The 56,523-nt window shown below is 73.9% G+C and carries 53 protein-coding genes (1 of these 53 only partly in view); 21 read left to right on the top strand and 32 right to left on the bottom strand.

The annotated features are described in order from the left end of the window. The 3 genes in view from ABT023_RS20085 to ABT023_RS20075 are tightly spaced (each overlapping or abutting the next) and all read right to left on the bottom strand, a layout consistent with a single transcriptional unit that may run on beyond the window. Positions 1-111, bottom strand: the 5' portion of a protein-coding gene (locus ABT023_RS20085) for a response regulator (protein ID WP_350887786.1). It extends 342 nt beyond the left edge of the window; 111 of the gene's 453 nt are visible here — the first part of the coding sequence; the start codon lies at positions 109-111; its stop codon lies off the left edge, out of view. After that, complete coding sequence (locus tag ABT023_RS20080; RefSeq protein WP_350887783.1) at positions 108-1,865, bottom strand: sensor histidine kinase; 1,758 nt, start codon at positions 1,863-1,865, stop codon at positions 108-110. Before ABT023_RS20080 ends, ABT023_RS20085 begins: the two co-directional genes overlap by 4 nt. After that, positions 1,862-3,061 carry a PP2C family protein-serine/threonine phosphatase gene (locus tag ABT023_RS20075; protein ID WP_350887781.1) on the bottom strand — a complete coding sequence of 400 codons (1,200 nt, stop codon included), beginning with the start codon at positions 3,059-3,061 and terminating at the stop codon, positions 1,862-1,864. The genes ABT023_RS20080 and ABT023_RS20075 overlap by 4 nt, the downstream gene beginning before the upstream one ends. Before the next feature lie 273 nt (positions 3,062-3,334). Here ABT023_RS20075 and ABT023_RS20070 point away from each other — a divergent pair, with 273 nt between their 5' ends. Beyond that, positions 3,335-5,731, top strand: a complete 2,397-nt coding sequence (locus tag ABT023_RS20070; protein ID WP_350887779.1) for a M28 family peptidase — start codon at positions 3,335-3,337, stop codon at positions 5,729-5,731. Between the two features lie 100 nt (positions 5,732-5,831). Here ABT023_RS20070 and ABT023_RS20065 read toward each other — a convergent pair whose 3' ends face one another. From ABT023_RS20065 to ABT023_RS20055, 3 genes are all read right to left on the bottom strand, one after another. Continuing rightward, a complete protein-coding gene (locus ABT023_RS20065) occupies positions 5,832-6,086 on the bottom strand; it encodes a Smr/MutS family protein (RefSeq protein ID WP_117664998.1) in 255 nt (84 codons plus the stop codon). Positions 6,087-6,212: 126 nt separating this feature from the next. Continuing rightward, a complete protein-coding gene (locus tag ABT023_RS20060) occupies positions 6,213-6,581 on the bottom strand; it encodes a tetratricopeptide repeat protein (RefSeq protein ID WP_350887776.1) in 369 nt (122 codons plus the stop codon). 110 nt (positions 6,582-6,691) lie between these two features. Continuing rightward, complete coding sequence (locus tag ABT023_RS20055; protein ID WP_161686089.1) at positions 6,692-7,456, bottom strand: ROK family protein; 765 nt, start codon at positions 7,454-7,456, stop codon at positions 6,692-6,694. A gap of 108 nt (positions 7,457-7,564) precedes the next feature. On the opposite strand from ABT023_RS20055, the gene ABT023_RS20050 reads away from it, so the two are divergent. The 3 genes from ABT023_RS20050 to ABT023_RS20040 all read left to right on the top strand — a co-directional run bounded on the left by ABT023_RS20050 (position 7,565) and on the right by ABT023_RS20040 (position 10,387). After that, a complete protein-coding gene (locus tag ABT023_RS20050) occupies positions 7,565-9,202 on the top strand; it encodes an ABC-F family ATP-binding cassette domain-containing protein (RefSeq protein WP_350887774.1) in 1,638 nt (545 codons plus the stop codon). Positions 9,203-9,241: 39 nt separating this feature from the next. Next, the gene (locus ABT023_RS20045; protein WP_350887773.1) at positions 9,242-9,559 is read left to right on the top strand and encodes a hypothetical protein; all 318 of its coding nucleotides are present in this window, start codon (positions 9,242-9,244) and stop codon (positions 9,557-9,559) included. A gap of 102 nt (positions 9,560-9,661) precedes the next feature. Continuing rightward, entirely contained in the window at positions 9,662-10,387 is a 726-nt protein-coding gene (locus ABT023_RS20040; protein WP_350887770.1) for a methyltransferase domain-containing protein, read from the top strand. A gap of 22 nt (positions 10,388-10,409) precedes the next feature. Here ABT023_RS20040 and ABT023_RS20035 read toward each other — a convergent pair whose 3' ends face one another. Beyond that, entirely contained in the window at positions 10,410-11,888 is a 1,479-nt protein-coding gene (locus ABT023_RS20035) for an amino acid permease (protein ID WP_350887768.1), read from the bottom strand. Between the two features lie 340 nt (positions 11,889-12,228). On the opposite strand from ABT023_RS20035, the gene ABT023_RS20030 reads away from it, so the two are divergent. Beyond that, positions 12,229-13,896, top strand: a complete 1,668-nt coding sequence (locus tag ABT023_RS20030; protein WP_350887765.1) for a glycoside hydrolase family 10-like protein — start codon at positions 12,229-12,231, stop codon at positions 13,894-13,896. Positions 13,897-13,950: 54 nt separating this feature from the next. Here ABT023_RS20030 and ABT023_RS29155 read toward each other — a convergent pair whose 3' ends face one another. Then, a complete protein-coding gene (locus ABT023_RS29155) occupies positions 13,951-16,833 on the bottom strand; it encodes an ATP-binding protein (RefSeq protein WP_502890722.1) in 2,883 nt (960 codons plus the stop codon). A gap of 214 nt (positions 16,834-17,047) precedes the next feature. Continuing rightward, complete coding sequence (locus ABT023_RS20015; RefSeq protein WP_350887762.1) at positions 17,048-17,263, bottom strand: FmdB family zinc ribbon protein; 216 nt, start codon at positions 17,261-17,263, stop codon at positions 17,048-17,050. A gap of 38 nt (positions 17,264-17,301) precedes the next feature. Between ABT023_RS20015 and ABT023_RS20010 the strand changes: the two genes are divergently transcribed. The 3 genes from ABT023_RS20010 (at position 17,302) to ABT023_RS20000 (ending at position 23,379) form a co-directional block, all read left to right on the top strand. Beyond that, positions 17,302-18,891: a lytic transglycosylase domain-containing protein gene (locus ABT023_RS20010; RefSeq protein ID WP_350887760.1), complete on the top strand. Its 1,590-nt coding sequence runs from the start codon at positions 17,302-17,304 to the stop codon at positions 18,889-18,891. Positions 18,892-18,963: 72 nt separating this feature from the next. Beyond that, positions 18,964-19,980 carry a GNAT family N-acetyltransferase gene (locus ABT023_RS20005; RefSeq protein ID WP_350887848.1) on the top strand — a complete coding sequence of 339 codons (1,017 nt, stop codon included), beginning with the start codon at positions 18,964-18,966 and terminating at the stop codon, positions 19,978-19,980. Positions 19,981-20,103: 123 nt separating this feature from the next. Next, a complete protein-coding gene (locus ABT023_RS20000) occupies positions 20,104-23,379 on the top strand; it encodes a lamin tail domain-containing protein (RefSeq protein WP_350887757.1) in 3,276 nt (1,091 codons plus the stop codon). A gap of 54 nt (positions 23,380-23,433) precedes the next feature. Here ABT023_RS20000 and ABT023_RS19995 read toward each other — a convergent pair whose 3' ends face one another. From ABT023_RS19995 to ABT023_RS19970, 6 genes are all read right to left on the bottom strand, one after another. After that, complete coding sequence (locus ABT023_RS19995) at positions 23,434-23,934, bottom strand: helix-turn-helix domain-containing protein (protein WP_350887755.1); 501 nt, start codon at positions 23,932-23,934, stop codon at positions 23,434-23,436. Positions 23,935-24,522: 588 nt separating this feature from the next. Beyond that, the gene (gene hemB / locus ABT023_RS19990) at positions 24,523-25,506 is read right to left on the bottom strand and encodes a porphobilinogen synthase (protein WP_350887753.1); all 984 of its coding nucleotides are present in this window, start codon (positions 25,504-25,506) and stop codon (positions 24,523-24,525) included. A gap of 18 nt (positions 25,507-25,524) precedes the next feature. Further along, entirely contained in the window at positions 25,525-27,105 is a 1,581-nt protein-coding gene (locus ABT023_RS19985; RefSeq protein WP_350887751.1) for a bifunctional uroporphyrinogen-III C-methyltransferase/uroporphyrinogen-III synthase, read from the bottom strand. Next, complete coding sequence (gene hemC / locus ABT023_RS19980) at positions 27,102-28,070, bottom strand: hydroxymethylbilane synthase (RefSeq protein WP_350887749.1); 969 nt, start codon at positions 28,068-28,070, stop codon at positions 27,102-27,104. Before hemC ends, ABT023_RS19985 begins: the two co-directional genes overlap by 4 nt. Continuing rightward, positions 28,067-29,410, bottom strand: a complete 1,344-nt coding sequence (locus tag ABT023_RS19975) for a glutamyl-tRNA reductase (protein WP_350887747.1) — start codon at positions 29,408-29,410, stop codon at positions 28,067-28,069. The genes hemC and ABT023_RS19975 overlap by 4 nt, the downstream gene beginning before the upstream one ends. Continuing rightward, positions 29,407-30,180 carry a redox-sensing transcriptional repressor Rex gene (locus tag ABT023_RS19970; RefSeq protein ID WP_350887746.1) on the bottom strand — a complete coding sequence of 258 codons (774 nt, stop codon included), beginning with the start codon at positions 30,178-30,180 and terminating at the stop codon, positions 29,407-29,409. The genes ABT023_RS19975 and ABT023_RS19970 overlap by 4 nt, the downstream gene beginning before the upstream one ends. Before the next feature lie 352 nt (positions 30,181-30,532). Here ABT023_RS19970 and ABT023_RS19965 point away from each other — a divergent pair, with 352 nt between their 5' ends. Both ABT023_RS19965 and ABT023_RS19960 read left to right on the top strand, forming a co-directional pair. Continuing rightward, positions 30,533-31,828, top strand: coding sequence for a sensor histidine kinase (locus tag ABT023_RS19965; protein ID WP_350887743.1), 1,296 nt, complete (start codon positions 30,533-30,535; stop codon positions 31,826-31,828). A 47-nt stretch (positions 31,829-31,875) separates the two neighbouring features. Next, entirely contained in the window at positions 31,876-32,532 is a 657-nt protein-coding gene (locus ABT023_RS19960; RefSeq protein ID WP_350887845.1) for a response regulator, read from the top strand. Positions 32,533-32,542: 10 nt separating this feature from the next. Here ABT023_RS19960 and ABT023_RS19955 read toward each other — a convergent pair whose 3' ends face one another. The 4 genes from ABT023_RS19955 to ABT023_RS19940 form a co-directional block, all read right to left on the bottom strand. After that, complete coding sequence (locus ABT023_RS19955) at positions 32,543-33,193, bottom strand: HAD family hydrolase (RefSeq protein WP_350887741.1); 651 nt, start codon at positions 33,191-33,193, stop codon at positions 32,543-32,545. 71 nt (positions 33,194-33,264) lie between these two features. Beyond that, positions 33,265-33,519 carry a glutaredoxin family protein gene (locus ABT023_RS19950; protein ID WP_350887738.1) on the bottom strand — a complete coding sequence of 85 codons (255 nt, stop codon included), beginning with the start codon at positions 33,517-33,519 and terminating at the stop codon, positions 33,265-33,267. Positions 33,520-33,654: 135 nt separating this feature from the next. Beyond that, positions 33,655-33,756: a hypothetical protein gene (locus ABT023_RS19945; protein WP_350887736.1), complete on the bottom strand. Its 102-nt coding sequence runs from the start codon at positions 33,754-33,756 to the stop codon at positions 33,655-33,657. 200 nt (positions 33,757-33,956) lie between these two features. Next, complete coding sequence (locus tag ABT023_RS19940) at positions 33,957-34,088, bottom strand: hypothetical protein (protein WP_350887733.1); 132 nt, start codon at positions 34,086-34,088, stop codon at positions 33,957-33,959. A 566-nt stretch (positions 34,089-34,654) separates the two neighbouring features. Between ABT023_RS19940 and ABT023_RS19935 the strand changes: the two genes are divergently transcribed. The 3 genes from ABT023_RS19935 (at position 34,655) to ABT023_RS19925 (ending at position 37,853) form a co-directional block, all read left to right on the top strand. Beyond that, positions 34,655-35,518 (top strand): ECF subfamily RNA polymerase sigma factor, BldN family, encoded by an 864-nt coding sequence (locus ABT023_RS19935; protein WP_502890727.1) that lies wholly within the window; start codon positions 34,655-34,657, stop codon positions 35,516-35,518. A gap of 371 nt (positions 35,519-35,889) precedes the next feature. Beyond that, complete coding sequence (locus tag ABT023_RS19930) at positions 35,890-36,783, top strand: DUF5667 domain-containing protein (protein ID WP_350887727.1); 894 nt, start codon at positions 35,890-35,892, stop codon at positions 36,781-36,783. A gap of 95 nt (positions 36,784-36,878) precedes the next feature. Next, the gene (locus ABT023_RS19925) at positions 36,879-37,853 is read left to right on the top strand and encodes an HAD family hydrolase (RefSeq protein WP_502890721.1); all 975 of its coding nucleotides are present in this window, start codon (positions 36,879-36,881) and stop codon (positions 37,851-37,853) included. A 21-nt stretch (positions 37,854-37,874) separates the two neighbouring features. Here the strand turns inward: ABT023_RS19925 and ABT023_RS19920 are convergent, their stop codons facing one another. The 6 genes from ABT023_RS19920 to ABT023_RS19895 all read right to left on the bottom strand — a co-directional run bounded on the left by ABT023_RS19920 (position 37,875) and on the right by ABT023_RS19895 (position 42,260). Beyond that, the gene (locus tag ABT023_RS19920) at positions 37,875-38,759 is read right to left on the bottom strand and encodes a lysophospholipid acyltransferase family protein (protein WP_350887842.1); all 885 of its coding nucleotides are present in this window, start codon (positions 38,757-38,759) and stop codon (positions 37,875-37,877) included. A 212-nt stretch (positions 38,760-38,971) separates the two neighbouring features. Beyond that, the gene (locus ABT023_RS19915) at positions 38,972-40,045 is read right to left on the bottom strand and encodes an NAD-dependent epimerase/dehydratase family protein (RefSeq protein WP_350887721.1); all 1,074 of its coding nucleotides are present in this window, start codon (positions 40,043-40,045) and stop codon (positions 38,972-38,974) included. Between the two features lie 119 nt (positions 40,046-40,164). Beyond that, the gene (locus tag ABT023_RS19910) at positions 40,165-40,266 is read right to left on the bottom strand and encodes a 30S ribosomal protein bS22 (RefSeq protein ID WP_007465623.1); all 102 of its coding nucleotides are present in this window, start codon (positions 40,264-40,266) and stop codon (positions 40,165-40,167) included. A gap of 223 nt (positions 40,267-40,489) precedes the next feature. After that, on the bottom strand, positions 40,490-40,699 hold the full coding sequence (locus ABT023_RS19905) for a helix-turn-helix domain-containing protein (RefSeq protein WP_117664974.1): 210 nt from the start codon (positions 40,697-40,699) through the stop codon (positions 40,490-40,492). A gap of 515 nt (positions 40,700-41,214) precedes the next feature. Further along, a complete protein-coding gene (locus ABT023_RS19900) occupies positions 41,215-41,676 on the bottom strand; it encodes a VOC family protein (RefSeq protein WP_350887718.1) in 462 nt (153 codons plus the stop codon). Next, entirely contained in the window at positions 41,673-42,260 is a 588-nt protein-coding gene (locus tag ABT023_RS19895) for a DinB family protein (protein ID WP_350887715.1), read from the bottom strand. Before ABT023_RS19895 ends, ABT023_RS19900 begins: the two co-directional genes overlap by 4 nt. A 62-nt stretch (positions 42,261-42,322) precedes the next feature. Here ABT023_RS19895 and ABT023_RS19890 point away from each other — a divergent pair, with 62 nt between their 5' ends. Then, positions 42,323-43,324 (top strand): helix-turn-helix transcriptional regulator, encoded by a 1,002-nt coding sequence (locus tag ABT023_RS19890; protein WP_350887712.1) that lies wholly within the window; start codon positions 42,323-42,325, stop codon positions 43,322-43,324. Here ABT023_RS19890 and ABT023_RS19885 read toward each other — a convergent pair. After that, entirely contained in the window at positions 43,300-44,604 is a 1,305-nt protein-coding gene (locus ABT023_RS19885; RefSeq protein WP_350887709.1) for a hypothetical protein, read from the bottom strand. The two genes, ABT023_RS19890 and ABT023_RS19885, sit on opposite strands and share 25 nt — an antisense overlap. Positions 44,605-44,666: 62 nt before the next feature. Further along, positions 44,667-45,587, bottom strand: a complete 921-nt coding sequence (locus ABT023_RS19880; RefSeq protein ID WP_350887707.1) for a proline dehydrogenase family protein — start codon at positions 45,585-45,587, stop codon at positions 44,667-44,669. 109 nt (positions 45,588-45,696) lie between these two features. Here ABT023_RS19880 and ABT023_RS19875 point away from each other — a divergent pair, with 109 nt between their 5' ends. From ABT023_RS19875 to ABT023_RS19865, 3 genes are read left to right on the top strand one after another with little or no spacing between them, the layout of a single operon-like run. Beyond that, a complete protein-coding gene (locus ABT023_RS19875; protein ID WP_350887704.1) occupies positions 45,697-45,960 on the top strand; it encodes a hypothetical protein in 264 nt (87 codons plus the stop codon). A 1-nt stretch (position 45,961) separates the two neighbouring features. Continuing rightward, positions 45,962-47,143, top strand: coding sequence for a glutathionylspermidine synthase family protein (locus tag ABT023_RS19870; RefSeq protein WP_350887702.1), 1,182 nt, complete (start codon positions 45,962-45,964; stop codon positions 47,141-47,143). Between the two features lie 4 nt (positions 47,144-47,147). After that, entirely contained in the window at positions 47,148-47,720 is a 573-nt protein-coding gene (locus tag ABT023_RS19865; protein WP_350887700.1) for a CGNR zinc finger domain-containing protein, read from the top strand. Between the two features lie 49 nt (positions 47,721-47,769). Here ABT023_RS19865 and ABT023_RS19860 read toward each other — a convergent pair whose 3' ends face one another. After that, a complete protein-coding gene (locus ABT023_RS19860) occupies positions 47,770-48,576 on the bottom strand; it encodes a sugar phosphate isomerase/epimerase family protein (protein ID WP_350887697.1) in 807 nt (268 codons plus the stop codon). Positions 48,577-48,651: 75 nt separating this feature from the next. Then, positions 48,652-49,596, bottom strand: a complete 945-nt coding sequence (locus tag ABT023_RS19855) for a Ppx/GppA family phosphatase (RefSeq protein ID WP_350887694.1) — start codon at positions 49,594-49,596, stop codon at positions 48,652-48,654. A 74-nt stretch (positions 49,597-49,670) separates the two neighbouring features. On the opposite strand from ABT023_RS19855, the gene ABT023_RS19850 reads away from it, so the two are divergent. Then, complete coding sequence (locus tag ABT023_RS19850; RefSeq protein WP_350887692.1) at positions 49,671-50,477, top strand: DUF3109 family protein; 807 nt, start codon at positions 49,671-49,673, stop codon at positions 50,475-50,477. Positions 50,478-50,534: 57 nt separating this feature from the next. Here the strand turns inward: ABT023_RS19850 and ABT023_RS19845 are convergent, their stop codons facing one another. Next, positions 50,535-51,218: a response regulator gene (locus tag ABT023_RS19845; protein WP_350887690.1), complete on the bottom strand. Its 684-nt coding sequence runs from the start codon at positions 51,216-51,218 to the stop codon at positions 50,535-50,537. 23 nt (positions 51,219-51,241) lie between these two features. After that, positions 51,242-52,543: a sensor histidine kinase gene (locus tag ABT023_RS19840; protein ID WP_350887688.1), complete on the bottom strand. Its 1,302-nt coding sequence runs from the start codon at positions 52,541-52,543 to the stop codon at positions 51,242-51,244. A gap of 212 nt (positions 52,544-52,755) precedes the next feature. Here ABT023_RS19840 and phoU point away from each other — a divergent pair, with 212 nt between their 5' ends. Beyond that, on the top strand, positions 52,756-53,409 hold the full coding sequence (phoU, locus tag ABT023_RS19835) for a phosphate signaling complex protein PhoU (protein WP_350887686.1): 654 nt from the start codon (positions 52,756-52,758) through the stop codon (positions 53,407-53,409). 106 nt (positions 53,410-53,515) lie between these two features. On the opposite strand, the gene ABT023_RS19830 is transcribed toward phoU, so the two are convergent. After that, positions 53,516-54,283, bottom strand: coding sequence for a phosphoglyceromutase (locus ABT023_RS19830; protein ID WP_350887683.1), 768 nt, complete (start codon positions 54,281-54,283; stop codon positions 53,516-53,518). Between the two features lie 151 nt (positions 54,284-54,434). Between ABT023_RS19830 and ABT023_RS19825 the strand changes: the two genes are divergently transcribed. Further along, on the top strand, positions 54,435-55,805 hold the full coding sequence (locus ABT023_RS19825; protein ID WP_350887680.1) for an MDR family MFS transporter: 1,371 nt from the start codon (positions 54,435-54,437) through the stop codon (positions 55,803-55,805). An 81-nt stretch (positions 55,806-55,886) separates the two neighbouring features. Continuing rightward, positions 55,887-56,523, top strand: a 637-nt coding sequence (locus ABT023_RS19820) for an MFS transporter (RefSeq protein WP_350887677.1), incomplete at its 3' end; no start/stop codon positions are given.

Below are 56,523 nucleotides of genomic sequence, written 5' to 3'. Positions count from 1 at the left end.
GTTGCGCAGCTTGTGCTCCTCGAACGCCTCCTGGGTCATCAACACGTCACCCGGGTCGTCCTCGACCAGCAGGACCTCGATCGGGCTCTTGCCGTCCGCCGGCGCGGTCATGTCACCGTCTCCTTCATGCCACCCGTGCTGTCGGTCTGCGGGGCCTCGTCGGCCCCTTCCGCCCGTGCCCCGCCCTGACGGGGCGGCTCGGCCCCGGCCGCGCCCTCGACCGCCGGGTCCGCGGCGGCGGCCGGCTCCCCGGCGTCCACCGTCTCGCCGACCGGGGCCTCGGCTGCCTGCTGCTCGGCCGCCCGCGCCGCCTCCACGTCCTCGGGCAGGGCCGGCAGGGTGAACCGGATCGCGGTGCCCTCGGCGGTGTCGGTGTCCACCCAGACCCGGCCGCCGTGGTACTCGGCGATCTTCTTGACGATCGCCAGGCCGATGCCGGTGCCCGGGTACGCGTCCTTCGAGTGCAGCCGCTGGAAGATCACGAAGATCTTGTCGGCGAACTCCGGCTCGATCCCGATGCCGTTGTCCTGGCAGCGGATCTCCCACTCGTCGTCGACCAGCCGCGCGGAGACGTGCACCTTCGGCGGCACGTCCGGGCGGCGGAACTTGATCGAGTTGCTGACCAGGTTGGCCAGCAGGTTGGTCAGCAGCGGCTCCTCGCCGCGGATCGTGGGCAGCTCGCCCCAGGTCAGCTCGGCGTCGGCGTACTGCCGGGCGGACTCGGTCTGCGCGGCCACGTCGCCCATCACCTTGTTCAGGTCGACCTCGGTGAAGCCGGTGGTGAGCCGGCCGATCCGGGAGAACGCCAACAGGTCGTTGATCAGGCGCTGCATCCGCTGCGCACCGTCCACGGCGAACGCGATGTACTGGTCGGCCCGCTCGTCGAGCTGCCCCGCGTACCGGCGCTGGAGGAGCTGGCAGAAGCTGGCCACCTTGCGCAGCGGCTCCTGCAGGTCGTGCGACGCGACGTACGCGAACTGCTCCAGGTCCCGGTTGGAGCGGACCAGTTCCTCGGCCTGCTTCTGGAGCTGGCCGTTGACCCACTCGATGCTCGCCCGGGCCTCGCGCACCTCCGCCAGGTCCTTGGCGATCTTCTGACGCATCGCGTCCACGTCGTCGGCGAGCTGCTGGAACTCCGGGGGGCCCGACCCGGCGATGCGGTGCTGGTAGTCGCCCTCGGCCACCTCGCGGACCTGCTCGGCGAGGCTGATCAGCGGCCGGACCACCATCCGGTTCAGCGAGGTCAGCAGCACCGCGCCGGCCACGACCACCACCAGCGCCGCCGCGATCAGCAGCATCACCAGGACCGAGCTGGTGCGGTAGATGTCGGCCGCGCCCTTCTCCCGCTGGTCGAGGATGCCCTGCTGGAGTTGGGCGACCGAGGCGCGGATCTTGTCGAAGCTCTGCCGGGCCTGGTCAGTGATCAACGCCTGCCCGGCCACCGTGCCGGACCGCTCGGTGGTGCTGATCACCGGCTCGGCGACCGTACGGCGCCATTCGGCGGCCTCGACCTTGACCGATGCCAGCTCCCCGGCCAGCCCCGGGTGGACATCGATCAGGGGCTCCATCGACCGGTAGAGCTGCCGCTCCCGCTCGACACCCTGGACGTACGGTTCGAGGTCCTCGCGGTCGCCGGTGACGGAATAGCCGCGCACCGCGGTCTCCTGGTCGACCAGCACGTTCAACAGTTCCTGCGACTGGATGCGCAGCGGGCCGGTGCGGTCCAGCAGCGTGTGGATGTGCGCCCGGTTCTTCGCCGCCACCGCGATCTCGACCGCGACGGATGCACCGAGCAGCACGCCGACCACGGTGAGCAGCACGACGACCCGGCGGCGCAGGGTCCAGCTCGGCTGCCGCGCCGTCACCGGCCACCGCCCCGGGTGAGCAGGAGCATGGCGACGTCGTCGGCGAGCGGCCCCCCGTTGATCTGTTCCGCCCGCCCCACCAGCCAGGCCGGCAGCTCGGCCAGCGGCACGGCCAGATTGTCCGGCTCGCCGAGCAGGGCGGTCAGGCCGGAGACGTCGAGCCGTTCGTCGCCGTCACCCACCCGGCCCTCGATCAGGCCGTCGGTGTACATCAGCAGGGACCAGTCATCGGTGTCGAACTCCAGGTCGAAGGCGATGGGCCGGCGCGGTCGGACCCCGAGCAGCAGGCCGCCCGGCGCCGGCACCGGCGCGACCCTACCCCCGGACAGCAGCAGCGGCGGCGGATGCCCCGCGAGCCGCACCGTGGCGGCGTTGCGGGCCAGGTCGAGCCGGGCGGTGGCCACCGTGGCGAAGATCTCCTGGAGCCGGCGCTCGCTCATCAGCACCTGTTCCAGGGCGGGCAGCACCTCGTCGTCGGGCACCCCGGCCAACACCAGGGCCCGCCAGGCGACCCGGAGCTCCACCCCGAGGGCCGCCTCGTCCACCCCGTGCCCGCAGACGTCGCCGACGATGAAGTCGACCCGGTCCGGCCGGGTCTGCACCACGTCGTAGAAGTCGCCGCCGATCAGCGCCGCGTGCCGGCCGGGGCGGTAGAAGGTGTGCACCGCGACCTGGTCGGTCGACATCAGCGGCTGGGGCAGCAGGCCCCGCTCCAGCCGGGCCGACTCGGCCTGGCGCAGCTCCACCTCGCGCAGCCGCCGGGCGTTCTCGTCGGCCCGTTTGCGTTCCACGGCGTAGCGCAGCGCCCGGGTCAGCAGCACGCCGTCGACCTGGCCCTTGACCAGGTAGTCCTGTGCGCCCTCGGCGACCGCGACGATGCCCAGGTGCTCGTCGGAGCGGCCGGTCAGCACGCACACCGCAGCACCACTGGACATGTCCAGCACCTGGCGCAGCCCGTCCAGCCCCTGGGCGTCGGGCAGGCCGAGGTCGAGCAGGACGCAGTCCACGCCCATCACCCGCTTCCGGGCCTCGCGCAGGCTGCTGGCGACCGACAGCTCGATCATCGAATTGGTCTCGGCGAGCAGCTCACTGACCAGGAAGGCGTCGCCCTCGTCGTCCTCGACCAGCAGCACCCGCAGCCGCTCGCCGGGCGGCAGGTTGGGGTGCCGACCGAGGCCTCCGTGCGGGTACGGCACGACGGAGGGACCGGCATGGCCGGGCCCCCGGTGCGGCCGGGTCACCGCCGCGAGACGCGGAAGATCGCTGGTGATGTCGGGCTCCTTCCGAGTGCCCTGCTGATCCTGTATTAGACAACGGTCGCACACAACACGACGGGCCCGGCACGGGCGGCATGCCATCCGTCACGAACCGGGCGGGCAACGGGAACAAGTGCCCTGCTGGGCATTCCCGCTGCCGGCTCCGGCGGTGCAGGATGGTGCCCACCCTGGCCCCACCCCCGAGGAGACCCCGTGGGCGCACCGCCCCCCACCCGCGCCGCAGAGCGGGCGCTGACCCGGCCCCGCCGTCGGTCGCTCGCCGCCCTGGCCGCGCTCGGCGCCCTGCTCGCGGTCGGCGGCACCGTCGCGTACGACCTGGACACCCCCGACCCGGCCCCGGCCGACGCCCCGGCCGACGCGTTCAGCGCCGGGCGGGCGTACCAGAACGTGCAGGCCGTCGCGGCCCGGCCGCACCCGGCCGGCAGCCCGGCCAACGACCAGGTCCGCGCGCACGTGGAGAGCGTGCTGCGCGGCCTCGGCCTGGAGACCACGGTGCAGGACACCGTCGCCGAGGAGGCCGGCCAGCTCAGCGGGGCCGCCGCCGGGGCGACCCTGGCCCGGGTCCGCAACGTGGTGGCCCGGCTGCCCGGGACCGACCCGACCGGGAAGGTGTTCCTGGTCGCCCACTACGACTCGGTGCAGTCGGGGCCGGGCGGCAACGACGACGCCGCCGGCACCTCGACCATCCTGGAGACGGCCCGGGCGCTGACCGCCGGCCCCCGACCCCGCAACGACATCGTCTTCGTGCTCACCGACGCCGAGGAGGCATGCCTGTGCGGGGCGTCCGCGTTCGCGGCGGACCACCCGCTCGCCGCCGACGGCGGGGTGGTGCTCAACCTGGAGGCGCGCGGCTCCACCGGCCCGGTGATCATGTTCGAGACGTCCCGGGACAACGCGAAGCTGGTGGACGTCTTCGGCCGGGCCGCCCCGCACCCCGTCGGCACCTCGTTCGCGGTGGAGATCTACCGGGCGCTGCCCAACGACACCGACTTCACCGCGTTCCTCGACCGGGCCGGGTTCGTCGGGCTGAACTCGGCGTACATCGACGGCGGGGCGATCTACCACACCCCCCTGGACACCCCGGCCGCGATGGACCGGGCCAGCCTCCAGCAGCATGGTGACAACGCGCTCGGCCTGGCCCGCGAGTTCGGCCGCGCCGACCTGACGGACCTGCGCTCCGGGCACGACGCCACGTACTTCCCCGTCCCCGGCGGCCTGGTCCGCTACCCCGGCTGGCTGGTGCTGCCGTTGGCACTGGCGGCGCTGGTCGCCGTGGCCGCGCTCGGCTGGCTGGCCCGTCGGCGCGGCCGGACCACGTACGGGCGGCTGGCCGCCGGGTTCGGGCTGGCGCTGGTACCGATCGTCGCCGCCCCGCTGGCCGCGCAGTTGCTCTGGGCGGGGATCACCGCCGTTCGGCCCGGCTACGCCGAACTGCTCGACCCGTACCGGCCGACCTGGTACCGGCTCGCGGTGGTGGCGCTCGCCGCCGCGATCCTGGTCGCCTGGTACGCGCTGACCCGCCGTCGGGTCGGCCCGGCCGCCCTGGCGATCGGCGGGCTGGGCTGGCTGGCCGTGCTCGGCGTGGTGCTCGCGCTGCTGGTGCCCGGCGGGGCGTACCTGACGACCCTGCCGGCCCTGGCCGGCGCGGTGGCCGGGCTGGTCGCCCTGGGCACCCGGATCGACGGCCCCTGGCCGGTGGTCGCGGTGACCCTGGCCGGCGCGGTCGCCGTGGTGATCCTGTTGCCGACCGTGGTGCTGCTCTTCCCGGCGCTCGGCATGGCGATGGGCGGCGTCGCGGCCCTGTTCGCGGTGCTGCTCGGGCTCGCCGTGCTGCCGGTGGTGGACCTGCTGCACCCGGAGGCCGGCGGGCAGCGCGGCCTGGTCGCGGCCCGGGCCCGCCGGGCGGGCGCGCTGCCGGCCGTCGCCGCCGGGCTCGCGGCGGCGGTGTTCGCCGGGGTCGGGCTCTCCGTCGACCGGTTCGACGCCGCGCACCCGGTGCCCACCCACCTGATGTACGCCCTGGACGCCGGCACCGGGCAGGCCCGCTGGCTCAGCCGCGAGGCCGACCCCCAGCCCTGGACCGACGGGTACGTCGACGGGGTGGCCGAGGTCGGGGACTTCCCCGGGCTCGGCGCCGCCGAACTGCGGGGCGGTCCGGCCCAGGCGGCGAACGTGCCCGCGCCGAAGCTGGAGGTTCTCGCCGACACCCGCTCGGGCTCCGGCTCGGCCGAGCGGCGCACCCTGCGGGTGCGGCTCACCCCGCAGCGGCCGGTCCGGCTCGCCACCCTGCACGTCGACGGCGCGACCGTGGTGGAGTCCGCGACCGTGAACAGGCGGCGGGTGGACGGCGATCGGCCCGCCGACGACTCGGCCTGGGGCTTCGGGGTGGTCTTCCACGCCCCGCCGCCGGAGGGCATCGAGATCACCCTGGTACTCGCGCCGGGCTCCCGGCCGACGACGCTGCGGGCCATGGACGCCAGCGACGGCCTGGACGCCGTCCCCGGCTTCCGCCCCCGCCCGCCGGGCGTCGGCGTGGTCGGCTCGCACAGCTCGGAGATGCTCGCGGTGGCCCGCACCTACCCCCTCTAGGACCGGGCAGTCCCGCAAATTCACGGAAAGAGTGGCCATTCGGGGCGGAATGGCCACTCTTTCCGTGAATTTGGCGTGGGGGTGGGTGGGGTGGGGTGGGTTACTTCCAGCGGAAGTGGATGAAGAGGCGGCCGAAGTTCTTCGAGTCCTTCTCCACCCGGTGGTAGAGCTGCTTGACGTCCTTCTGGTCGAGGAAGCGCAGCACCCGCTTCTTGAGCTGTCCGGAGCCCTTGCCGGGGATGATCTCGACGAGGGTGGCCTTCTTCGCCACCGCCTCGTCCATGATCCCGCGCAGCGCGCGGTCGATGTCCTGGCCCTTGTTGAAGATGTCGTGCAGGTCCAGCTTGAGCTTCATGCCGCCTCCACCACCTGTGCACGTCCCATGGCAGCCCATGGTAGGCCCGCAGTCGCCGGGAGGGGCCTCGGGCTTCGGGCCCGGGCAGGGAAGGGGTTGAGTTCCCCCTCCCCCTGCCCGGCGCGGTCAGTGACCGCCGCTGACCCGGTTCTCCACCCGGCGCAGCGCGGTCGTGTAGTCGGCGTTCGTCGCGTGCATCGCGGCGGCGATGCGCAGGTGCCGCAGCGCGTCCGTCGGGCGGTTCATCCGCTCCAGCGTCCGGCCGAGCACGTGATGCGCGTAGTGGTCGCTGGGGTCCCGGTCGACCAGCTCGCGCAGCTGTTCCTCGGCGCGGTGGAGCTGGGCGGTCTGGAAGTACGCCCGGGCCAGCAGCTGCCGTACCGAGGAGTTACCGGGCTCGGCCTCGACGATCGGCTCCAGCAGCCGAACCGCTCCGGACGCGTCACCCATCTCGAAGAACATGGTCGCCCGCCGGTACTCCGCCAGAAGATCCATGACCCACCTCCTCGTCTCGCGCCGTCACTGATCCGACGCTGGCACAACACCGCGCGGAACGCGAGTGTTCCTGCGGCGAAACCCGCCGGACCGGGCCGACGACGGCACGGTCAGGCCGGCGTCCTTCCCCTGTGCAGGTCCCAGGCGCGGACGCCGCCGACGATCCCGGCGGTGTTCGGCACCACCACCACGTCGTCGCCCATCCGGGCGAGCTGCTCGGGCCGGATCAGCCGGGAGTTGCCCCCACCCAGGTAGAGCCGGTCCCAGTGGAACACCGGGCGCAGCCCGTCCACCACCTGCCGGATCCGGCGGGACCAGAACGCGTCGCCGAGGCGGCGGCGCTCCGGCTCCCCCACGTACGTGTCGTAGGTGGTGCCCCAGCGCACCGGGGCGTGGGACAGCTCCAGGTGCGGGGCGAGCACGCCGCCGTCGAAGACGGCGCTGCCCAGCCCGGTGCCGAGGGTCAGCACCAGCTCCAGGCCGGTGCCGGCCACCACCCCGGCGCCGTGCACCTCGGCGTCGTTGAGCACCAGGGCGGGCACCCCGAAGGCGTCGGCGACCGCCGTGCGCGCGTCGAAGCCGGACCACTCGGCCAACAGGTCGGGGTCGACCCGGCTGCGGGGGCCGGCCCGGGTCACGTAGTGCGGGGTGGCCACCACCACGCCGTGCCGGAGCATGCCGGGCATCCCGACGGTCACCCGATCCGCCGTGGGCAGCCGGCCGCCGAGGTCCAGCAGGGTCTTCACGAACAGCGCGGGCGGCAGGGGGTACGGAGTGGGCTCCCGCAGCGGCCGGGCCCGCATCGTCCCCGCCCCGTCCAGCACCGATGCCTTGATCCCGCCGCCGCCGCAGTCGATCGCCAGAGTCGTCGCCACGTCGGTGAGTCTGCCCCGCGCGAGGCGGGCGCGGGTGCCGGGTGCGGGAACCGACCGACGGACCGGCCACCGAACGCCGATGGGCGCGCCCGATAGGCTCGCCTTCTCATGAGCGCGACGATGGTGGTCAAGGATCTCGCGGCCGGGCACGGGGAGCGGCTGCTCTTCGCCGGGCTGGACCTGGTGGTCGCCCCGGGCGACGTGGTCGGCCTGGTGGGGGTGAACGGGGCGGGCAAGTCGACGCTGCTACGTACCCTTGCCGGGCTCCTGCCGGTCGAGGCCGGCAACGTCACCCTCAGCCCGCCCACCGCGGCGGTCGGGCACCTGCCGCAGGAGCCGGAGCGCCGGCCGGGCGAGACGTTACGGGACTTCCTGGCCCGACGGACCGGGGTGACCGCCGCCCAGGCCGCGCTGGACGCGGCCACCGAGGCGCTGACCGCCGGGTCGGCGGGGGCCGACGACGCGTACGCCGACGCGCTGGAGCGCTGGCTGGGTCTCGGCGGGGCGGACCTGGAGGAGCGGGCCGAACAGGTGGCCGCCGAGCTGGGCCTCGCCGTCGACCTGGACCACCCGATGACCGGCCTCTCCGGCGGGCAGGCGGCCCGCGCGGGGCTGGCCTCGCTGCTGCTCAGCCGGTACGACATCTTCCTGCTCGACGAGCCCACCAACGACCTCGACCTGGCCGGGCTGGACCGGCTGGAGCAGTTCGTCACCGGGCTCCGCGCCGGCACGGTGCTGGTCAGCCACGACCGGGAGTTCCTCACCCGCACGGTGACCCGGGTGCTGGAGCTGGATCTGCACCAGCAGCAGGTCCGGCACTACGGCGGCGGCTACGCGGCGTACCTGGAGGAGCGGGAGGTGGCCCGCCGGCACGCCCGCGACGAGTACGACGAGTACGCCGACACCCGGGCCGGGCTGGAGGCCCGCGCCCGCACCCAGCGGTCCTGGATGGAGAAGGGCGTGAAGAACGCCCGGCGCAAGGCCACCGACAACGACAAGATCGGCCGCAAGTTCCGCTCCGAGGCGAGCGAGAAGCAGGCGGCGAAGGCCAAGCAGACCGCGCGGCTGATCGAGCGGCTGGACGTGGTCGAGGAGCCGCGCAAGGAGTGGGAGCTGCGGATGGAGATCGCCGCCGCGCCCCGCGCCGGCGCCGTCGTGGCCTCGCTCCGCGACGCCGTGGTACGCCGGGGGGACTTCACCCTCGGCCCGGTGACCCTCCAGGTCGACTGGGCCGACCGGATGGCGATCACCGGGGCGAACGGGTCCGGCAAGACCACCCTGCTCGGGGCGTTGCTGGGCCGGCTGCCGCTGGACGCCGGGCACGCCGCGCTGGGCCCCGGCGTGGTGGTCGGCGAGGTCGACCAGGCCCGGGGGCTGTTCCTCGGCGGCCAGCCCCTGCTGGACGCGTTCCAGCTGGCCGTACCGGAGCTGGCGCCGGCCGACGCGCGGACGCTGCTGGCCAAGTTCGGCCTGCGGGCCGACCACGTGCTGCGGCCGGCGGCGTCGCTGTCGCCCGGCGAGCGGACCCGGGCGGCGCTGGCGCTGCTCCAGGGGCGCGGGGTGAACCTGCTGGTGCTCGACGAGCCGACCAACCACCTCGACCTGGCGGCCATCGAGCAGTTGGAGGCGGCGCTGGCCGAGTACCCGGGGACGCTGCTGCTGGTCACCCACGACCGGCGGATGCTCGAAGCGGTGGCCGTCAACCGCCGGGTGCGGGTGGACGCGGGACGGATCACCGAGGACTGACGGCGTGCCGACCGGCGGTCCCGGGGTGACAATGACCCCATGCTCAAGTGGGAGTACGCGCTGTTGGTCCGCCGTCGCCAGGCGGCCAGCACCGACACCGGCTGGGAGATCGTCTTCGTCTGGTACGGCCCGGACGGCTCGATGGTCGACGTCACGCCGTACGGCGACACGTCGCTGGCCCATCTGAACCGGGCCGGCGACCAGGGCTGGGAGCTGGTGTCGATGAGCGAGGACCCGTCCATGCCGGGCAGCAGCGAGCTGCACCGGTACCACCTCAAGCGGCCCAAGGCGGCCACCCCGTCGCCCCGGCAGCGGATCCGGGGCCCCGGCCGCCCGGCCCGCCGCCTCCCCGGCTGACCCGCCGTTTTCCGGCCGACCGCCGCCGGCCCGCCCGGAACGGTGCGCCCCGGCGGGCATAGCCCCGGCGGATCCGGGTAACGCGGCCGGCGGAGGTGGCCCATGGTCGCGATGGCCCTGACCCCGCCCTCGGCCGAACGGCTGCGGGCGGTCGACGACTTTCTCGCCGAGGCGTGGGCGGATCAGGCGTCCCACGACGACCGGCTGCGCGACCTCGCGGTGCGGGTGCGCTTCGACCAGGGGGTGGCCCACCTGACCGGCGAGGTCGACGACGCGGCGCAGCTCCGGCTGGTCCGGGACCTGGTCGGCCGGCTCGCCGGCGTGTTCGGGGTCTGGGGCCGGGTCCGGATGGCCGGCCGGGACCCGGTCGTGGTCGACCTGGGCTGCGGCGGCACCAAACAGTACCCGGGAAACCTGGGGCTGGACCTCTTCCCCGCCCCCGGGGTGGACGCGGTGGCCGACCTGTCCGGCTCGCTGCCGCTGGCCGACGACTCGGTGGACGTGCTCTTCGCGGTGCACATCCTGGAGCACCTGATCGACTTCCTGCCCCTGGTGGACGAGTGTCACCGGGTGCTCCGGCCGGGCGGCGTGCTGCACGTGATGAGCCCCTGGTGGGGACACGTGAACGCGGTGGCCGACCCGACCCATGTCCGGCTGCTCGACGTGCAGACGTTCAAGGGAATCTGCCTGCAGCGCCCGCCGGGCGCCCCGCGCTGGTACCCCCTGCACGTGGGCTGCGACGGGGCCAGCATCTTCGCCGACCTCACCCCCCTTCCCCCGAACGCCACCCCACCACCCACCCGCCACCTCGCCCGCTTCTTCAGCTGACCCATCCGGGGTGGGGGGGTGGTCAGGGGTTGGGGTGGGAGGGGTTCTGGGTGGCGAGGCGGTTGCGGCGGTAGCCGTAGCCGAAGTAGATGAGCGTTCCGAGCAGCATCCAGATCAGGAACCGGAGCCAGGTTTCCACCGACAGGTTGAGCATCAGGTAGAAGCAGGCCAGCGCGGAGACGATCGGCAGCACCGGGGAGAACGGGACCCGGAAGGGCCGTTCCAGGTCGGGGCGCTTACGGCGCAGGATCGGCACCGCGACCGACACGAGCACGAACGCGCAGAGCGCGCCGATGCTGACCAGGTCGGCCAGCGCGGACAGCGGCAGGAAGCCGGCGAGCAGCGCCACGGCCACGGTCATCACGGCCGAGATCCGGTACGGGGTGCCCCAGCGCGGGTGGATCTTGGCGATCGACGGCGGGATCAGCCCGTCCCGGCTGATCGCGAAGCCGATCCGGCCCATGGCCACCAGTTGCACCAGGACCACGCTGGTCAGGCCGGCGACGGCGGCGATGGAGACGAGGACACCGGCCCAGCCGGCGCCGACCGCGTTGAAGGCGGAGGCGATCGGGGCGCCCCGGTCGATCTCGGTGTACGGGACCATGCCGACCACCACGAGCGAGACGCCGATGTACAGCACGGTGGAGATCAGCAGGGTGCCGAGCAGGCCCAGGGGAAGATCGCGCTTGGGCCGCCTGGTCTCCTCGCCGAGGTTGGCGACCGCCTCGAAGCCGGTGTACGCGAAGAAGACCACCGCGGCGGCGCTGAGCACCCCGACGAACCCGAAGACGGACGGCTCCAGCCCGAACAACGCCTGGGTGACGGGCTGCTTGATGCCGTCGTCGCCGGCCCCGGCGGGCTCGGCCGGCGGGATGAACGGGGTGAGGTTCGCGGCCTTCACGAAGAACAGGCCGGCGACCACGACGAACACGCAGACGGCCACCTTGACCAGCACGAGCAGGTTGGTCACCCGGGCGGACTCGCGGATGCCGATGATCGCCACGACGCCGAGCAGCAGGACGATGCCGATCGCTCCGAGGTTGACCACGCTGCCCTCCTCGCCGAACCAGGCGGTGGGCAGGCCGAACAGCTCGGCGAGGTAGCCGGACCAGCCCCGGGCCACCACCGCCGAGCCGAGGGCGAACTCCAGCAGCAGGTCCCAGCCGATGATCCAGGCGACGATCTCGCCCATGGTCGCGTACGCGTAGGTGTAGGCGCTGCCGGCGGTCGGGACGCTGGACGCCAGCTCGGCGTAGCAGAGGGCGGCGAGCAGGGCGACCACCCCGGCGATGGCGAACGAGATCACCACGCCCGGACCGGCGCTGTCCCGGGCCTCGATGCCGGTGAGCGTGAAGATGCCGGTGCCGATCACGATGCCGATGCCGAAGCCGGTCAGGTCGACGGCGCCGAGCCGGCGCTTCAAGCCGGGCCCGCCGTCGCTGCCGTCCGCCTCGCCCTGGGCCATCACGTCCCTGATCGGTTTGGTACGCAGCACGGACACCGCGCTCACCCCTCCCGCCGTGCGACCACCACCGCGGCGGCCGGTGACCGGCCAAGCTACCCAGCCGGCCGAGCCGCGAATCCCGACCGTCGGTATCGGTGAGGTCACGGTCCGGCGGATGGGTGGGTCACGCCCGGGGCGATCGTGCGGCCGGTCGGCGCGGATCTGGCCGGAGGGCTTGCGCCACCCCTGCCCGGTGTGAAAATTTCCTACCAGCGACAGATTCCCATCGGCGAATGTTGCCGATGGTGTGTGCCACGCGCAACGGCCGGGGTCGGCCGCGCGGGGTCCGTCGCCACCCGACCCCGTCACGCCGAGCCCCAACGAAGGGACGCACCGGATGAAGGCAACTCGGCTCAGAGCCGCCGGGCTGGCCGTAGCTCTGCTCGGGGCGCTCGTCGCCGTCTCCCCCACGGCCGCCAGCGCGGCGGGGACCGACGCGAACGACGCCGCCACCACCACCTCCTGCACCACCGACCCGGCCACCCCGAAGCGACAGTTCCGGGCCATGTGGATCTCGTCGGTGGTCAACATCGACTGGCCGAGCAAGGCGTCCCAGACCGCCCCCGACCGGATCGCCGCTCAGCAGGCGGAGTACCTGGGCCTGCTCGACCTGGCGAAGAAGCTGAACCACAACGCGGTGGTGGTGCAGGTCCGGCCCACCGCCGACGCGCTCTGGCCCTCGCCGCACGAGCCGTGGTCGGAGTACCTGACCGGGGTGCGCGGGCAGGACCCGGGCTGGGATCCGCTGGCCTTCCTCGTCGCCGAGTCGCACAAGCGCAACCTGGAGTTCCACGCCTGGTTCAACCCGTACCGGGTCTCCATGCCGGCTCCCGGCGGCGCGGGCGCGGACCTGGCCAAGCTCGCCCCGAACCACCCGGCCCGGCAGCACCCGGAGTGGACCTTCGCGTACCCGCCGGCCGGGGTCGCCGGCAGCCGGCTCTACTACAACCCCGGCATTCCTGAGGTCCGCGAGTTCGTCCAGACCGCGATGATGGACGCCGTCACGCGGTACGACGTCGACGGCGTGCACTTCGACGACTACTTCTACCCGTACCCGAGCGGCACCCACCAGGTGCCGGACGACGCGACGTTCGCCGAGTTCAACCGGGGCTTCACCGACCGGGCCGATTGGCGGCGCGACAACATCAACCTGCTGATGCAGGAGATGAGCGCCAAGATCAAGGCGGCGAAGTCGTGGGTGAAGTTCGGGGCCAGCCCGTTCGGCATCTGGCGGAACAAGTCGGCGGACCCGCTCGGCTCGGACACCACCGGCAGCCAGTCGTACGACATCATCTCCGCCGACACCCGCAAGTGGGTGAAGGAGGAGTGGATCGACTACATCGTGCCGCAGCTCTACTGGTACATCGGCCAGTACCCGGCCGCCGACTACGCCCGGCTGGTGCCGTGGTGGGCCGAGACGGTGCGCGGCACCCGCGTGCAGCTCTACATCGGGCAGGCCGACTACAAGAGCGGCGACCCGGCGTACGGGGCGTTCTGGCAGAACCCGCGCGAACTGTCGGACCACCTGACGCTCAACCGGTCGTACCCGGAGGTGCTCGGCAACTCGCACTTCTCCGCCGTGCAGGTGCGGGCGAACCGGCTCGGCGCGACCGACATCTACGCCGCCGAGCACTACTCCCGCCCGGCCCTGGTGCCGGCGATGCCGCACCTGTCGGCCAAGCCGCTGCTGCCCCCGCTGGTGACCGGCGCGCAACGGCAGGACGACGGCGTGCGGCTGAGCTGGCGGCAGTTGGCCGACGGCGTGGGCCCGCTCGGTAAGGCGGCCTCGTACGCGATCTACCGGTTCGACGGGAACGGCCTGGTCGGGAAGTGCGGCTTCGCCGACGCGTCCCACCTGGTCGGCACGGTCCGGGCCACCCCCGGCGCGGTGCAGTCCTGGGTGGACACCACCGCCGAGGCCGGCCAGCGGTACACGTACCACGTGACCACGCTGGACCGGCTGTACAACGAGAGTTTCGTCAGCCTGCCGCGCTTCGTGCGCTGACAGCAGGAGCGAATGCCCCGGGCCGCCTCCAGCGGCCCGGGGCATTCACCCGTCTCAACTGATGTCACCGGCCGCCGGCGGGTGGGCGGCTCGGGTCAGGCGCGTTCCGGGCGGCCCGCCGGGCGGCGGTCCGGTCCGGGCGCCGAGCTGGCGCGGGACGGCCGGGTTGGCGCTCTGGAACCGGGTCGAGTCCGCGCCCAGGTCGGGGTGTTCCACCGCCAGCGCCAGCGCCGCCGCCTCCTCCAGCCGCAGCTCCCCGCCCTCGCCGTACGCGTCGTCGAAGGCCGCGTCGCCCAGCGCCCGGCGCAGCCCCGCCTGCTGCTCCAGCCAGTACGGGCCGCAGAGGCCGGGCGTCGACCGCATGCTCGCCCGGATCGCCTGGGCCGCACCGAAGAGCCGGGCGGCGGTCAGCGGGTCGCCACCGGCGGCACACCGCACCGCGATCGCGTTGAGGGTGTCGCAGGCCCGGCGGTGGAACCCGTGGGTCATCCGGGACCGCAGCGCGACCAGCAGGTGCTCGTGCGCCGCGACCAGGTCACACCGGGCCAGCGCCACCATGCCGAGCAGCATGTCGACCGACCGGCGCCCCCGGTCGGCCGGGCGGGCCGCCTCGACCGGACGGGCCGCGCCGAGCAGTTCCGCCGCCTCCGCCAGGGCGCCGCGCCGCCAGAGCAGCTCGGCGAGGCTGAACACGGCGAGCAGCGCGTCGGGGACGACGTCCCGCTCGTGCGCCCAGTCGATGACCTCCCGGCAGACCCGCTCGGCCTCGGCGAACTGTCCCATGTCGATCAGCGGCCCCGCCCGCCCGGCCAGCACCCGGGCCAGCAGGCCGGTGTCGCCGGCCTGCCGGGCCACTGCCTCGGCCCGCTGGGAGTAGCGCAGCTCCTCGGTGAACTCGCCGTCCGCGCCGGCGTGCAGCGAGTGCATGTGGTACGCCGCCGCCAGCTCGTCCTCCGGGACGACCTCGCCGGTCTCGGCCAACCGGCCGTACAGCCGGAACAGCCAGAGCCGCCCCTCCCGGGCCAGCCCACGTTCCCGCCACCACTGGTCCAGTCCACCGGCCAGGCGCAGCCCCGCACGGGCGCTGCCGCCGGTGGCACACCAGCGCAGGGCGGCCCGCAGCTCGCCGGCGAGCGGGTCCAGGGCGTACAGGGAGAGGGTGACCCGCCGGCCGTCCGGGCCGAGGTGCGCCCGCCGCAGCGCGTGCGCCGACCACGCCAGGTGCCGGTCCCGGGCGGCCCGCTCCTCCCCTGCCTGCACCAGTCGGCGCGCCGCGTACGCCCGGATCGGGTCGAGCATCCGGTAGGTGCCCCCCGCGGTGTGCGGCTCGGCCTGGATCATCGACTTGTCGACCAGCACCGACAGCGGGTCGAGCGGATCGTCGTCGAGCAGCCACTCCACCGTCGGCAGGTCCACCGGCCCGGCGAAGACCGCGAGCCAGCGCAGCAGCCGGGCCGCCCTGGGCCCGAGCGTCCGGTACGACCAGGTGACGGTGGCCTGCATGGTGAGGTGCCGCTCCCGGGCCGAGCGCCGCATCGCCCGGACGGCCGGGGTGGGCGGCGCATTGCCCCGGGACGCCGCCACCAGGTCGACGGTGTCCTGCTGGTTGCCCGTCCAGCCGGGCTCGGGCCGGGGCGGGCCGAGGTCGTCCCGGCCGGCGTCCAGGGTGCCCAGCACGTCGTCCAGGCGCTCGGCGAGCTGCCCCACGGAGAGCACCCGCAGCCGGGCGGCGGCCAGCTCGATGGCGAGCGGGAGACCGTCCAGCCGCTGCACCACCCGCCGCAGGTCCGCCGCCTCGGCCGGAGCCGGCTGCCGCCCGCCCCGCGCCGCCACCGTACGGTCCAGCAGCAGCGCCACCGCATCGCTCTCCGCGCCGTCGGGCCGGGGCTCCACGGACAGCGGCGGAATCCGCCACACCACCTCGCCGGGCAGGCCGAACGACTCGCGACTGGTGGCGAGCACCCGGGTCCCGCCCCCGCCGGTGAGCAGCCGGGAGATCAACTCGGCCGAGGCGGACGGCTGGGCGTCGCAGGTGTCGAGCAGGACCAGCATCCGGCGGGCGGCGGCGTACTCGACGAGGGTGTCCACCATCGGGCGGCCGGGCTCCGGACGCAGCCCGAGCACGGCGGCGACCGCGAACGCCACCAGCCCGGGGTCGGTCACCGCGGCGATGTCGACGAACCAGACCCCGTCCGGGTGGTCCTCCACCATCCCGGTGACCAGCTCGACGGCGAGCCGGGTCTTGCCCGCCCCGCCCGCGCCGAGCACCGTCACCAGCCGGTGCCGCTCGACCAGGCGGCGCAGGTCGGCCCGTTCGGGCTCCCGGCCGACGAACGAGGTGACCTGGGTCGGCAGGTTGTGCGCCACCGCGTCGGCGGTGCGCGGCCGGGGGAACTGCCGCTCCAGGCCGGGCGCGACGAGTTGGAACAGTCGTTCCCTGTCGTCGAAGCCGCGCAGCCGGTACAGCCCGAGGTCGATGAGGGACGCGCCCGCCGGCAGTGGGTCGGCGTACCGGGCGGTGGAACCCGAGCAGAGCACCTGCCCGCCGTGCGCGGCGGCGGCGACCCGGGCGGCCCGATGCACCTCGGCGCTGGCGTACTCGCCGTCGCGCGGCTCGGCCCAGCCCGTGTGCAGGCCCATCCGGACCCGGGGCGCGGCCTCGGGCGCCGGCCAGTCGTGGGTGGACAGCGCGCGCTGTGCGGTGAGGCAGGCGGTGAGCGCCGCGCCGGCGTCGGGGAACGCGATGAAGAACGAGTCGCCCTCGGTCAGCAGCTCCGCGCCGTCGGTGCCGGCCAGGGTGTGGCGCAGCAGGCGGCGGTGTTCCCGCAGCACCGGGCGGTACTCCGGGCCGAGCAGCTGGGCCAGTCGTGTCGAACCCTCGATGTCGGTGAACACGAAGGTCACCCAACCGCTCGGGAGGTGGTTCCCTGGCGACATAAGTCGAACCTCCGCCCCCGTTACGACGGGTTCATGCTGCCCCATGTCCGCGCCGTCACGCATCGTGAGAACGGCCGGGCGGAATCAGCCCCAAGGTTCCATCCAGGGCCGTAACCGGCAGGTCGGGCGGTACGCCCCGCGCGAAGAGCACGACGAGCGTCGGCCCTGCTCCGACGGTGCCGCCGGGCGGAACCGGCGGCCGGAGCGGACGGGATCAGCAGCCGCAGCCCCCGCCGCAGCAGCCCCCGCCGGAGGGGGCCGGCGCGGACGTGCCGGCGCCGCCCCGACCGGTCACCGCCACCGCGGAGAGCAGCTTGACCGTGTCGTCGTGCCCCTGCGGGCAGGGCGCCGGCTCACCGGCCAGCGCCATCGGACGGTTGATCTCGAACGTGTCGCCGCAAGCGCGACAGCGGAACTCGTACCGGGGCATGGCACAAGAGTACGACCGGTCCTGACGGGACGCGGGACATGGGTGATACTCGACGGGTGGTGGACGGCGAGGACAAGTCGACGGTTCGACCCCTGCGGCCGGCCGCGCCGCCCGAGGACCCGGGCGGGCGCCCGGCGGGCGGCTGGCTGCCGCGCCCCCGCCGGCCCTGGCTGCGGTCGACGGAACCCACCGATGCCGCACCCCAACCCGCCGCTCTTCGGCCCGCCGACGTCTCGGGACCGGCGGTCGCCGGCCAGACCGACGCCGGCCAGACCGACGCCGCAGCGGTGACCGGGCCGACCGACGCCGCAGCGGCGACCGGGCCGAAGGCCGGCGCGACGGCAACGGCCGCGAGCACGGCTGGACAGAGCGACCCCACCCACCCGGCGGAGAAGCCGGAGCCCGGCCCATCGGCGACGGTCGCCACCACGGCAGCAACGGCCGACGCCGCCGACCCGACGGGGAGAACGGCCGGCGCCGCAGTGGAGACCGACGGCCCCTCGAAGGTCGACGCCGCAGGGAAGGCCGACGCCGACGGGAAAGCCGCCGGGACCGACAAGGCCGACGCGGACCAGAAGGACGCCGGGACCGACAAGGCCGGTGGAAGCGAGAAAGCCGGCAAAGGCGAGAAGGCCGAGAAGGCCGACGCGACGGTCGTGGCCGGAGACGGGCCGGCGCGGAGGTCCCGGCGTCGGGTGCCGTTCGCCCACGCCGTACGCATGCCGCCGCCCCGGCAGGTGGCCCTCGCCGCCGCCCGGACCACCCGGGCCTGGTCCCGGCGCCCGAGCGGCCGGCTCACCCTGCCCGGGCTGTTCCTGCTCGCCCTGGTCGGGGCGACCGCCGCGGCCGGCGCGCTGCTGGTGCCGGCGACCGCGCCGGAGTCCCGTCCGGTCGCGGTCGACGCGACCGCCACCAATCTGGGGGGCGGCACGGCGGCGCCACCGGGCGGGGTGGTGCCCGGCGTCACCGGCACCGAGCTGCCGCCCGGCGCGACGGCGCTGCCCGGCGCGACCCCGGGCCTGGGTGGCCTGCCGGGCGGACCGGTGATGACCGGCCGGCCCGCCGACGCGCTCGCCGGGTGGGCGCAACAGACCGGGGCGAAGGCCGGCATCTCGCCGGTGGCCGTGCAGGCGTACGGCTACGCCGAGCTGGTCCTCGCGCAGAGCAACCCCGGCTGCCGGCTGAGCTGGACCACGCTCGCCGCGATCGGGTACGTCGAGTCGCGGCACGGCCAGGCCAACGGCGCCAGCCTCGGCACGGACGGGCGGGCGCTCCCGGAGATCATCGGCGATCCGCTCGACGGCAACGGCGGCCGGTCGAAGATCCTGGACACCGACCGGGGGCTCTACGACCGGGACACCGTCTACGACCGGGCGATCGGGCCGATGCAGTTCATCCCGACCACCTGGCAGGAGATCGGCGCGGACGCGGACAACGACGGCCGCAAGGACCCGCACGACCTCGACGACGCCGCCCTGGCCGCCGGCAACTACCTGTGCAAGGGCGGCCGGAATCTGACCGTCCCGGGCGACTGGTGGGGGTCCATCCTGTCGTACAACGACGTACGCCGGTACGCCCAGGACGTCTTCGACAAGGCCAACGAGTACGGGTTGGCCAGTCGCACATGACGTGATCATCCGCATACATTGGCGAACTGGACACTTCCGTCACGCTGCCGTTAGCGGCAAGCTAGACGGGTGATGGTGCGCGAGTGGGATCCCCGGACCGCGTCGTCCGCCGAGATCGCGTCGCTGCTGGACACGCTGAACGCGGTGCTGGCGGCCGACCTCCCGCAGGATCCGCCGTGGCAGGAGAGCTCCCTGCGGGAGTACCTCTCCGAGGTGATGCCCGGCGAGCGGCGGATCTCCTGGGTGGTCCAGGCCGAACCGACCGCCGGGGGCGGGCCCGGCGCGATGCTCGGCCACGTCCACGTGTTGCTGCTCGGCGACATCGGCGTGCTGGAGGTGCTGGTACACCCGACGGCGCGCCGCACCGGCCTGGGCCGGGACCTGGTCCGGCTGGCCGCCCGCCGGGTCTACCAGGAGGGGTTCCGGTCGATCGGGGTCGAGGTGGTCGGCGAGACCCCGGCGGTGGCGTTCTACGAGGCGCTCGGTTTCTCCCGGGAGTACGTCGAGAACCGCAGTGTGCTGGACCTGTCCGCGGTGGACTGGACGGCGCTGGCCGAGATGGCCACCGCCGTCGGCGCGGGGTACCGGCTGGAGTTCTGCCCCGGCGGCCCGCCCGACGACCTGATCGACGCGTACGCGCGGGCCAAGGCCGAGGTGCGCGACGTGGACGACGGCGAGCTTCGCCCCAGCTCGTACGACCCGCAGCGGCTGCGGGACAGCCTGGACACGCTGCACCGGCGAGGGATGAAGCCGTACATCGTGCTCGCCATCCACGAGCGCACCGGCGAGGTGGCCGGGCTGACCGAGGTGGTGGTGCCGGCGCAGCACCCGACCCGCGCCGACCAGTACGACACGATCGTGGCGCAGGACCACCGGGGGTACGGCATCGACCGGGCGATCAAGGCGCGGATGCTGCTGGAGCTGCGCTCGGCCGAGCCGGAGCTGACCGAGGTGCAGACCTGGAACGCGCAGGCCAACGAGGCGATGCTCAAGGTCAACGCCGAGCTGGGGTACCGGTCCGACCGGGAGTGGTGCGAGTACAGCGTGGACGTGGCCGAACTGGTCCACCACCTCGACCCGGCCCGCTGACCCGACGACCCGGCGCGGTAGGGCGTGGGTCGGGTATTCACCAATGCGCCCTCGGGGGATGGACGGCGGACAGCGCCGCGCCTTAACGTGCGTTGATTCCCGTCCACCCATCGTGGAGGCCCCATGCGCACGCGCCGCAGATACGCCGCGCTAGCGACCGCCGCTGCCGTCACCATCCCGGTCATCGGCATCGCACCCCCCGCGGCCAGCGCCGCGCCCACCGACCTGTTCATCTCCGAGTACGTCGAAGGCTCGTCGAACAACAAGGCGATCGAGCTGTACAACGGGACCGGTGCCCCTGTCGACCTCGCCGCCGGTGGCTACCAGCTCCAGCTCCACTTCAACGGCAGCACCACGGCGACCACCCTGGCGCTGACCGGCACCGTGGCCCCGGCCGACACGTTCGTGTTCGCCGCGGCCTCCGCCGCCCCGGCGATCCTCGCCCAGGCCGACCAGACCACCACCGCGAGCCTGTTCAACGGCGACGACGCGATCGTGCTGCGCAGGGGCGACGCCGTGGTCGACTCGATCGGCCAGGTCGGCGTCGATCCGGGCACCGAGTGGGGCAGCGGCCTCACCAGCACCGCCGACAACACGCTGCGCCGGCTGCCCACGGTGACCTCCGGCGACACCGACCCGTCGGACGCGTTCGCCCCGGCCGCCCAGTGGGCCGGCTTCGCCACCGACACCTTCGACGGGCTCGGTTCCCACACCGTCGACGGTGGCGGGCCGGTCGACCAGCCCGCCACCGTCACCTGCGGCGGCGCGCTGACCACGGCGGCCGGCACCGCCGCCAGTCGCGAGGTCACCGCCACCGACCCCGACGACACGATCGTCGGCCTGGCGGTCACCTCGGTCAGCCCGGCCCCGGCCACCGGCTCGATCACCCGGACCGGTTTCACCCCGGCCGACGGCGTCGGCGGCACCGCCCGCGCCACCGTCGCCACCAGCGCGGACCTGGCCGCCGGGGCGTACACGGTGACCCTGACCGCCACCGACGCCGACGGCGGCACCGCCACCTGCGCGCTGGCCGTGACCGTGACCCGGGAGCTGACTGTCGGCGAGGTGCAGGGCCCGACCACCGACGCCGAGGCCGGCCCGGCCGACCGGTCGCCGCTCGCGCCGGCCTCCGGCAACGGCACCAGCAGCAGCCTGTACGACGTCCAGGGCGTGATCACCCAGCTCACCCTGGCCCGCACCTCGGCCGGGGCGGAGCAGCGCGGCTTCTTCCTGCAGAGCCGTGCCGACGCCACCGACGCCGACCCGACGTCCTCGGACGGCATCTTCGTCTTCGTGGGCTCGTTCACCTCGCTGCCCGGCGGCTACGTGCCGACCGTCGGCGACGAGGTGGTGCTCCGGGCCCGGGTGTCGGAGTACTTCAACTCCACCCAGCTCTCCGGCGCCTCCCTGGTCCGCAGGGTCGCCTCGGGGCTGGACGTCAACGCCGTCGTGGCGGTCGACGACGCGGTGCCCCCGGCCGACATGGCCGCCGCGCAGCGGTTCTGGGAGCGGCACGAGGGTGCCCGGCTGCGGGTCCGCGCCGGCAGCGGCGCGGTGAGCGGGCGGGGCGTCTTCCCGTCCACGGCCGACGCCGAGACCTGGGTGGTCGACCGGGACGACCCGCTGCTGGACCGCGCCGACCAGTACGCCCGCCGGGTGTTCCGGGACGCGCACCCGCTGGACAACGACCCGACCCGGCGCTTCGACGACGGCAACGGCCAGCGGATCATGCTGGGCAGCATGGGCGTCAAGGGCGCGGCCGGGGACAGCACCGCGATCCTGCCGCCGTCGAGGACCTTCGACACCCTCGGTGAGGACGCGTACGGCGCGATCTACTACTCGTTCGAGAAGTACGGCGTCCAGGTCGAGAAGGCCGTCTTCGCCGCCGGGGCCGACCCGTCGCGGAACAACCCGCCGAAGCCGGCCGACCGGTCGCAGGAGATCGCGATCGCGACGTACAACGTGGAGAACCTGTACGACCACCGGGACGACCCGTTCGACGGCTGCGACTTCACCGGGAACCCCGGCTGCACCGGGGTCCGCCCGCCGTTCGACTACGTGCCGGCCAGCGAGGCCGACTACCGGGAGCACCTGGCCTCGCTCGCCGACCAGATCCGCACCGACCTGCACGCGCCGGACCTGATCCTGGTGCAGGAGGCCGAGGACCAGGACATCTGTTCCGTCTCCGGCACGGAGCTGGTCTGCGGGGACACCGACAACGCCGACGGCGCCCCGGACACCCTCCAGGACCTGGCGCTGACCATCGCCGCCGCCGGCGGCCCGGCGTACGCCGCCGCGTACGACCGGACCGGCGCGGACGCCCGGGGCATCACCGCCGGGTTCCTGTACCGCACCGACCGGCTGTCGCTGGCGGCGGCGACCGCCGCGGACCCGCTGCTCGGCTCCGCGCCGGTGGTGCCGTACCGGTCGGCGGGTCTGCCGTCCAACGCGGACGTGCAGAACCCGAAGGCGCTCAACGCGGTGCTGCCGGCCGACACCGACACCTCGACCGGCAAGGACGGAAACAACGTCTACACCCGGGCCCCGCAGCTCGGCAAGTTCCTGGTCCGGGCAACCCCCGGCGGCGCCGAGGGGTACCACCTGTGGGCGCTGAGCAACCACTTCTCGTCCGGGCCGGACAGCCGGGTCGGGCAGCGCGCCGAGCAGGCCGCGTACGGTGCCGCGCTCGTCACCGCGATCCACAACTCGGACCGGAACTCCCGGGTGGTCTACGGCGGCGACCTGAACGTCTTCCCCCGCCCGGACGACCCGATCGCCACCGGGGCGGACCCGACCCCGTCGGACCAGCTCGCCTCGCTGTACGACGCGGGCCTGCACAGCCTCTGGGACGATCTGGTCGCCGACGTGCCGTCGTCCGCGTACTCGTACAGCTTCGAGGGGCAGGCACAGACGCTGGACCACCTGTTCGTCAACGACGCGCTGCGCGACGACCTGGTCCAGGTGCGGGCGGCGCACATCAACGCCGACTGGCCGGCGGAGTTCACCGGGGACGGGTCCCGCGGCTCCAGCGACCACGACCCGCAGGTGGCCCGGTTCCGGTCCCGGGCGTCGCTGAGCGTCGGCGACGCGACGGTGGTCGAGGGCGACAAGGGCACCCGCCCGCTGACGTTCACCGTCACCGTGTCCCGGCCGCTGTCCCAGCCCGTGCTGCTCTGCGCCGCCACGTTCGGCACCACGGCGCAGGCGGGGTCCGACTACGACCCGTACGTCGGCTGCAAGACGCTCGCGGCGGGGCAGACCTCGCTGACCTTCGCGGTGACCGTGCGCGGTGACCGGAAGCGGGAGGCCGACGAGAAGGTGAACCTCCTGGTGGCCGGCGTTCCGGGCCTGCGCCTGGCCGACCCGCTCGCCGTGGGCACCATCGCCAACGACGACTGACCCTGCTCCGGCCGACGACGGCCCCCGCCCGGGTACCCCCGGGCGGGGGCCGTCTCAGTACCGCTCCCGCACGTCCTTCGGCGGTGGCACGTTGCGGTACTGCGCCACCCTCACCTCCCACTGGCTACGCCGCCGACGCGCCTCGCGGTCCACCGGACAGCGGTGGAACGTCTCTGGTGGCCGGGCCAGGCCGTAGATGTCGGCCCACCAGTCGCCCGGCTCGGGGTCGAGAATTGTGTCCAGGTGGGACGGGTAGCGTCGCCCCGCACCGTCGCGGGTGTCGTCCCAGTCCGCCATCGGCTGGATCACCCGGCCGTCCTGGTCGACGACGGCGAGGTAAAGGCCGGCCGCGCCGAAGAGTCGTTCCAGCACCGCGAGGCTGGGCGTCATGGCACCGGTCTCCACCCGGCCCACGGTCGACGGCGCCACCTTCGCGAAGCGCGCCATCTGGCGCTGCCCCAGGCCGGCGATGCGCCGAGCCTTGCGCACCAGCCCGGCGATGGGGAACGGCCCGACCGTCGGACCGGTCGGTGGTGGATCAAGTGCGGAAGCCATACCGAAAGCCTGCCGACCCCGGCAGGCGGTCGACAATCCCTGTGGACAAACCTGTGGACAACTTGCCATCGTCCACGCGTCGCATCCTATTGCGGGGCATCTCTCGACACGCTGGGTAATGAAAGCAAGCCGAGCCGGAAAACCACTCTGCGTTACGCCAACCCGACCCTCCAACACCCCCCGCTCGCACTTTGCTCTGCCGCCATCCAGGCAACACCAGCTGCGAGTAGGATCGATGCCCAATCGGCCACGTGGGCCCCTGTGCGCGAGCGTGGACACTGAGTAACTGTTGCCTCCGCTACAGCAGAGCAAAGGGGACCAAGGAGGGGTGGGCGGAGATTAGTCAAGGTAACGCCGAGTGGCGGATTGGGGAACTGAAGGGCCCGCTCTCGTACCTGCGACGATCAGGCGAGGGCGGTGCAACCGCGCGCCACCGGCACCGCCACCGCCACCGGCTCCGGCATCGGCGACACGCCGCGCTCATCGTGTTCCAGCACCCGCCGGTCGGGGTGCGTCATCCACCCCCTGCCCGGCTCCAGCACGCGCACAATGCCGCCGCATCGTCCTCGCCGGCCGGCGCGGAGCGGGTCAGTAACGCCGGTCGAGCAGGGTGGCGGCCTCGACCGCCCAGTAGGTGAGGATGATCTGGGCGCCGGCCCGGCGGATCGAGGTGAGCGTCTCCAGCATCACCCGCTCCCGGTCGATCCACCCCTTCGCGGCGGCGGCCTCGACCATCGCGTACTCGCCGGAGACCTGGTAGGCGGCGACCGGGACGTCCACGGCGGCCCGGACCGCCGCCACCACGTCGAGGTAGGGCAGGGCCGGCTTGACCATCACCAGGTCGGCGCCCTCGGCGACGTCCAGCGCGACCTCACGCAGGGACTCCCGCAGGTTCGCCGGGTCCTGCTGGTAGGTGCGGCGGTCGCCGTCGAGGGCCGACTCCACCGCGTCGCGGAACGGGCCGTAGAAGGCGGAGGCGTACTTCGCCGCGTACGCGAGCACGGCGACGTCGGTGTGCCCGGCGGTGTCCAGGGCCCGACGCACCACGCCGACCTGGCCATCCATCATCCCGGACGGCCCGACCATGCCGACCCCGGCGTCGGCCTGGGCCACCGCCATCTCCGCGTACGCGGCGAGGGTGGCGTCGTTGTCCACCGCGCCTTCTCCGGTGAGCAGCCCGCAGTGCCCGTGCGAGGTGAACTCGTCCAGGCACAGGTCGCTCATCACCACGGTCGCGTCGCCCACCTCGGCGACCACGTCCCGGATGGCGACGTTGAGGATGCCCGCCGGGTCGACGCCGCCCGAGCCGCGCTCGTCACGCGACGCGGGCACGCCGAACAGCATGATCCCGCCCACGCCGGCCTGGACCGCCTCGGCCGCCGCCTTGCGTAGCGAGTCCCGGGAGTGCTGGAGCACCCCCGGCAGCGAAGCGATCTGCCGCGGCTCGGTCAGCCCCTCCTTGACGAACATCGGCACGACCAGCTCGGCCGGGTCGACGCGGGTCTCGGAGACCAGCCGCCGCACGGCTGCGGTGCGGCGCAGCCGGCGGGGCCGGATCTCGGGGTACGACATGGGGGGCCTCCCTGGCGACTAGCGGAACCTCAGGGCGGTCGGCCCCTGCACCTTCGAGCCGCGGCGCTGCTTGGCCGGCATGGCGGCAAGCTTCTCGCGCAGCTCGACGGCGTAGGCGGCGAGCGCCTCGACCAGGTCCGGCACCGAGGCGTGCTGCGGCTGCACGTCGACCCGCAGGCCGAACTCCGTCGCGGTCTCCGCCGTCTTGGGCCCGATGACGGCAACAACCGTACGCGCGTGCGGCTTCCCGGCGATGCCGACCAGGTTCCGGACGGTGGAGGACGAGGTGAACAGCACCGCGTCGAATCCGCCCGACTTGATCGCGTCCCGGATCTCGGCGGGCGGCGGGGCGGCCCGCACCGTCCGGTACGCGGTCACGTCGTCGACCTCCCAGCCGCGCTCGGTGAGCCCGGCGGCGAGCGTCTCGGTGGCGATGTCGGCGCGCGGCAGCAGCACCCGGCCCACCGGGTCGAGGATCTCGTCGTGCGGCGAGAACTCGGCCAGCAGCCCGTCGGAGGACTGCTCCCCGGCGGGGACCAGCTCCGGCTGGATGCCGAACGCGCGGACCGCGTCGGCGGTGGCCTCCCCGATGCAGGCGATCTTGACCCCGCCGAAGTGCCGGGCGTCCAGCCCGTGCTCCGCGAACTTCTCCCAGACCGCCCGGACGGCGTTCACCGAGGTGAAGATCACCCAGGCGTACCGGCCGTCGACCAGGCCCTTGACCGCCCGCTCCATCTGGGCGGGGGTGCGCGGCGGCTCGACCGCGATCGTCGGCACCTCGCACGGGATCGCCCCGTACGCGCGCAGCCGGGCACTCATCGCACCGGCCTGCTCCTTGGTCCGGGGGACGAGCACCTTCCAGCCGTACAGCGGCCGGTTCTCCCACCAGCTCAACTTGTCCCGCTGGCCGACGCCCTCTCCGACGGTCAGCACCACCCGGCCGGTGAAGCCGAGCGCCGCCGCGACGAACGAGTCGACGGTCGACGTGGTCGTGTACTGGGTGTCCCCGGTCCCGTCGCCGGTCACCCCGACGCCGGTGGTGCCGTCGATCCCGGCGGCGAGCAGGCCGTCACGGACCGCGGCCAGGTCGCCGGCGTCCACGGCGAGCGCGAGCGAGCCCCGGCCCACGGCCGCGGCCAGCGCGTCGAAGTCCAGCGTGGTGACGTCCTCGACGTCGGCGGCGGTGCGGACGCCCGGCAACGGCACGCCCGCGTACGTGGCGACGCCCTCGGCCTGGCCGACGCCCGGGACCACCTCGAAGTGCGCGGCGGTACGCGCGACCGCCTGCACCTCCTTGACCACCGAGTCGTGGCCGAACGGGTCACCGGCGACCAGGTGCACCGCGTTCTGGCCGGAGCGAGCGGCCGAGATCAGCACCTTCGCCACGTCTCCCGGCACGCCCTCCGCCGGGGTGAACTGGGCGTCGGACCGGGCCTGGGCGCGGACGGCGTCGAGCAACGACTCGGGGACTCCCCGGTCGTACACCACCTGGTCGGCGTCCACCAGGGCGTCGTGCGCCCGGCGGGTCAGCAGGCCCGGGTCGCCGGGACCGGCCCCGACGAACGCGATGCGACCGACGGGCTTACGGGTGCGGGTCATTCTGTGCTCCCAAATTGCTGGGTCCCCGGGCCGGCGTGTCCGTCTAGGCCGAGGATCGAGTCGGCGCCGAGGTCGAGGAGTTCAGCGGCGAGTGCCTTGCCGATCTCCGCCGCGTCGGCGGGCGTTCCGGTGCGGGACAGCCGAAGGTCTCTGGAACCGTCCGGGCTGATCACCGCCCCGCGCAGGTATATCTCCTCGCCGACGTCACCTTCGGCGAGTTCCGCATAGGCGGCCACGGGTGCGCTGCACCCGGCCTCCAGGGTGGCCAGCAACGCCCGTTCCGCGGTGACCGCGGCCCGGGACGGTGCGTGGTCGAGCACAGCGAGCAGCTCGACCAGGTCCGGGTCGTCGACCCGGCACTCCACGGCCAGCGCGCCCTGGGCGGGCGCGGGCAGCATGAGCATCGGGTCGAGCGTCTCGGTGATCACGCCGGCCCGGTCGAGCCGGGCCAGCCCCGCCCGGGCGAGGACGACCGCGTCGAGGTCGGCCTCCGGGCCGAGGACCCGCGCGAGGCGGCTGTCCACGTTGCCACGGATCGGGGTGACCTCGAGCTGGAGCCCGAGCGCGTGCAACTGGGCGATGCGGCGCAGCGCGCCGGTGCCGATCACCGCGCGGGGCGGCAGCTCGGCGAGGGTGCGCCCGCCTGTGGCGACCAGCGCGTCGCGCGGGTCCTGCCGGGCCGGCACCGCCGCGATGTGCAGCCCGGGGGCCGCCGCGGTGGGCAGGTCCTTGTAGGAGTGCACCGCGAAGTCGATGGTCCGGGCGGCCAGGGCGTCGCGTAGCGCGGAGACGAACACGCCGACGCCGAGCCGGTGCACGGGGGCGGCCGAGCGGTCACCGGCGGTGACCACCTCGACCAGCTCCACCTTCCGGCCGGTCGCTTCGGTGAGCGCGGCCGCGACGTGGCCGGACTGGGCCATCGCCAGCGCGCTGCCCCGGGTGCCGAGGCGCAGGGGGGCGGTCATCTCTCGCCTCCGGGATACGGGGTGGGGTCGGTGTCGACCACGTCGGGGACGGTGTCGACCGGGGAGGTCTGCGGGACCTGGAGGTCGAACAGCTCGCGCAGCAGCGCGGCGTACTGGTCGCCGCCGGGCTCGGCGGCGAGCTGACGGACCTTCACCGTGGGCTGGTGCAGCAGCCGCTGCACCACCCGGTGCACCGTCCGGGCCACCTCGGCGCGCTGGTCGGCGCTGAGGTCGGGGCGGCGCTGGGCCAGCCGGCGCAGCTCGACGGTCACCACGTCCTCGGCCCGGCTGCGCAGCGCGGCCACGGTCGGGGCGACGTCGGCGCCGCGCAGCCAGGTGAGGAAGGACTCGACCTCGCCCGCCACGATCCGCTCGACGGCCGCGGCGTCGGCGACAGCCGGCCCGTCGGCCAGGATCGCCGCCATCCGGTCGATGTCGATCACCTCGACGCCGGGCAGGGCGGCCACGCCGGCCTCCACGTCGCGCGGGACGGCGAGGTCAAGCAGCACGAGTGCCCCCCGGTCGGGGTCGCGGTCGGCGAGCGCCCGGCTGACCACGTCGCGGGTGAGGACCGGTTCGGTCGCCGCTGTAGCGGCCACTACGATGTCCACTGTGGAAAGCACGTCGGTCAGCTCGGCCATGGGCACCGCGCCGGCCCCGTACGACTCGGCCAGCCGCACGGCCCGGTCGGCCCCCCTGTTGGTCACGGTGAGCGGGCCCGCGCCGAGCCGGGACAGGCTCGCAACGCCCAGCGCGCCCATCGCACCGGCCCCGACCACCAGGGCCGGGCGCCCGGCCAGTTCGCCGTCGAGGTGCGTGGCGGCCAGGCCGAGCGCGGCGCTCACCACGCTCTGGCCGGCCCGGTCGATCCCGGTCTCGGCGTGTGCCCGCTTACCCACCCGCAGTGCCTGCTGCATCAGCTCGTGCAGCAGGCGGCCGGCCGAGTCCGCGCCGGTCGCCCAGTGGTACGCGTCACGGAGCTGGCCGAGGATCTGCGCCTCGCCGACGACCATCGAGTCCAGCCCGGCGGCGACCCGGAAGACGTGGTCCACGGCGACGGCGTCGTAGTGGACGTAGAGGTGAGTGGCCAGGCTGCTGGCCGGTGCGCCGGCATGCTCGGCGAGAACGGCGCAGATGTCGCCGAGCCCGCCGTGGAAGCCGGACACGGCGGCGTAGACCTCCACCCGGTTGCAGGTGGAGACCAGCACCGCCTCGCTCACGTACGGCTGGGCGAGCAGGCGGTCCAGGGTGCGGGTGAGGTCGGCGGGGGCGACAGCCAGCTGTTCGAGGGTGGCGACGGGAGCGGTGCGGTAGGACGCGCCGACGACGAGCAGTTTCACGTGCCGATCGCCTCCTGGGGATCGGTGGCCGCGAGCCCGCCGGGCAGGGCGGTGAGGGCGGAGCCGCCGGTGGCGGGCAGCGCGGTCAGAGACGCCTTGCGATGCTCGTGGAAGGACAGGATCTGGAGCTCGATGGCGAGGTCGACCTTGCGCACGTCGACTCCCTCCGGCACCGAGAGTACGCACGGCGCGAAGTTGAGGATGCTCGTCACGCCGACGGCCACGAGTTGGTCGGCGACCGCCTGGGCGGCGGGCACCGGGGTGGCGATCACGCCGATCGCGATGGACTCCTCGGCGACGACGGCGGGCAGCTCGTCGACGTGCCGCACGACCATCCCGTTGATCTCCTCGCCGACCCGGGACGCGTCCGCGTCGAGCAGCGCGGCGATCCGGAAACCGCGGCTGGCGAAGCCGGCGTAGCCGGCCAGGGCGTGACCGAGATTACCCACCCCGACCAGGGCGACGGCCCGCCGCTGGGTGAGCCCGAGCACGAACTCGATCTGGTCGACCAGCAGGGCGACGTCGTAGCCGACCCCCCGGGTGCCGTACGAGCCGAGGTGGGACAGGTCCTTGCGGAGCTTGGCGGAGTTGACCCCGACCGCGGCGGCCAGGCCCTCGCTGGAGACGGTCTCGTGGCCGGACTCGGCGAGGTTGTGCAGGGCGCGAAGGTACTCGGGAAGCCGCGCGACGGTCGCCTCGGGCAGGTCCGGAAGCGCCGGTACGGCACCGGCGCGGCCGGGCGCGCCAGGGTGACGGTGCTGCTGACTCATGAGACTCCGTGCGGTGCGATCCTCGGCCAGCTCAAGAGGCCGGCCGTATCGGGACTCCCGCTGACGACCGAGATTGCCGGCTGTGCTAGCAGGACGCGTCGGAACTACAGAGTAGGCGCTTGTGAAGACACGCACAAATCGCGATCTTGAAGACACGCAACCCGCCGCCACCTGCCCCTCCGTTCCACAAGATCGATCCGGCGGCCCCGCACCGCCCCGCCGATTATTGCTCAATCCCGACTTCCCTCACCAATCGCGCGCCGGCCGGGCGACGCCTGGTAGGGCTGGCCATACGGCGAAAAGGCCGGGCGACGGGATGGGGCCGGCCGGGCCGGCTGCCTAGCCTCGAACCATGACCGCCGCTACCGTCACCGACCCGCCCGCCATCTCGCCCAGCGTCCCCCGCCAGCTCATGCACGATTCCAACTACGTGCTGCTCGGCCTGCCCCTGGCGCTGGCCAGCTTCGTGGTGTTGCTGGTGGGTCTGGCGCTCGGCCTGGGGCTGGTGGTGACCGTGATCGGCCTGCCGGTCCTCGCCGGCACCCTGTACGCCGCCCGCGGGCTGGCCGACATCGAACGGCTGCGGCTGACCGCCGTGCTCGGTCAGGCCCGGATCCGGCCGGACTACCGGCAGCCCGAACCCGGGGCGGGCGCCTGGCGGCGGATCTTCATGCCGATCCGGGACGCCCAGTCCTGGCTCGACCTGGCCCACGGCATCCTCAAGCTGATCGTGTCCCTCCTCACCTTCGTGGTGACCGTCACCTGGTGGGCCGGCACCCTGCTCGGCTGCCTCTACTGGGCGTACGACTGGGCGCTGCCGCAGAGCCCCGACAACCAGGGCCTCAACGAGCTCCTCGGCCTGGGCGACTCCCCCGCCGCCCGGATCGGGCTGAACACCGCGATCGGGGTGTTCTTCCTGATCACCCTGCCGATGGTGGTCCGGGGGTGCGCGCGGCTCCAGGCCGGCTTCGCCCGCGCCCTGCTCACCGGGGTGGCCGAGATGCGCAACCGGATCACCGTGCTGGAGGAGCAGAAGCGGGCCGCCGTCTCCGCCGAGGCCGCCGCGCTGCGCCGGCTGGAGCGGGACATCCACGACGGCCCGCAGCAGCGCCTCGTCCGGCTGGCGATGGACCTGAGCCGGGCCCGCCAGCAGCTCGCCACCGACCCGGAGGCGGCCGGCCGGACCCTGGACGAGGCGGTCACCCAGACCCGCGACACCCTCGCCGAACTGCGCGCCCTGTCCCGGGGCATCGCACCGCCGATCCTGGTAGACCGCGGGCTGCCCAGCGCCCTGGCGGCCCTGGCCGGCCGCGGGCTGGTCCCGGTCGAGCTGCGGATCGACCCTGCGCTGGAGGTCCCCGGCGGACGGCTCGACCCGGCCGTGGAGAGCACCGCCTACTTCGTGGTCGCCGAGGCGCTCACCAACGTCGCCAAGCACAGCGGGGCGACGGAGTGCGCGGTCGCGGTGACCCGGCACGAGCGCCGGCTGGCCGTCGGCGTGACCGACGACGGCCACGGCGGGGCGCACCTGGCCAAGGGGCACGGATTGGCCGGGATCGCCGACCGGGTGCGGGCGGCCGGTGGCCGGCTGGACGTGGTCAGCCCGGCCGGCGGCCCGACGGAGGTCCGCGCGGAACTGCCGCTGTGAGCGTCGACGGCCCGGCTCCCTGCCCGGACGTGGTAGACATCAGCATCATGCGGGTGGTCATCGCGGACGACGCCGTGCTGCTCCGGGAGGGGCTGGTGCGGCTGCTCACCGAACAGGGGCACGAGGTGGTGGCCGCCGTCGGCGACGGCGACGCGCTGGTCGAGGCGGTGGTGACCCACCGTCCGGACGTGTCGATCGTCGACGTGCGGATGCCGCCGTCGCACACCGACGAGGGGCTGCGCGCCGCCGTGGAGGCCCGCCGGCTGGTCCCGCGTACGCCGGTCCTGGTGCTCTCCCAGTACGTCGAGGTGTCGTACGCCGACGACCTGCTCGCCACCACCGGCGGGGCCGGCGGCGGCGGGGTGGGTTACCTGCTCAAGGACCGGGTGGCCGACATCGACGAGTTCATGGACGCGCTGGCCCGGGTGGCCGCGGGAGGCACCGTGCTCGACCCGGAGGTGGTGGGCCAGCTGCTGGTCCGCCGTCGGCGCGACGACCCGCTGCGCGAACTGACCCCCCGCGAGCGCGAGGTGCTGTCCCTGATGGCCGAGGGGCACTCCAACACGGCCATCGCCCGCGCCCTGGTGGTCACCGACGGGGCGGTGGAGAAGCACGTCCGCAACATCTTCACCAAGCTGGACCTGCCCCCGGACACCACCCAGCACCGCCGCGTCCTGGCCGTGCTGACCTACCTGCGCACCTGACGGCCCCCGGTCATCGGAGGGTGGCGGCGAGGGTGACCGCCTCGGTGAGGGTGTCGGCCACCGGGTGCCCGGACGCGCGCAGCCGGGCCTGGTCGGTGAACCCACCCGTGTAGAGCACGGCCCGGCCGCCGACCGATTCGGCGGCGTCGGCGTCGTCGATCGAGTCCCCGATCAGCACCACGTCGCGGCCGTTCACCCCCAGCTCGGTCAGGTGCCGCTCCAGCGACTCGGCCTTGCGGTCCCCGCCGACCGTCGCGCGCAGCCCGTCCACCCGGGCGAACCGGTCGGTCAGCCCGTGGGTGTGCACCGCGGGCACCAGCTCGTCGTGGAACCACATCGACAGCAGCGACTGGCCGCCCGGCCAGGCCGCCATCGCCACCGCCGCGTCGTCGGCGAGCACGCAGGTGGTCAGCCCGCTGCGGTACGCGTCGTGGAAAATCCGGTCCAGCTCGCCGAACGCCGCGTCGTCGACGGCCCGGCCGAGCACCTCGGCATAGTAGTCGGCGATCGGGCGGCGGAACCGCACCCGGTGCTCGTCCGCGCTGACCGTCGGGCCGCCCACGCTGGCGAAGACGGCGTTGGTGGCCGCCACCACCAGGTCGAGGTCGTTGAGCAGGGTGCCGTTCCAGTCCCACACGAGATGGGGGCGCGCAGGGGTCATCCCAGCACGATAGGACCCGCCCCGACGCGCGGGGAAGGGCGGGGAAGGGCTGGGACCGGCGGCGCGGGGCCTCAGAGCTGCGGGGTGGTCAGGTCCCGCAGCAGCCGCTCCTCCTCCACCCGCCAGTAGCCGTGCTCCTTGCCGTCGAGCAGCACCACCGGCAGCCGGTCGCCGTACTCGCGCTCCAGCTCCACGTCGCCGGTCACGTCCCGCTCGATCCACCGGTCCCCGGTGACCGCCACCACCCGGTCGAGCGCCACCTTGGCGTCCTCGCAGAGGTGGCAGCCAGGGCGGGTGATCAGGGCGAGTCGGGCGTCACTGGACATCGGTAACCTCCGTGCGGATGTCGGCCGGCGCCGCCGGGTGCCGGCCTGAGCTGGGTCTTGCGCACCTTGCCGATCGCCGAGTACGGCAGCGCGTCGACGGACTCGACGGCGGTCGGGCACCTGAACCGGGCCAGGTTACGGGCGCAGTGTGCGAGCAGTTCCTCCCCGGTCACCGGGGCGCCCCGGCGCCGGCGCCACGTACGCCCGGACAGTCTCCCCGGTCCGCGGGTGCGGCACACCCGGTACCGCCGACTCCGCCACCCCCGGATGCGGGCGGGCACCGCCTCCACCACGTGCGGGTGGACGTTGAGGCCCGCCAGCCGCCGGCGGGCGGTGGCCGTCGGTCGGCACGGAGGGTGAGCGGGGTGCCGGGACGGCCGGCGGCCGGGTGCGGCCAGGGCGTGCGCGGCCGCGGTCACCGAGGCGTCCGATTGTGATCAGGTCAGGGTGGTGTCCCGCCGACGCAACGCGGCCGGCCGCCGTGGTCGACCGCCGCCCCGGCGGAGCCGGTCGACGAGGTTCGGCGCGGAGTCGTCGGCCACGTCCGGCGCGGTGGCAGAGTCTGGCACAGCCTCCGCTCACCGGCCATGCCCGACGCCGCGTCCGGGCCCACGCCGGCACCGTCCCGCCGGCCCGGTCGCACGCCGTCCGGCCGCCCGCCGGAGGGGCCGGCATCAGCCCGGTGAGCTGGGGTTCCATTGCGGACCAGCTCCCCGGGCGAAAGTCAACCACACGCGACGGACAACCGGTCCGCCATCGGCGCGACGGGCCGGGAAATACTTCCGCTCTGTGTAACGGACTTGCCACGCGCGGGTGACGTTGGCCCTATCATCACTCGGGTCGGCTCACCCCATTTGCCGTGAGTCGACACCCCTCAGCCCGAGGAGGCCCCCGTGCCTGTGAGCGCATTGGACCAGCACCTCAATGGGATCTGCCGCCCGTCGGCATGTCCCGGAAGGACCCTGCCCGGCCACCATGGACCCGCCCGCGCGGCGGCGGGCCGGCGGCCGGAGTGGGACCGGACCGGGGAGGCACGGTGACCAGTTTCGGCTACGCAGAGCGACCGGGCGGGCTGGCCGGGGCGGCCCGCGCCGCCCTCAACGAACGGCTGGGCGCGTCGCGCGGCTCGGACGACATGTGGAGCAGACCCGTGCGCGGCGACGGAGCGTCCAGACGCCCGCCCAGCGGCTCGCACCACAACGAGGCCCCACCTCGCCCGGCCGCGCCCGGAGGCAACGGCGGCCGGGTCGCATCGCCGGCCAGGCCGGTGATGCCGGCCCAGGGCCGGCGCACCGGCGACACGCCACCGGCGACCGACCCGGCGGCGACCGAGACCGCGGTGCTGCCGGCGGTGCCCGCCGGGCCACCCGCCGGCCCGCCGGCCGGGCCTGGCGGCACGTCGACCGGCTACCCGAGCCGGCCCGACCCGTCCGACCCGGCCACGGAGGTCTGGGCGCTGATCGAGCGCGCCCAGGCCGGCGAGTCCGAGGCCTTCGGGCTGATCTACGACCGGTACGTGGACACGGTCTTCCGCTTCGTCTACTTCCGGGTGGGCAACCGACAGCTCGCCGAGGATCTCACCTCCGACACGTTCCTGCGCGCCCTCAAGCGGATCGGCAGCTTCACCTGGCAGGGCCGGGACCTCGGCGCGTGGCTGGTCACCATCGCCCGGAACCTGGTCGCCGACCACTTCAAGTCCGGGCGGTACCGGCTGGAGGTCACCACCGGCGACGTGCTGGACGCCGACCGGGAGGACCGCGGGCCGGAGGGCAGCCCGGAGGCTGCCGTCGTCGAGCACATCACCAACGTCGCGCTGCTCACCGCCGTGAAGCAGCTCAACCCGGAGCAGCAGGAGTGCATCGTGCTGCGGTTCCTCCAGGGATTCTCGGTCGCGGAGACCGCCCGGGCGATGGGCAAGAACGAGGGCGCGATCAAGGCGTTGCAGTATCGGGCGGTCCGGGCCCTGGCCCGGCTCCTGCCGGACGGCTTCCAGCCCTGATCCGACCGCCGCAGCGAGCCCGACCCCGTTTCCCGGTCGGCCCCGACCCGGCCGCCGCGCCACGCGGGGCCTCCGGTCGACGTCCCAGCCAGCGAAGGCTGCCCTGCTCACCCGCCCCCGGCCGTTGGATCGACGCTCACCACAGCGTGACGCCCATCACTCTTCGTGGTTTCGCTCCCGCCAGCCCCGTAACCCGTGCCCGGCGCGGAGCGTTTCTCCGGGTGCGACCGGTGGTTGCCCCGGCATCCCCGGGCCCCACGGTCCGGACAGCGCGGCCGGCCACGGCCTTTCGTTCGTCGGCGCGCGCTGCCGCCGGTCGCTGGTGAGGACAGCGGCCGACCGGCCGTGACCAGCGAGAGGAGGTGCCTGCGGTGGACAGTGACCTCTTCTCCCGCCGGCGCGCCGAGCGCTTCGCGCAGCTTCTCGACGAAGCCAACGGCGGCCGACGTCACCACGTCAGGTCCCGGGCCGACGACCAGCTCGCCGCGCTCGTCGCGGTCAGCCGACAGTTCAGCGCCGATCCCCCGACCGTCGAGATAGACACCGGCTTCCGCACCGGGCTGCGGGCGATGCTCGTCGCCACGGCCGAGCGGGAGGGTGTCGGCGCCACGGCGACCGGGGCGACCGAGGCGGGGCCGGCCGGCCACCGGGGCGCGGTCGGCGCCGGGCAGCGCGGCTCGTTCCTGCCCGCCGTGACCGCCCGCCGGGCCCGCGCCCGGGGCGCCATCCTGGTCGGGGTGGCCGCCGGCGCCATCGCCGTCTCCGGCATCTCCGCCGCCAGCGAGAACGCGGTGCCCGGCGACGCCCTGTACGGCATGAAGCGCTCCACGGAACGGGCCCAGCTCGCGCTGGCCAGCTCGGACCTCAGCCGGGGGCAGCTCTTCCTCGACTTCGCCCGCACCCGACTCGACGAGGCCGCCGCGCTGCGCGGGGACCGGCTCGGGTTCGAGGCCGTCCTCGACGACATGGACTCGGACAGCCGCCAGGGCGTACGGCTGCTCACCAGCGCCGCCGCGCAGCGCACCGACCCGTCCGGCCTGGACGCGGTGAACACCTTCGTCGCCGGGCAGCGCCGGACGGTCGGCGACCTGCTCGACGGGGCCAGTCGGGCGGAGCGGGACCGGGTCCGCCGGTCGCTCGCCCTGCTCGACGCGATCCGGAAGCGCTCCGACGCCCTGCGCGCGGCCATCGACTGCGGGCTGCCCGCCCCCGCCGGCAGCGACGCGCTCGGCCCGACCCCCGCGGCCTGTCCCGGCGACCGCTGAGCCACCCACCGGCCAATCCGCCGCCGCGCCGCGCGACGGCCTCGGCCCAGTCCGTCACGGGGTGCCGACAAGGGCCTCTCACCAGCGGATGGGCATTGTGCGCCACAGTTCCCGCTCGACCGGCCGGGAGGGGCACCCGGCCCGGTTACCCTCGCGGAAGGCACTGGTCGTGGTCGTCGAGCGAGGGAGGTCACGTGGCCCGTACCCGCAAGGTGACGGTCAGCACCGACCGCCACGGTCACACGGCCGGCTGGGCGGAGACCGAGGCCGCGCCGGCCACCCCGATCGCCCCCGACCCGGGCGCCGCCGCGTTCTTCGACGTGGACAACACGATGATGCAGGGCGCGTCGATCTACTGGTTCGCCCGCGGGCTCGCCGCCCGGAAGTACTTCACCACCGGCGACCTGGCCCGGTTCGCCTGGCAGCAGCTGCGGTTCCGGGTGCTCGCCACCGAGCATGCCGGGGACATGTCGCAGGCCAAGGAGGCCGCGCTGGCCTTCGTCGAGGGCTGGCGGGTGGACGACGTGGAACGGCTCGCCGAGGAGATCTTCGACGAGCTGATGGCCCCCCGGATCTGGGCCGGCAACCGCCGCCTCGCGCAGCGGCACCTCGACTCCGGTGAGCGGGTCTGGCTGGTCAGCGCCGCGCCCGTCGAGATCGGCCGGGTGATCGCGGCCCGGCTGGGCCTGACGGGGGCGATCGGCACGGTTGCGGAGGTGGTCGACGGCGCGTACACCGGCCGGCTGGTCGGCGACCTGATGCACGGCCCGGCCAAGGCCGAGGCGGTGGCCCAGCTCGCCGAGGTCGAAGGGTTGGAGCTGTCCCGCTGCTCCGCCTACAGCGACTCCGCCAACGACCTGCCCATGCTCTCCACGGTCGGCCGGGCGGTGGCGATCAACCCGGACGGCGCCCTGCTGCGGCAGGCCCGGCAGCAGGGCTGGGAGGTACGGGACTTCCGCACCGGTCGGCGGGCGGTCAGGATCGCCCTGCCGTCGACGGCAGCGGCCGGGGTGCTGGCCGGCGCGGTTAGCGCCGGTCTGGCCCTGCACCGCCGCCGCAACCCCCACTGACCCACCCCCACCCCAAGGGCGTCAGGGGCCGAAGGGGTCGGGGCGGCGTTCCAGCAGGCTGTGCAGGGTCTGCTGGATGGTCTCCCGCACCTGGTCGGCGAGGTTGAACACGACCAGCGGGTCGTCGGCGGAGTCGGTGAGGTGGGCGGTCGGGATCGGGGGGCAGAACTCGATCAGCCACTTGCTCGGCAGCGGCACCATCCCCAGCGGGCCGAGCCACGGGAACGTCGGCGTGACCGGGAAGTACGGCAGCTTGAGCAGTCGCGCGAGGGGCTTGATGTCGGCGAGCATCGGGTAGATCTCCTCGCCGCCCACGATGGCCACCGGCACGATCGGGGTGCCGGTACGCAGCGCCGCCGAGACGAACCCGCCCCGGCCGAAGCGTTGCAGCTTGTACCGGTCGGAGTAGAGCTTGCCGACGCCCTTGAACCCCTCGGGGAAGACGCCCACCAGTTCGCCGGAGCCGAGCAGCCGCTCGGCGTCCGGGTTGCAGGCGACCGTCCCGCCGGTCTTGCGGGCGACCGCGGAGAGCACCGGCATCCGGAAGACCAGGTCGGCGCCGAGCAGCCGCAGGTAGCGGTGGGCCGGGTGCTGGTCGTGCAGGGCTGCCGAGAGAATCAGCGCGTCCAGCGCCACCGTGCCGGAGTGGTTGCCGACCACCAGGCCGGCCCCGTCCGCCGGGATGTGCTCCAGGCCGGTGACCTCGGTGCGGAACCAGTCCCGGTAGAGCATCCGCAGCACCGGGTGGAAGACCGACTCGGTCAGGTCCGGGTCGAAGCCGAATTCGTCCACGGGGTAGTCGCCGGAGAACCGGCGTCGCAGGAACGCCAGTCCGGAGGCGACCCGCCGGTCCCACACGTCGCCGGGCCCGTCCGGGACCGCCGGCTCCCGCGACCCGGAATCCACCGGCTCACCCGTCGGGGCGGCGTCCGAGGCCGGGGCGGCGTCCGGGATCAACGCGGCGTCCGAGGCCGGGGCGGCGTCCGAGGTCGGGGCGGCGTCCGAGGCCGGGTGACGGCCGTTGCGCCGCGCCGGCTCCCCGTCCTGGCCTGCCACGACCAGCGGTACGTCGTACCGGCCGTTGGCCCCGGCACTCCCGCCCTGCTCGTCCGGCCGGCTCACGGCTGCTCCCGTACGGCCGCGCGCACCTGGCGGATGCCGTCGAGGACGGCCCGTTCGGCGGCGGCGAGGTACTCCCGGGTGACCACCACCCCGCCCTGGTGGGCGCGGATGAAGTCGTCGAACGCGGCGACGGTCGACCGGGGCGTGAAGCCGTACTCGCGCTCCAGCGCGGAGGTGTCGACCACCCGGCCGTGCACGAAGAGGTCGACCTGGTCCAGGCCGTACCGGCCGAAGCCGAGGTTGCGGGCCATCGCGGCGGCCCCGGACAGGCCCGGTTCGAGCACCGGGACGCCCACCCGGCCGGCCCGCCGGATCGCCTGGGACAGGGCGAGCACGCCCGGCCCTGCCACGTTGTACGTCCCCGGGTGGTCCTCGGCCACCGACCGGTGCAGCACCTCCAGCGCGTCGTCGAAGTGCACGAACTGCAGCCGGGGGTCCCGCCCGAACACCGTGGGCACGAACGGCTGGGAGAAGTACCGGGTCAGCGTGGTGTCGGCGGTGGAGCCGATGAACGGCGCGAACCGCAGCACGGTGGCCGTGACGTCGGGACGGCGGCGGCGGAAGCCGCGGACGTACCCCTCGATGTCGAGGATGTCGCGGCCGAAGCCGCCGCGCGGCACCTCGCGCGGCTCGGTCTCCTCGGTGAAGACCGCCGGGTCGCGGAACGATGCCCCATACGCGGCGGTCGACGAGCGGACCACGAGCTTGCGTAGCCGGGGCGCCCGCTGGCAGGCGGCGAGGAGCTGCATGGTGCCGATGACGTTCTGCTCCTTCATCGCCGATCGCCCGCCCTGCTGCTGGTCGGGGGCCGTGGCGAGGGCGAGGTGCACGACGGCGTCGACGTCGAGGTCGGCGAGGAGGCCGCCGAGGGAGTCGAGGTCGATCCGGATCAGCTCGACGCCGCCGAGGAGGCCGGCGAGCTCCGGGTTCGGGTCGGCCGGGTCGACGCCGATCACCCGCTCGATCCGCGGGTCGGCGGCGAGCCGGGCCGCGACGTGGGCGCCGAGGTAGCGGCCGGTCCCGGTGACGACAACCACCCCCGGGGCACCTGAGGTGCCACCGGGGGTCATGTCGTGCACCTACCTCGGCAGGGGAGATCGAGCCGGGGCAACCGCGGCCTGATCAACTGAGCCTCCGAGGGTCGACAGTTGGCGAGCGACGTCGATGCCGGGCCAGGGCCCGGCCCGGGTCACTTGCCGAGACGGCGACGCTGGACGCGGGTCTTGCGCAGCAGCTTGCGGTGCTTCTTCTTAGCCATGCGCTTGCGGCGCTTCTTGACCACCGAGCCCATACGACGACAGCCTTTCGATTGCAACGTGCGGGGCGGACCGGATGACACCACGCAGTGGCGCCGACGACCGCTTGCGGACAACGGACCGGACCGACTGGCGGGCGGTGGGGCGCACCGGTGTCAGGTCACGGTCCGGTCCAGGGTAGCCGGAGAGCGTCAGCAGGACCAACGCGCCCCCGTCGATGCCCGTTACGTCGCATCCGACCGGGTGGCCGGGGACGGGTCAGGCGGTTTCCTGGAAGGCGCCCCGCAGGTACTCGTGCACCGCGTGCTCGGGCACCCGGAACGACCGGCCGACCCGCACGGCGGTCAATTCACCGCTGTGCACGAGACGGTAGACCGTCATCTTGGACACCCGCATCACCGACGCCACCTCGGCGACGGTGAGGAACTTGACCTCCGACAGCCGCCCGTCGGACTGTGACCCGGCCATGGCTCACCGACCCATCCCATGCCCGGCGCGTGCCGCCGGACGGGATGCTCCCGCCAGGACGGGCTACGCGCGTGTTACCAGTACGGTAGCGGGACGGCTGTGACCGGCGCGATCCCTTCCCACAACTGATCATGCCGGATGGCCGTTTCCCGGCCGGCCACCTGGCGTTTTCCGCCCGGACGACCCCGCCGTCCCGTCCCGCCCGTGATCGACCCGATGTCAGCGGCATGGGGAAATCCCGCCCGGGGGACCGCGACGTCACGCCCGGGACACGGTGCTGCGGCCACCTGCGAGCGCGGAAGGCGTCCGGTGGCTCCGGCGGCGCCACCGGAGCCACCGGACGGGTGCCCTGGCTCGCTTCCGGACGCGAACCAGGGCTCCGCGCTGGGAGCGCGCCTAGTGTCTCAGGCCCACCCGGCAGCCCCGACAGCGGTCGATCATGAGGGCTGGAGCACCGCGCCACCGCCGGCCACACCCCGGCCGCAGTCCCCGCGACCACGGCTGAGCCGCGACAGTCAGTCCAGGCAGAACTCGTTGCCCTCGGGATCGGTCATCACGATGAAGCCGGCGCCCATCGGGGGGTCGGGCTCGTAGCGACGTACCCGCGTCGCTCCCAGCGCGGCGAGCCGGTCGCACTCGGCCTCCAGCGCCGCCATCCGCTCCTCTCCCCGCAGGTCGGGCGCCACCCGGACGTCGAGGTGGACGCGGTTCTTGGCGACCTTGTCCTCCGGCACCCGCTGGAAGAAGAGCCGTGGACCGTGCCCCTCCGGATCCTCGACCGCCGAACTCGTGTTGCGCTGTTCCTCCGGCACGCCGATCCGCGCGAGGAAGTCGTCCCACGCGGCCAGCGGGTCGGCGTCCTCCGGCAGGTCGACCCCGGGCGGGCCGGGATGGACGTAGCCCAGTACGTCGCGCCAGAAGAACGACAGCGCCCGCGGGTCATGGGCGTCGAAGGTGACCTGGATGTGGCGGCTCATCGGATTGCTCCGTTCGTAGCGGGTTCCGAATGCGGGTAGAGGTCGCGCAGCAGGCAGACCTCGGACAGGTGGTGGATCAGCTCGCGATGGATGTGCAGCACCAGATCGGCCATGAGCAACTCGGGGTAGGGCTCCTTCGCGCCGACCGGCACCCGGAGCCCGGCCTCGCCGAGGTCGCGCACCCCGGCCAGCCACACGTCGAGCTGGGCCTCTAGCTGGTCGAGCGCGGTGGCCGCGCTGCCGGCATACTCCCAGGTCTCGTACGACGCCGCCGGCGCGCCGAAGTGCGCGGCGTTGCGCGTGGCGAGCACGCCGACGATGACGTGGCCGAGCCGCCAGGCGATCGTGGTGACTGCCGCGGGGACCGGCGCGGGAAAGGCGTAGTCGATCGTGAAGTCCCCGGCACCGCCCTGCACGGGCGCGGTCGAGCTGCCGCGCGGGCGCACGCTCCAGGCGTCCGGCACCGGCGACCAGAAGTACTCGTCGTCGGTGAGGCCGGCGAGCCGGGCTCGGAGCTGATGGTTCCAGTGGAACTCGAACTGCTCGCGCAGCGTCCGGTTCCAGTCGAGTGCGTCTGCGTCCATGAAGCCACCCTGGCACCCCTGGCGGACAGATTCGGTCCGCTATCCCTGGCAGGGTGGGCGACATGGGCGTGGCGCGCGGTGACGAGCGGGGTACGACGGAGCGGGTGCTGACCCTGCTCGGGCTGTTGCAGCAGCGCCAGGTCTGGACCGGCCCCGAGCTCGCCGACCGGCTCGGGGTCACGCCGCGCACGGTACGGCGTGATGTCGAGCGGCTGCGCAAGCTCGGCTATCCGGTGCATGCCAGCCAGGGTGTCGGCGGCGGCTACCAGCTCGGACCGGGACAGAACCTGCCGCCGCTGCTGCTCGACGACGAGGAGGCGATCGCCACCGCGGTCTCGCTGCTCGCCGGCGCGGGTGGCGGGGTCGCCGGAGCCGGCGACGCCGCGCTCCGGGCGCTGGCCAAGCTCGACCGGGTGCTGCCCAGCCGGCTGCGGCACGAGGTGCGCGCGCTCTCCGGCTCGGTGGAGTCCTTCGGCGGCGGCCACCCGCCGATCGACCCCGAGGTGCTCATGACGTTGGCCAGAGCCTGCCGCGACGGGGTCGAGGCCGGCTTCGGCTACCCGTCCGGGAGCGAGGCGCGGCGGCGGGTCGAGCCCTACCGCCTGGTCGCCTCCGACCGGCGCTGGTACCTCCTCGCCTACGACCTCGACCGCGACGACTGGCGCAGCTTCCGCGTCGACCGGATGACCGAGGTGGCGGCACGGACCTGGCGCTTCCGCCCGCGCGCGGCGCCCGACGCGGCGACGTACGTGCAGGAGGGTGTGGCGAGCCGGGTCTACCCGCACCGGGCGCGCTTCCTCGTGCACGCGTCGGCCGACACGGTGCGCGCGCAGATCCCGGCGTCGGCGGCCGTCGTACGACGGCGCGGAACCGAGCTCTGCGAGGTGCTCAGCGGCGCCGGCAGCCTCGACTTCGTGCTCATGCACATGGTCCTGCTGGGGCACGACTTCACGGTGCTCGATCCCCCGGAGCTCGGGAGCCGCTGTCGCGCGCTGGCGGAGAGACTGCTGTCGGCCGGTGGCCTGCCCGGTGGGCACGGTCAGCCGGCCGCCGAACGGGCGTAGCCGACGCACTCGTCGTGCAGCCCTGTCCAGAACTCGCCGAACGCCTGCACCGACGCCTTCTCCGGCGTCCGCCGGTCGTGCACCACCGCCCTGAAGAACGCCAGGACCCGCTGCTCGCCGAACCGGTCGACGAGGTGCCGCACGGCCAGGTAGCTGACGCCGTAGCTGCCGCCGACCCGCTGGGCGGGGGCGTCGTCGGCCGGGGCCAGGTCGTCCAGCCGGCCGTTCCAGCCGCCGCCCGGGGCGAGCATCTTGCGCACCTCGGCAAGCCCCTCGTACCGGCCGACCGGCGTTGCCCCGGTGCCCGCGTACTCGGCGATCCCCTCCACCAGCCACCAGGTGGACGTCCCCGGGTAGCCGCGCTCGGGCAGGGACGCGGCGTGGGTCAACTCGTGCCGGAGCAGGTCGTCAGCGCCGGTGGCGGAGAGTCCGTCGGCGTTGAGCACCACCTCGTAGTGGCCGCCGCCGACGGTGACCGCGTACCCGCCGGTCCACGTCGGCCGGCCGCCGCCGTACCAGCTCAGCCACTCGGCGCGGCCGGCGTAGAAGACCCGGTACCGGTCGGGCGGCGCGCCCCCGACCGCGTACCCGTCGGCGGCCCGGGCCGCCGCCTCGGCCTGGCGGAGCAGGCCGGGCAGCTTCCCGCGCAGCGCCGGGGTGGTGGCCACGACGGTACGCGGACCGACCGCGACCACCAGCTCGCTGACCTCCCACGGCCGGGTGCCGGTCTCGACGGACCGGGACTCCTCCATGGCGACCAGCAGGGGCGCCCCGGCGGCGTCGCGCCACCGGGTGTTGATCAGCACGGGGCTCGGCCGGCAGCCGGGCACCACGAGGCAGTACTGGAAGCGGACCATGATCCGCCACTCGTCGGGCCGGCCGGGGACCAGGGTCGGCAGGCCGGTCTGCTCGGGCCGCCAGACGGTGACCCGCAGCGCCCGCAGGGCGTCGTACCGGCGGGTGAGGGCGGGGCGGGCGGCCGGCTCGGCGACGGCGAGGAACCCGGCCCGGTCACCGCCGAGCAGGGCGGTGGCCTGGCGGTCGAGCTGGACGGCGATCCGCTCGCCGAGCTGACCGGCCGCCAGGGTGGCGGGGTCGGCCGCGGCGGCGGGCCCGAGCCTGCCGACCACGGACCGGCCGGCTGCCTCGTGCAGGACGCCGACCAGCAGCACGGCGGGGAGGCCGCAGGTGAGCAGCAGGAGGACCACACCGAGGGCGACCAGGAGCGGCCACGGCTTGCGTCGCCGCGGTTCGTCCCACCTGTCCAGCCCATCGGTCACCCGGCGAAGGTTACGACCTCCGGGCCGTTCGGGCGAGCGCCGCCACGGCCGTCCGGGGCCGCCTACTTCTTCGAGACGAGGGCCCGGCCGAAGAAGGCCAGGTTGGCGGGGCGCTCGGCGAGCCGGCGCATCAGGTAGCCGTACCAGTCGGTGCCGTACGGCAGGTAGGTGCGGACCCGGTAACCCTCGCCGACCAGCCGGGCCTGCTCCTCCGGCCGGATGCCGTAGAGCATCTGGAACTCGAAGCGGTCGGACCCCCGGTCGAACCAGCGGGCCCGGTCCTCGCCGATGGCGATCAGGCGCGGGTCGTGGGTGGCCAGCATCGGGTACCCGTCGCCGGACATCAGGATGTTCATGCACCGCACGTACGACTTGTCCACCTCGCGGGCGGACTGGTACGCCACCGACTCCGGCTCCTTGTACGCCCCCTTGCACAGCCGCACCCGGGACCCGACCGACGCCAGCTCCCGGCAGTCCGACTCGGTCCGCCGCAGGTACGCCTGGAGCACCGCGCCGGTCGACGGGAAGCTCTTGCGCAGCCTGGCCAGCACGTCCAGTGTCGAGTCGGTGGTGGTGTGGTCCTCCATGTCCAGGGTGACCGTGGTGCCCGCCTCGTCCGCCGCCGCGCAGATCGCCCGCGCGTTGTCGTACGCGAGCTGCTCGTCGAACATCTGGCCGAGCGCCGAGAGCTTCACGCTGACCTCGGCGGCGGGGGTGAGCCCGGCGCCGGAGAGCAGCCTCAGCAGCCTCAGGTACTCGTCCCGGGTGGCGGTGGCCTGCTCGGGGGTGACGGTGTCCTCGCCGAGGTTGTCGATGGTGACCGCGAGGCCGTCCGCGACGAGTTCGCGGGTCGCGCGTAACGCGTCGTCGGTGCCGGAGCCGGCGACGAAACGGCGGACGACGTCCCGGGTGAACGGGGCCGTCGCGACGAGCCGCTCGACCTGGGTTGACCGGGAGGCGGCAAGGATGACGGAACGGAGCATGAGCCGAGGGTAACGCCCGGGCGTGTCCCCGCGTCGGGAGGCGGGCACCGTACGTCGACCCCGGGCCCCGGGGCTGCCGAGGTGGCGCGGATCGACTACAACGATCCACGTGGAAGAACGTCCTCGACGCCGACTCCGGTCGGCCACCGTGCAGCTCGGCGCGCTGACCGCCCTCGCGCTCACCCTCTCCGGCTGCAACATGTCCTCCGACGACGATGACGACTGCGCGCTCGGGCCGGTCGGTGGCGGGACGACCGTGGCGCTGGCGATGAACGTGCCCGCCGCCGCCACCCGCACCGAGCCGGGGCCGGTCACGGCGGCCGTGCCGGAGCGCGGCGGGTTCGGCACCCACCTCGCCTCCTGCGGGGGCTGACGTGCGGCGCGAGGCGGTCACCCCCCGCCCGGACTGGGACGCCACCGTCCGCTCGCAGGGCCTGGTCTACATCGACACCGAACTGCCCGACGGCGGGATCATGTCGTACTGGGACGAGACCGCGGCGTACGTCTTCGGCCTGGAGGAGGTGCTCCGGCTGGAGGAGGCGACCGCGGAGCTGCACCGGATGTCCGTCGCCGCCGCCGAGCACATCGTGGCCCGCAACCGGTACGCCGAGCTGGGCATCCCGGCCTGGGCGGCCGGGGCGGTGGCCCGGTCGCTGCGCGAGGCGCCGCCGAGCCTCTACGGCCGCTTCGACCTCTGCTACGACGGCACCTGGCCGCCGAAGCTCCTGGAGTACAACGCCGACACCCCGACGTCGCTGGTCGAGGCGAGCATCGTCCAGTGGTACTGGCTGGAGCAGACCCGCCCCGAGGCGGACCAGTGGAACAGCCTGCACGAGCGGCTCGTCGCCGCCTGGGCGAGGTTCGGCGCCGACCTGCACGACAAGCAGGTGCACGTGGCCTGGTCGAACGAGGAGGAGTCCGGCGAGGACCAGATCACCGCCGGGTACCTGGCCGAGACGGCCCGGCAGGCCGGGCTCGCGGCGGAGCTGCTGCCGATCCAGGACGTCGGCTGGGACGGCCGGCGCTTCGTCGACGCCGCCGACCGGCCGGTCACCACCTGCTTCAAGCTCTACCCCTGGGAGTGGATGCTCGCCGAGCCGTACGGCCGGCTGGCGCTGGACCCGGGCACCCCGACCACCTGGATCGAGCCGGCGTGGAAGCTGCTGCTGTCCAACAAGGCGCTGCTCGCCGTGCTGTGGGAGCTGTACCCCGGCCACGAGTACCTGCTGCCGGCATACCTGGACTCGCCGCGCGGCATGACCGAGTACGTGGCCAAGCCGCTGCTCGGCCGGGAGGGCGGCTCGGTGCGGATCGTCACCGGCGGCAAGGAGATCACCAATCCGGGCAGTTACGGCGACGAGGGCTTCTGCTACCAGGAGTTCCGGGCCCTGCCGGAGTTCGCCGGCAACCACGTGGTGCTGGGCAGCTGGATCGTCGACGGGCAGCCGGCCGGCGCGGGGGTCCGGGAGAGCCGGAGTCTGATCACCGACGGCTACGCCCGGTTCCTGCCGCACTACATCGACACACCGCGACTCCCCGGAGTCGTCTACGGTTGAAGGCGTGAACTTCGACGCGTACGCCCGGACCGGGGTTGACCTCGTCAACGCCCGCCTGGACGACCTCGACGACCTGCGGGCCATCTTCCCTGACGAGAACGCGTGGATGCGCGACGAGGTCGCGGAGCGGGACCTCGCGATCTTCCGGCGGGCACAGAAGCGCCTGCGCGACATCTTCGACTACGGCACCTCCGGGCGGGACCCCCAGGCGGTGGCCGAGCTGAACACGCTGCTGGAGGCGTACCCGGTTCAGCCGCGCATCTCCGGCCACGACTCCAGCGACTGGCACATGCATGTGACCAGCCGGGGTGCGTCGGTGAGCGCGGAGTACCTGGCCGGCGCCGTGTGGGGGCTGTCGGTCTGGCTCTGCGAGTACGGCAGCGCCCGGTTCGGGGTCTGTGCCGACGAGCGCTGCGGCAACGTCTACCTGGACACCTCGTCGAACTGTTGCCGGCGGTTCTGCTCGGAGCGCTGCGCGACCCGCTCGCACGTGGCCGCGCACCGGGCCCGCAAGCGCGCGGCGATCGGCGAGCAGGTTGCCGCGCCGGCCGACGAGTCCCTCAGCCCGGTGAGCTGACCCGACCCGCCGACGGCTCGGGGCCGGGTGCCGGGCCGCGCCGGGGCGGTCAGGCGTCGATCGGGGACGGGGCGGTGAGGTGGGCGCGGGCGAACTCCAGGGCCTCGCGCAGGTCGGCCTCGCGGACCGCGCGGCTCTTCGCGCCCCGGGTGGTGACCTCCACGGCGACCGAGCCGGTGAAGCCGCGCCCGGCGAGCGACCGGAGCAGCTCGGCGCAGGGCTGCGTGCCTCGCCCCGGTACCAGGTGCTCGTCGCGCCCCTCGCCGGTGCCGTCGCCGAGGTGCACGTGGGCCAGGGCACCGCCCATCCGGTCGGCCAGCTCCAGCGCGTCGGTGTGCGACGCGGCGCAGTGCGACAGGTCGAGCGTGTACGACGGGTAGCCGGTCTCGGTCGGGTCCCAGCCCGGCACGTACGGGACGAACTGCCGGCCGGCCATCCGCACCGGGTACATGTTCTCCACCCCGAAGCGCAGGCCGTCGAACCGGTCGGCGATCGTCGCCAGCCCCTCGGCGAAGTTGCGGGCGTAGTCCCGCTGCCAGGTGAAGGGCGGGTGCACCACGACGGTCGGCGCGCCCAGCGTCTCGGCCAGCTCACCGGCCCGACGCAGCCGCTCCCACGGGTCGGGGCTCCACACCCGCTGGGTGACCAGCAGGCAGGGCGCGTGGACGGAGAGCACCGGCACCCCGTAGTGCTCGGCCAGGCCGCGCAGCGCGCCGGCGTCCTGGCTCACGGCGTCGGTCCAGACCATCACCTCGACGCCGTCGTAGCCGAGCGCCGCGGCCAACTGGAACGCCGCCGCGGTCCGCTCAGGGAAGACCGAGGAAGTGGACAGGAGCACCGGCACGCGGGAAGTCACACAAGCCAGCGTAGCCCGGCCCGGTTGCGGCATCGTGACGAGCGGTCGCAAACCACCGCGTAACGCCACGGTTTCTCACATCGGTGTGAGCTGATCCAGCCGGCGCAGGATGACCCCCTCGCGCAGCGCCCACGGGCAGATCTCCAGCGACCGCACGTCGAGCCGGCGCATCACCGCCTCGGCCACCACCGCCCCGGCCAGCAGTTGGTGTGCCCGCCCGACGCTCACCCCCTCCAGCTCGGACAGGTGGCGCGGCGGGATGTGCCGGACGAAGCCGAGCACCTGCCGCAGGCCGTCCCGGGTCAGGCTGCGCCGGACCCGGAGCCCGGCACCGGACGGGGCCGCGCCGGCCAGCCGGGCCAGCGTGCGGAACGTCTTCGAGGTGGCCACCGGGCGTTCCCAGCGGATCTCGGCCATCTTCTCCGCCACCGGGTCGAGCAGCCCGTCGACGTACTCCCGGAGTTCCTCCACGGCCTCGACGGACGGCGGGGTGTCGCTGTCGGGGTCGACCCGGAGCCGGTCGCGGGTCAGCCGGCCCGCGCCGAGCGGGAGGGACACCGCGACGTCCGGGTACTCGTCGATGCCTGCGGCGATCTCCAGCGACCCGCCGCCGATGTCAAGCGCCAGCAGTCGCCCGGCCGACCAGCCGAACCACCGCCGCACCGCGAGGAACGTCATCCGCGCCTCGTCCGTGCCGGAGAGCACCTCCAGGCGTACGCCGGTCTCGTCGCGCACCCGGGCCAGCACCTCCTGCGCGTTGGTGGCCTCGCGCACGGCGGAGGTGGCGAACGCGATCAGGTCGGCGGCGTCCAGCCCGGCGGCGGCGGCCCGGGCCGCGCCCACCGCCTTGACCAGGCCGTCCGCCCCCGCCTCGGTGAGCGCGCCGTCGGGGCCGATCTGCTCGGCGAGCCGGAGCACCACCTTCTCGGAGTGCGCGGGCCAGGGGTGCGCGCCGTGGTGGGCGTCGACCACCAGCAGGTGCACGGTGTTGGACCCGACGTCGAGGACTCCCAGTCGCATGCTGAAGACAGTAGGGCCTGGTCGGATCGTCGGCTCGCCGGTGGGACCGGGCAACCGGGCGTACGCTGGGCCGGGTGACGAGCCAGATCGAGATCCGGGCCCTGGTCGACGAACCCGACGACCCGCGCAGCCGGGAGGTCGGGCTGGACTTCCCCCGGGAGTGGATCGAGTTCGTCGACCCGGCCGACGCCACGCACGTGGTCCGGGCCGACCTGACCTGGCTGCTGTCCCGCTGGACGTGCGTTTTCGGCAAGGGCTGCCACGGCATCGTCGCCGGCCGGGCCGCCGACGGCTGCTGCTCGCACGGCGCGTTCTTCACCGACCCGGACGACGAGAAGCGGGTCCGCGCGGCGGTCAGGCGGCTCACCCCGGGGACCTGGCAGCACTTCCGGCGCGGGTTCAGGAACTGGACCTCCGAGGACACCATCGACGGCGAGAACCCAGCCCGGCGCACCGCCACCCGCGACGTCGACGCCCCGTGCGTGTTCCTCAACGACGCCGACTTCCCGGCCGGCGGCGGCTGCGCGCTGCACGCCCAGGCGCTGCGCGACGGGGTGCACCCGCTGGAGTACAAGCCGGACGTCTGCTGGCAGCTCCCCGTCCGGCGGGACCAGGAGTGGCACAAGCGCCCGGACAACACCAAGGTGCTGATCTCCACCCTGACCGAGTTCGACCGCCGGGGCTGGGGCGCGGGCGGGCACGACCTGGACTGGTGGTGCACCTCGTCGACGGACGCGCACGTCGGCGCCGAGCCGATGTACGTCTCGTACGGCCCGGAGCTGACCGCGCTGATCGGCGCGCCCGCGTACGCGAAGCTCGCCGAGCTGTGCGCGGCCCGGCTCCGCCAGGGTCAGGTCGCCCCGCACCCGGCCAGCGGCTGAGGCCCTGCGGCGGTCGGTCGGCCGGGCCTCCCCGCACGCCGGGGCTCCCCGGCGCGGTCACGGCTCGAACTTGTAGCCCAGGCCGCGGACGGTGACGATGAACCGTGGTGCGGACGGCTCCGGCTCGATCTTCGAGCGCAGCCGCTTCACGTGCACGTCCAGGGTCTTGGTGTCGCCGACGTAGTCGGCCCCCCAGACCCGGTCGATGAGCTGCCCCCGGGTCAGCACCCGGCCGGCGTTGCGCAGCAGCAGCTCCAGCAGCTCGAACTCCTTGAGCGGGAGCTGCACGCTGCCCCCGTCCACGGTGACCACGTGCCGCTCGATGTCCATCCGCACCGGGCCTGCGGCCAGGGTCGGCGCGCCCGAGTCGGTCGCCTCCTGGCTCTGCCGGCGCAGCACCGCCCGGATACGGGCGACCAACTCCCGGGGCGAGTACGGCTTGGTGACGTAGTCGTCGGCCCCGATCTCCAGGCCGACCACCTTGTCGATCTCGCTGTCCCGCGCCGTGACCATGATGATCGGCACGTGCGAGCGTTGGCGGAGCTGCCGGCACACCTCGGTGCCGGACATCTCGGGCAGCATCAGGTCGAGCAGCACGATGTCGGCGCCGGTCCGGTCGAACTCGGTGAGGGCTGCCGGTCCGGTGGCCGCGACCGAGACCTCGAAGCCTTCCTTGCGGAGCATGTACGACAGGGCGTCGGAGAACGACTCCTCGTCCTCGACCACCAGAACGCGGCTCAACGGGTTTGTCCTTTCATCGCGGGTCAGGCCTGCCGGAGCTCGGCCGGGCCGGCCTCGATCCCACCGGACGGCGTTGTCGGCAGGAGGTCGTCCGGTGGACGGGCGGGCAGCCGGAGGGTGAACGTCGACCCACCCCCTAGAGTGCTCGACACCTCGACCCGTCCGCCATGGTTGCTGACGATGTGTTTGACGATGGCCAGGCCCAGCCCGGTGCCGCCGGTGGCCCGGGACCGGGCCTGGTCGGCGCGGTAGAACCGTTCGAAGACCCGCTCGACGTCGGTCGGCGCGATCCCGATCCCCTGGTCGGCGACGGAGATCGCGACGTGTTCGCCGTCGGCCCGGGCGGTGACCCGGACCGTGGTGTCCTCGCCCGAGTAGTTGACGGCGTTCTCGACCAGGTTGGCCACGGCGGTGGCGATCTGGGAGTCGCTGCCGTACACGGTCAGCCCGCGCTCACCCTCGATGATCACCTCGACGCGGCGGGCGGCGGCGCTGGTGCGGGTGCGGTCGAGCACCTCGGCGACCACCCAGTCCACCGCGACCGGCTCGGGCGCGGGCTGCGGCTCGGCCCCCTGGAGCCGGGTCAGCTCCAGCAGCTCCTGCACCAGCCGGCCCAGCCGGGTCGACTCGTGCTGGATGCGCTCGGCGAACCGGCGGGCGGCGACCAGGTCCTCGGGGAGGTCGGGGGCCGCCGCGCCGGCCGGCTCGGTGGCGTCCAGCAGCGCCTCGGCGAGCAGTTGCAGGGCCCCGATCGGGGTCTTCAGCTCGTGGCTGACGTTGGCCACGAAGTCCCGGCGGACCTGGGCCAGCCGGTGCGACTCGGTCACGTCGGCCGCCTCGATCGCCACGTGCCCGCCGCCGACCGCCATCGCCCGCAGGTGCACGCCGAGCGGGCCCGGGCCGGCGTTGTCGCGGCCCCGCGGCAGGTCCAGCTCGATCTCGCGCCGCGCGCCCGTGCGGCGCACCTGCCCGGCCAGCGTACGGATCAGCGGGTGCGCGGCGATCGTGCCAGGGGTGGCCCCGGTGCGCAGCAGCCCCATCGCCCGGGCCGCCGGGTTGACCAGGACGGGCACGTCGTCGGTGTCGAGCACCACGACGCCGGCGCGCAGCGAGTCCACCGTCCGGCGGCCGAGGCTGGACAGGACGGTCTGCTGATCGTCGACCATCGCGGGCCTCCCCCTGATCCTGAGCAGGCGGCCGAACCCGCTGCTCCCGGCGGTCGGGCCGCGGCGGCGCCACGCCCCCACGAGCCGGGGCAGCAGCGCCCCGATGGCCAGCCCGGCCACCAGCGCCACGACCATCGCCGCCGTCACCGCCCATTCCACCCGGCGATCGTAGGGTCATTGTTCACCGGGTTATCGCCATAAACGGGATGAAACGCCCTCGCTTCCGGCAATGTTCACTCCTCGGTCCCGCGCCGTTCACCGGCGTTCACCTCCGGGCATCTCCCCCGACCTACGGTGGTCGCGCACCTGCTCAACCCCTGCGCCGACGCCCGGACCGCCGGGCCGTCGACCACCGACCACAGGACGTGATGATGCGCGACGAGTTCCGGGCCGACCTCCAGATCGTCAGCCAGTTGCTGGTGGACATGGCGGAGGCCATCCGTGCCGCCATGCGCGAGGCCACCCGCGCCCTGCTCACCGCCGACCGTCAGGCGGCCGAGACCGTGATCGAGCGGGACGCCGAGATCGACGACCTCTACCGGCACGTCGAGGAGCGGGTCTGTGACCTGCTCGCCCGGCAGGCGCCCGTCGCCTCCGACCTGCGGGCCATGATCACCGCCCTGCACGTCGCCGCCGACCTGGAGCGGATGGGCGACCTGGCCGACCACGTGGCGAAGACCGCGCTGCGCCGGCACCCGTCCCCGGCGGTCCCGGCGGAGCTGCGGCCGGTCTTCACCGACATGGCGTCGATCGCCGACCGGATGGCCGAGAAGATCGGCAAGGTGCTGGCCGAGCCCGACGCCGACCTCGCCGCCGAGCTGGACCGCGACGACGACACGATGGACGACCTGCACAGGAGCCTGTTCGCGGTGCTGCTCGGCGACGACTGGCCGTACGGGGTGGAGACGGCGATCGACGCCACCCTGCTGGGCCGCTTCTACGAGCGGTTCGCCGACCACGCGGTCAACGCCGGTGAGCGCGTCGTCTACCTGATCACGGGGGAGCCCGCCGCATCGGCCGAGTGAGCCGGTCCGGCCCAGCGAACCAGGTGGGCCGGGTCGGCCGAGTGAGCCGGTCCGGAAGGGGCCCCTGCCGCGCACGAGGCGTCGGCAGGGGCCCCTTCCGGCGTCGTCAGCGGCCCTGGTTGGCGACCGCGGCGGCGGCGGCCTTGGCGGCGGTCGGGTCGAGGTACGTCCCGCCCAGGGTGAGCGGGCGCAGCTGCGGGTCCAGGTCGTAGCGCAGCGGGATGCCGGTCGGGATGTTCAGCTTGGCGATCGCGGAGTCGCTGATCTGGTCGAGGTGCTTGACCAGGGCGCGCAGCGAGTTGCCGTGCGCGGCCACCAGCACCGTCCGGCCGGCCAGGATGTCCGGCACGATCGAGTCGTACCAGTACGGCAGCATCCGCTCGACGACGTCCTTGAGGCACTCGGTGCGCGGCATCAGCTCGGTCGGCAGCAGCGCGTACCGGGGGTCGCCGACCTGCGACCACTCGTCGTCGTCGGCGATCGGCGGCGGCGGCGTGTCGTACGACCGGCGCCAGAGCATGAACTGCTCCTCGCCGTACTCGTCCAGGGTCTGCTTCTTGTCCTTGCCCTGCAACGCGCCGTAGTGACGCTCGTTGAGCCGCCACGACCGGCGCACCGCGATCCAGTGCCGGTCGGCGGCGTTCAGCGCCAGCTCGGCGGTGCGGATCGCCCGGCGCATCACGCTGGTGTGCACGACGTCCGGCAGCAGGCCGTGCTCGCGCATCAGCTCCCCGCCGCGCCGCGCCTCGACCTCGCCCTTGGCGGTCAGGTCGACGTCGACCCAGCCGGTGAAGAGGTTCTTCGCGTTCCAGTCGCTCTCGCCGTGCCGCAGCAGGACCAGCGTCCCGATGGTGGGCCCTTCGCTCGCAGTCATGCCGATCATCCTGCCGTACGCCCCCGGCGGACACGCGGGGACCGGCGGTGACGACCACCACGTGGAAAAGCTGGTGACCGGCGATCACGGGCGGGACTAGTTTGTAAGGCGCACTAGATAGGTCGGTCATTACCAAGGCGGGGGCGCGAGCGTGCGGACGATGCGGGGCTGGTTCCGGGACACCACCGGCGGACTGCCGAGGACCTTCTGGTACCTGTGGACCGGCACCCTGATCAACCGGCTCGGCTCGTTCGTCCTGATCTTCCTGGCCATCTACCTCACCCAGGAGCGCGGCTTCGACGAGCTCGCGGCCGGCCTGGTGCTCAGCCTCTGGGGCGTCGGCGGCGCGGTCGGCACCACGCTGGGCGGGACGCTCGCCGACCGGTGGGGCCGGCGACCCACGCTGCTCACCGCCCACCTCGGCGCGGCGAGCATGATGCTCGCCCTCGGCTTCGCCCGGGAACTCTGGGCGGTCGCCGTCGGCGCGCTGCTGCTCGGCCTGTTCGCCGAGGCGGCCCGGCCGGCGTTCGGCGCCATGATGATCGACGTCGTCCCGGAGCGGGACCGGCTGCGCGCGTTCTCGCTCAACTACTGGGCCATCAACCTCGGCTTCGCCAGCGCCGCGATCCTCGCCGGGCTCGCCGCCGAGGCCAGCTACCTGCTGCTGTTCGTGATCGACGCGGTCACCACCCTGGCCACCGCCGTGATCATCTTCGTCAAGGTGCGGGAGACCCGGGTCCCGGCCGTCGCGGTCGCGCGCGCCCCGGGGGCGGCCCGCCCCCGGGGCGCGCTGCGCACCATCGGAACCGACCGGGTGTACCTGGGCTTCGTCGCGCTCAACCTGCTCGGCGCGCTGGTCTTCCTCCAGCACATCTCGATGCTGCCGATCGCCATGGGCGACGACGGCCTGAGCCCGTCCACCTACGGCACGGTGATCGCGCTCAACGGGGTGCTGATCGTGGCCGGGCAGCTCTTCGTCCCCCGGCTGATCCGGGGGCGCAGCCGCTCGCACGTGCTCGCCCTGGCCTCCGTGGTGATGGGGGTCGGCTTCGGGCTCACCGCGTTCGCGGACGTCGCCTGGTTCTACGCGCTGACCGTGCTGGTCTGGACCCTCGGCGAGATGCTCAACTCGCCGTCCAACTCCACCCTGATCGCCGAACTCTCCCCCGCCGACCTGCGCGGCCGGTACCAGGGGGTGTTCTCGCTGTCCTGGCAGCTCGCCGGGGCCACCGCCCCACTGCTCGGCGGCCTGATCCGGCAGCAGGCCGGCAACGGCGCGCTCTGGCTGGGCTGTGCGGTGATCGGCGCGGTGATGGCGGTCGGCCACCTGGTCTCCGGCCCGGCCCGGGAGCGGCGGGCCGTCGCGCTACGCCCGCCGGCCGCGCCGGTGGAGCCGGTCACCGTCGTCCGCCCCCTGACGCCGCAGGCGGCCGAGGCCGCGGCCACCGCGCCAGCCGAGCCGGTCGGGTCCGCCACCGAGGGGTACGCCCCGGAGCCCGACCGGGTCGCCCCGACCCGGTGACCAGGGACACCCTGGCGCGCCCGGCCCCGAATTTCCTACCGTCGACGCCGTAATTGTCAACAAGCTTTACCAGGAGGTCGGATGCATCCCCTGCGGCGCTGGTGGCATGACTCCGCAGGCGGACTCCCCGCCACGTTCTGGTACCTCTGGGCGGGTCTGCTGATCAACCGGGCCGGCGCGTTCGCCATGCTCTTCCTGCCGCTGTACCTGACCGAGGCACGCGGGGCGAGCACCGCGCTGGCCGGCGCGGTGGTCGGGGCCTACGGGGCCGGCGGCGCGGTCGGCGTGCTGCTCGGCGGGGTGCTGGCCGACCGGTGGGGGCGGCGGGCCACGCTGCTCGCCGCGCACCTGGCCACCGCCGGGCTGATGGTCGGGCTGGCCTTCAGCCGGCACCTGGCCGCCATCGCCGCGCTGTCCGCCCTGGTCGGGGTGGTGCACTCCATGCCCAGCCCGGCCTTCGTCGCCGCGATCGTCGACGTGGTGCCGGAGCATCGCCGTTCCCGCGCGTTCAACCTCCAGTTCTGGGCGTTCAACCTGGGCATGGCCGTGGCCTCGCTGCTGGCCGGCCTGCTCGCCGAGGCGAGCTTCCTGGCGCTGTTCCTGGTCGACGCGGCGGCCACCCTGGCCGCCGCCGTCGTGATCGGGTGGAAGGTCCCCGAGACCCTCACCCTCACCCGCGCCCGGTCCGCCCGGTCCCCGGACCACGGCCACCGGACCG

The sequence above is a fragment of the Micromonospora sp. NPDC002296 genome, from assembly GCF_040296145.1.
Lineage (GTDB): Bacteria > Actinomycetota > Actinomycetes > Mycobacteriales > Micromonosporaceae > Micromonospora.
This window is presented reverse-complemented; position numbering and strand designations above follow the sequence as displayed.

What these genes read in the sequence shown, in the direction of transcription:
- ABT023_RS20065 (WP_117664998.1), bottom strand. Translation starts at nt 6,086, where the DNA reads ATGAAGCTCAAGCTGGACCTGCACGACATCTTCAACAAGGGCCAGGAC.
- ABT023_RS20060 (WP_350887776.1), bottom strand. Translation starts at nt 6,581, where the DNA reads ATGGATCTTCTGGCGGAGTACCGGCGGGCGACCATGTTCTTCGAGATG.
- ABT023_RS20050 (WP_350887774.1), top strand. Translation starts at nt 7,565, where the DNA reads ATGAGCGCGACGATGGTGGTCAAGGATCTCGCGGCCGGGCACGGGGAG.
- ABT023_RS20045 (WP_350887773.1), top strand. Translation starts at nt 9,242, where the DNA reads ATGCTCAAGTGGGAGTACGCGCTGTTGGTCCGCCGTCGCCAGGCGGCC.
- ABT023_RS20040 (WP_350887770.1), top strand. Translation starts at nt 9,662, where the DNA reads ATGGTCGCGATGGCCCTGACCCCGCCCTCGGCCGAACGGCTGCGGGCG.
- ABT023_RS20030 (WP_350887765.1), top strand. Translation starts at nt 12,229, where the DNA reads ATGAAGGCAACTCGGCTCAGAGCCGCCGGGCTGGCCGTAGCTCTGCTC.
- ABT023_RS29155 (WP_502890722.1), bottom strand. Translation starts at nt 16,833, where the DNA reads ATGTCGCCAGGGAACCACCTCCCGAGCGGTTGGGTGACCTTCGTGTTC.
- ABT023_RS20015 (WP_350887762.1), bottom strand. Translation starts at nt 17,263, where the DNA reads ATGCCCCGGTACGAGTTCCGCTGTCGCGCTTGCGGCGACACGTTCGAG.
- ABT023_RS20010 (WP_350887760.1), top strand. Translation starts at nt 17,302, where the DNA reads ATGGGTGATACTCGACGGGTGGTGGACGGCGAGGACAAGTCGACGGTT.
- ABT023_RS20005 (WP_350887848.1), top strand. Translation starts at nt 18,964, where the DNA reads ATGGTGCGCGAGTGGGATCCCCGGACCGCGTCGTCCGCCGAGATCGCG.
- ABT023_RS20000 (WP_350887757.1), top strand. Translation starts at nt 20,104, where the DNA reads ATGCGCACGCGCCGCAGATACGCCGCGCTAGCGACCGCCGCTGCCGTC.
- ABT023_RS19995 (WP_350887755.1), bottom strand. Translation starts at nt 23,934, where the DNA reads ATGGCTTCCGCACTTGATCCACCACCGACCGGTCCGACGGTCGGGCCG.
- hemB (WP_350887753.1), bottom strand. Translation starts at nt 25,506, where the DNA reads ATGTCGTACCCCGAGATCCGGCCCCGCCGGCTGCGCCGCACCGCAGCC.
- ABT023_RS19985 (WP_350887751.1), bottom strand. Translation starts at nt 27,105, where the DNA reads ATGACCCGCACCCGTAAGCCCGTCGGTCGCATCGCGTTCGTCGGGGCC.
- hemC (WP_350887749.1), bottom strand. Translation starts at nt 28,070, where the DNA reads ATGACCGCCCCCCTGCGCCTCGGCACCCGGGGCAGCGCGCTGGCGATG.
- ABT023_RS19970 (WP_350887746.1), bottom strand. Translation starts at nt 30,180, where the DNA reads ATGAGTCAGCAGCACCGTCACCCTGGCGCGCCCGGCCGCGCCGGTGCC.
- ABT023_RS19965 (WP_350887743.1), top strand. Translation starts at nt 30,533, where the DNA reads ATGACCGCCGCTACCGTCACCGACCCGCCCGCCATCTCGCCCAGCGTC.
- ABT023_RS19960 (WP_350887845.1), top strand. Translation starts at nt 31,876, where the DNA reads ATGCGGGTGGTCATCGCGGACGACGCCGTGCTGCTCCGGGAGGGGCTG.
- ABT023_RS19955 (WP_350887741.1), bottom strand. Translation starts at nt 33,193, where the DNA reads ATGACCCCTGCGCGCCCCCATCTCGTGTGGGACTGGAACGGCACCCTG.
- ABT023_RS19950 (WP_350887738.1), bottom strand. Translation starts at nt 33,519, where the DNA reads ATGTCCAGTGACGCCCGACTCGCCCTGATCACCCGCCCTGGCTGCCAC.
- ABT023_RS19935 (WP_502890727.1), top strand. Translation starts at nt 34,655, where the DNA reads ATGTGGAGCAGACCCGTGCGCGGCGACGGAGCGTCCAGACGCCCGCCC.
- ABT023_RS19915 (WP_350887721.1), bottom strand. Translation starts at nt 40,045, where the DNA reads ATGACCCCCGGTGGCACCTCAGGTGCCCCGGGGGTGGTTGTCGTCACC.
- ABT023_RS19910 (WP_007465623.1), bottom strand. Translation starts at nt 40,266, where the DNA reads ATGGGCTCGGTGGTCAAGAAGCGCCGCAAGCGCATGGCTAAGAAGAAG.
- ABT023_RS19905 (WP_117664974.1), bottom strand. Translation starts at nt 40,699, where the DNA reads ATGGCCGGGTCACAGTCCGACGGGCGGCTGTCGGAGGTCAAGTTCCTC.
- ABT023_RS19900 (WP_350887718.1), bottom strand. Translation starts at nt 41,676, where the DNA reads ATGAGCCGCCACATCCAGGTCACCTTCGACGCCCATGACCCGCGGGCG.
- ABT023_RS19895 (WP_350887715.1), bottom strand. Translation starts at nt 42,260, where the DNA reads ATGGACGCAGACGCACTCGACTGGAACCGGACGCTGCGCGAGCAGTTC.
- ABT023_RS19890 (WP_350887712.1), top strand. Translation starts at nt 42,323, where the DNA reads ATGGGCGTGGCGCGCGGTGACGAGCGGGGTACGACGGAGCGGGTGCTG.
- ABT023_RS19880 (WP_350887707.1), bottom strand. Translation starts at nt 45,587, where the DNA reads ATGCTCCGTTCCGTCATCCTTGCCGCCTCCCGGTCAACCCAGGTCGAG.
- ABT023_RS19855 (WP_350887694.1), bottom strand. Translation starts at nt 49,596, where the DNA reads ATGCGACTGGGAGTCCTCGACGTCGGGTCCAACACCGTGCACCTGCTG.
- phoU (WP_350887686.1), top strand. Translation starts at nt 52,756, where the DNA reads ATGCGCGACGAGTTCCGGGCCGACCTCCAGATCGTCAGCCAGTTGCTG.
- ABT023_RS19830 (WP_350887683.1), bottom strand. Translation starts at nt 54,283, where the DNA reads ATGACTGCGAGCGAAGGGCCCACCATCGGGACGCTGGTCCTGCTGCGG.